This window comes from Nocardia nepalensis (assembly GCF_048910785.1).
Classification (GTDB): domain Bacteria; phylum Actinomycetota; class Actinomycetes; order Mycobacteriales; family Mycobacteriaceae; genus Nocardia; species Nocardia nepalensis.
Window position 1 is genome coordinate 56,123 of the sequence record NZ_JBKBET010000005.1, and the last position, 57,671, is coordinate 113,793.

The window sequence follows — 57,671 nt, forward strand, 5'->3', positions numbered from 1 at the left end:
CGAATACGGCGGATTTATCGACCGACAGGTTGATCACGCAATTGGAGATCACCACGTCGATGCTGTTGGCGGGCAATGGGATCGCCTCGATCGTCCCTTTCAGGAACTCCACATTGGTCACCTCGGCCTTGGCGGCGTTCTCCCGCGCCAGCGCCAGCATCTCCTCGGTCATGTCGACCCCATACGCCTTACCCGCCGCACCGACCCGGCGCGCGGACAGCAGCACATCGATCCCGCCACCGGACCCGAGATCGAGCACCCGCTCACCTTCGCGCAGGTCGGCGACCGCGGTCGGGTTGCCGCACCCCAGCGACGCGGCGGTCGCGGCAATCGGGAGCTGTTCGCGGTCGGCGGCGGCGTAGCGGCTGGCGCCGAAACTGGCATCGACCTCCACCGCCGCGCTGCCGCAACAATCATTCGCGGCGCCACCGCCCGCGACCACGGTCGCGGCCTCGGCATAGCGCGCCCGTACGGTCTCGCGAAGCTTGAACTGCTCTTGATCAGTCATGGCGCAACTCCTACCTGTTCCAGCAGGGAATAGCTCCCCTACCAGGTTGTATTGATGTATATCGATACAAGCTTGCGCCTTGATTTGATGAATGTCAATATAGAAGTGTGTCGAAACAAGATTTGCCGGAGATCGCCGCCACCGCCGGGTGCTGCACATCGACCCTGTCCGCCCCGCTGGACCATGAGGCGGCGGTCGAGTTGGCCGCGGCGTTCAAGGCTCTAGCGGACCCGGTCCGGTTGCGACTGCTCTCATTGATTGCCTCCCGCCCTGGTGAGGAGGTCTGCGTCTGCGAGCTGACACCGCAGTTCGAGTTGTCCCAGCCGACGATCTCCCATCACCTCAAGGTGCTGCGCGAGGCGGGGGTCATCGACAGCCAGCGCCGAGGCACATGGGTCTTCTACTGGGCGATCCCGCAAGCCCTGCAACGCCTTTCGGATACCCTGGTCACCGCGGGCGTGGAACCCGCGACCGCGCGCGGATGAGCACCGATAACCAGACACTGAGGCGGTGTCTACCGCGTCGCCCCCATGAAAGACCGAAGAGATGAAGACCAGACGAATCGTCGCAAGTGCGTGCGTGGCGGTCACCGCCGTCGCTGTCGTGGCCTGCGGTTCGCGACCGGCGTCGGCGGATCCGGCCGACGGCATAGCCGGCTGTCCGACGGGTAGCCGCGCGGACGAGCCGGTCGTCCTCGTTCATGGCTGGCAGCCGCTTTCGTCGTTCGGCCAGGATGGCGCGAGCCGGAGCATGGGCGAACTCGAGTCGGTCTTGCGGACCGACGGGCGTTGCGTCTACCGACCCGACTACGACTCCGACGCCGATCCCGAGCAGCTCGTGGAGCAGTTCACCGACGCGGTGCACAAGATCCTCGAGGTCAACCACGCGAGCTCGGTCGACCTCGTCGGCCACTCCTACGGTGGACTCATCGTGCGAGCGGTGAGCATGCGCTTCACGGACGAAGCGAACCTGGTCAACAAAGTCATCGCCATCAGCGGCCCGCAAACCGCACCGGGCCGACTCAGCGGACTCAACCCGGCCGCGAAAAGCTATATCCAATCGCTCAACAGCGGACCATCTCCCGTCGCCGCATCGGTGCAGTACACCATGATCGCCACGCACGAGGACCAGATCTCGGTCCCGCCGGACATCGCCTTCCTCAACGCCCCGAACGTGCACAACATCTGGCTCCAGGACGGCTGCCCGCAGGACCGCAGCGGACACATCACAGAAATGCGGGATCCACGCCTCATCGGCCTGGTCACCAACGCCCTCGACCCGAACCTGCACCCCGCCATCCCCTGCGAGGCGTAACCCGTCACCCAACTCCGCCCAGTCTGCTGCGGGCTCGGTGGCCGGGATCCCCCGCGGGGCGAACTCAGCCCCTTTCGACGGGCGGTCCGCGCCCCGACTCCGGCGATCATGCCGACCGCTCGGTGGCCGATCGGGATCCCCCGCGGGGCGAATTCAGCCCCTTCGGCGGGCGGTCAGCGCCCCGACTCCGGCAATCACGCCGACCACACCGAGCGCCACTCCGATCACGCCCAGCCACCGGGCGGTGGTGTCGCGCGCCGACTCGTCCTCGGAGGTCGCCGCTCGAATGTCGCCGTGGTGGTTCGCCCCGCCGGATTGCTTGGCGCCCAAGGTCAGCGACGGGGCGGGATACTCGGGTTCGCTGACACCGGCCGTGGTTTCCTGATCCCACTTCACCACCTGACCGTCCGCGTAGGTCTGGACCGCGGGCATGGTGAGGGTGCCGGTGTCGGGCAGGCCGTTGGCGAGTACCGAGAACTGTTCGAATTGCCCCGGCCCGATCCCTCCGCCGGGATCTGCGGTCCAGGTGATGGCGGTGATATTGCGGGCGGCGTCCTTATTCGCCACGGCTTTCCAGCCCGGCATCGCCTGAGTATCGGCGGCGGTCAGACCCGAAATCTGCACCATCAGCTCGACGGTCGCACTGTTGGTGGCCGATTCGTTCGGCACCCGGAAGGTCAGCACGGCAGAACCGCCCCGAGCGGCGTCCGGTGCCGACACGGTGACATGCGCCGACGCGGGCGCGGCCATGAGCACTACCGCGAAAGCCGCGGCTGCGCCGGTGAACGAGGTACGCGAGAGCCAGGAACTATTCATCGAAGAGATCCCTCCTGCGCAGTCGGAAGTAATAGCGGTTGACGATAATCCCTGCTCGGCCACGATCAGCGGCGATCCACCGATGCGTCACCCAACAGGATGTCCGGCGGCACGGCTTATAGAACGCGTTCTAGACAGATATGGCATTTTGTCTTACGCTCGCTTCATGAAGACAGAGTTGTCTCACCAGCCGCGGTTCGAGTTGCGCTCCGCCGAGACCTGGCGCAATCCGTGGCAGATGTACGCCGACCTGCGTGCCGACGACCCGGTGCATCATGTTGTGCCGCAAGATGATCCGGATAGCGACTACTACGTCCTGTCCCGTTACGCGGACGTGCACGCGGCGGCACGCGACGTCGCGACGTTCTCCTCCGCGAACGGCCTGACCGTCGACTACCGCGATCTCGGTGAGATCGGCCTGCCGGAGCCGCGCCCGTTCGTCTTCACCGATCCGCCGGACCACACGACCTTCCGCAAGCAGGTCATGAAGGGCTTCACGCCGCGTCAGGTGCGCTCGGTCGAACCGCAGGTGCGCGCGTTCGTCGTGGAGCGCCTGGAACGACTGCGCGCGGCGGGCGAGGGCGATATCGTCGTCGAACTGTTCAAGCCGCTGCCGAGCATGGTGGTCGCGCACTATCTCGGTGTGCCGGAACCGGATCGGCCGAAGTTCGACGAGTGGACCGACCTCATCATGACCGCCTCCGCGGGCGGCAGTCCGCTCGACGCCCAAGAGGCCATCGGTGAATTGATGCAGTATTTCACCCAACTGATCGAGCGCCGCCGTACCGAACCCGCCGACGACACGATCTCGCATCTGGTCGCCTCCGGTTTGGGCGCAGACGGCGACTATGCGGGCATAATCTCGATTCTCGGCTTCGCCTTCACCATGATCACCGGCGGAAACGACACCACCACCGGCAATCTCGGCGGCGCGGTGCAACTGCTCACCGAGCGCCCCGATCAGCGTCGGCTGCTGATCGAGAATCCGGCACTCATTCCGGACGCGGTCGAGGAGTTCCTACGACTCACCTCACCCGTGCAGGGTTTGGCGCGAACGCTGGTGCGCGACATCGAGATTCACGGCACCACCATTCCCGCTGGACGCCGCGCGCTGCTGCTGTACGCCTCCGCGAACCGGGACGAACGCGAATTCGGTCCCGACGCAGGCGAACTCGACGTACTGCGGCGGCCCAAACAGATCCTGACCTTCAGCCACGGCAATCACCACTGCCTGGGAGCCGCCGCCGCGCGCATGGTCGCCTGCGTCGCGCTGGAGGAATTGCTGTCGCGCTGCCCGGATTTCGTCGTCGATATCGACCGGGTCCGTTATGCCCCCGGCAGTTACGTGCGCTGGCCGGATCGCGTGCCCTTCCGGGTGTCCCGATGAGTGCGGCATCGAGGGGCGGCGCTCGGGCGACGGGTGGGCCCGGAGATTGGCTGCGCCCCAGGCGCGCCGATATCGCGGCCGAACAGATTCTCGACGCCGCCGCACAGCTGTTCGTCGAGCGCGGCGTCGCGAATTCCGGCATGGGCGACGTCGCGAAGGCCGCGGGCTGCTCACGCGCAACCCTGTATCGCTATTTCCCGAATCGCCAGGCCCTGCGAATCGCGTTCGTGCACCGCGAAGCTCGTCGGGTCGCCACCGCGGTCGCCGAAGAGGTGCGCGATATCACCGATCCCGGCGAGCGCATTGTCACGGTCATGCTCGCGTCGCTGCGCGAGGTCCGCGCCGACCCGACCCTGATCGCCTGGTTCACCGCGGGCGATGCGGGCATTGCCAATGAAATCGGCCAATCCTCTGAGGTCATCGAGGCCATCGCCGCGGGACTGCTGCCGCCGACCGCCGATCCGGACCGCTCGCGCCTGGCCCGCTGGCTGGCTCGCGTCATCATGTCGCTGCTCACCGCTCCGGGTCGCGACGAGGCGGACGAGCGAGTCATGCTGGAACAGTTCGTCGCTCCGGTCGTCGTGGGCGCGTTCGCGAATTGACTTCCCACGGTTGACTTGGAGTGCACTCCAGGTCGTAGCGTCGATGACGTAATCGTCGACCAAGGAGGAAGCCTCACATGATTCCGACCAGGAAGCTCGGCCAGCTGACCGTGAGCGCACAGGGCCTGGGCTGCATGGGCATGAGCCATGCCTACGGCGTGCGCGATAACGACGACGAATCCATCGCCACCATCCACCGCGCGCTCGAGCTGGGCGTCACCCTGCTGGACACCGCCAACGTCTACGGTCCGGAGACCAACGAGCGACTGGTCGGCAAGGCCATCGCCGACCGCCGCGATCAGGTGGTGCTGGCGACCAAATTCGGCATCGTCTGGGGCGAGGACGGGAGCATGGGCGCCCGCGGCGACGCGGCATACGTCAAACAGAGCTGCGACGCATCGCTGGCCCGGCTCGGCGTCGATCACATCGACCTCTACTACCAGCACCGCGTGGATCCGAACGTCCCGATCGAGGAGACCTGGGGCGCACTGTCCGAACTGGTGCAGGCGGGCAAGGTGCGCCACCTCGGCATTTCGGAGGCCTCGGCGGCGACCATCCGCCGCGCGCACGCGGTCCATCCGGTGACCGCACTGCAAAGCGAATGGTCGCTGTGGACAAGGGATATCGAGGCCGAGGTGCTGCCGGCCTGTCGGGAACTCGGCATCGGCATCGTGCCGTTCTCCCCGCTCGGCCGCGGCTTCCTGACCGGCGCTATCACCTCCACCGCCGACCTGCCCGCCGACGATATGCGCCGCAGGCTACCGCGATTCGCCGATGGCAACTTCGACCGCAATCTCGCCATCGTCGCCGCGCTGCGCGAGCTGGCCGCCGAAAAGGGCATTACCGCAGGACAATTGGCTCTCGCCTGGGTGCAGAGCCGCGGCGACGACGTGGTCCCCATCCCGGGCACCAAGCGCCGCCGCTACCTCGAGGAGAACGTCGCCGCCGCCGAAATCACCCTGACCGCAGACGATCTCGCCCGCATCGACACCGCGGCGCCCGCCGCCGCGTTCGCCGGGGAACGCTATCCGGAACATCTCGCCAAGGCCGCCGGTCACTGACCTGCGCGGTTAGGGTAACCACCACCGCTAGCGGCGGTTGACCGGGTGCCGGTTCCAGCACCGGACGGACCGTCTACGATCTTTCGCGTTTGCTTGTCGTCAGCTGCTCCATCAGATCAAGGTCGATCCAGAGGAGAAGGTAATCGTCATGGCAATTTCTCGGAAGGTCGCAACGGCGTCCGTCGCCGCGGCCGCACTCGCCGCCGCACTCGTCGGCGTCCAGAACGCCTCGGCCGATCCCATCACCGGAGGATGCTCCGGCGGCCACGTCAGTTTCAGCACGACTCCGCTCGGCATGTCGGCCGCACCGACCACGGCCACGTGGAACGGCAACCTCACCGGCTGCACGGGCACACCCGCATCCAACGCCACCATAAGCGGAACCTTCAACGGAACCGGCAGCTGCGCCGATGTCAACGGTCAGATCGACGGCACCGTCACCTGGTCCAACGGCGCAGTCAGCCGGATCAGCGGCTTCTGGCGTGTGCCCGGTGGTGGCGACACCACCAACACTGTGACCATCACCGATGGGCCGGGCGCGCGCGGCCTGCTGGTCGTTGAGCAGGGTCCGATCAGCAACGCCTCGGCGATGGTGGTGCCGTGTCTCACGGGCCAGGCCCGCAGCGCGGACGTCCCGATCATGGCGGCCCATTTCAGCTGAGTGCGCGTCAGCGGGTGCCGGGCAATGCGCCCGGCACCCGCTTTCAGTTCGGCACTTGAACGGGTTTCGAGTTCCGGGAGCGGTTACTTCCGGCCGGAACCGCTGGATGAGAGCGTGATCAGGTAGCAGGTGAGGTCGGGGGTCGGCGTGGTGCAGACCTGCCAGACGGGGGTCGCTTGCTCGACCGGTTCGGCTGGCTCCAGGGTGATGGCCGAGGCCGGTACGGCGACGGCCATGGGCGCCATGAGCAACGCGCCGATGAAGAGTCCGGCACGCAGACGGGTACGCATGGTGGGTGTTCCTTTCCGAACGGCGAGGGGCCACCGTTCGTCGGGACGCTATCGAGGCGATGATCGTGCCGGACAGACCGAAGAAGAGTTGCCCCCGGAACCGGGGCCAGCACATCGAAGACCCGAAACACCATGCGGCAGCGTATTTCCGCGGCCGCGTAGGACGGCGGTACCGTGGAATAAGGCCGACCCGGCACGGCCGACAACCGCGGGAGACAGCGATGGTGCGGATCGAGGGTATGCAGACGCCCGATGCCGATGCGCCGTGGCACGAGATCGTGCCGCAGTTGTGGATGGGCGGACATCATTACGGGAGCGACGGGGTGCGGGTGCCCGCCGTGGTCGGGACCGAATTCGATGTGGTGATCAGCCTGTTCCAGGCCGACGGACACGGGCCGGGACCGGGAGTCGAGCACCACAACCTCGCGATTCCGGATGCGGCGCTGCACGCCGAGCAGCTCGCGGCGGCGCGTGAGTTGGCCGCGATCGCCGCGGCGGCGGTCCGTGCGCATCGGACGGTGATGGTGCGCTGCCAGTACGGCTACAACCGGTCGGGGTTGGTGGTCGCGCAGACGCTGCTCGACCTGGGCTATTCAGTCGATGACGCGATCGCCCTCATCCGGCGGCGGCGCTCACCCTATGCGCTGAACAACGAATTCTTCGTGAACTACCTGACCACCGGACTCGACGTGGTGCAGCTGTTGTCCGATCTCGATTAGGCACCCCGGTGCGGCGGCGCGGCGGCAGCGGGGCGCGGCGATAGGGTCCATCGCATCGGCAATCGCATGTCACGGGCGTCGTTTCTGCGCGGCGCACTGGGTGCCGGAGCAGCGATGGCCAGCTCCGGATTCTTTGCGTGGCCGGGCATTGCCGCTGGACAGCAAACGGATCTGCGCGGGCGAGTGCTGAAGCCGGGTGATGCCGAGTACGTGTCGGCGAAACAACTCTTCGATACCCGGTTCGACGACAACACACCCGCTGGCATTGTCCGGGTGGCGTCGGTCGAGGATGTGCGCGCGGCGGTCCGGTTCGCGGCGGAGTCCGGACTGCAGGTCACGCCGCGCGGTGGCGGGCATTCCTATGTCGGGGCGTCGGCGGCGGACGCAACGCTGGTCATCGATATGCGCGAACTGAACGATGTGCGCTACGACAGCGGTCGGGTGACCGTCGGAGCCGGAGCTTCGGTGTCCGCGGTGCGGACCGAGCTACAGCGATTCGGGCAGACCCTCCCGCTCGGCACATGTCCGACGGTCGGCATCACCGGTCTGACGCTCGGCGGCGGCATCGGCGTCGAGTCGCGTCGGTACGGATTATCTTGCGACCGAATCGATTCGGCGACGATCGTGCTGCCGGACGGCGAGTCCGCAGCGGTGTGCGCAACCAGCGATCCGGACCTCTTCTGGGCGCTGCGCGGGGGCGGCGGACGACTCGGCGTTGTCACCTCGCTGACCTTCCTGACCTGCCCGGCAACACCCGAATACACAGTGCGCCTGACCTTTCCACCCGACCGGATCACGCGGGTGATCACCGGCTGGGCCGATTGGCTCTCGACCGCGAACCGAACCGCCTGGGCCAATATCGAGGTATCCACCGATGGGCACGGCGCACTGGAATGCGTGGTCATGCTGGTCTGTGCCGAGGGAACGGAAGCGGAACATACTGCGACCTTGACCGCGGCCACCGGCAGCAACCCGCTGACCGTCGATCATCTCGATGCGATGAACGCGGTCGCGGATGTCGATCTGCCGCGCGGCTGCCGCATCGCGGGATCCGATGTCCTGGTGGATATTTCGACCGATGTAGCCGAACGGATTGTCGAGACCGTCGCAGCGCTTTCGGATGTGAGCGGCCGAGTACTCATCGATCCACTCGATGGCGCGGTACGCGACCTGCCCGGCGCCGCCACCGTTTTTCCGTGGCGCAACCACACGGCGGTCCTGCAGTGGATCGTCGACGGTCCCGCCGACGCAACGCACTGGATCGCCCAGGCCCATCGAAACCTCGGTTCGCATTCGGCAGGCGCATATGTCAATTACCTCGAGCCATCGGACTCCCCCCGCCGCTACTTCGCCGACAACCTGGACCGACTCCGACGCATCCGCGCCGCCGTCGATCCCGACAACCGACTGCACTCGACACTCACCCTCTGAACCGGCATCGAAATGCCAAGTGCCCCAACCTCGGCGCACACCAAGGCTGGGGCAATGCACGCGGATCAACGCGGCGCGTTCGCCGGATCGGCAACGGTGGGGTGCGTCCCATCGCGATGCGCCCGGCGCACATCCTCGAAGAATTCCCGCGAGAACATCGCCGACAGCACCGCGATACCCGCACGGTGCACGCGGAATTCGCTGCGGATGCTGGTGCCGGTGAGGCGGATGACACGGCCCGCGGCATCCTGCGGCCGCGCGAAATCCTTCACCCGGCCGCGGCCGGTCCAGCGCAGTTCGGTCTGGTCGATTACGGCGTCGTCGGGGACGAGCAGCTTCACCATCGCGTGGTCGAGGTCGGCGTGCACCACGATCTCGCCGTCGCCGGTGATCCGCGGCGAGCGCAGGTCGATGACGACGCTGCCGTAGCGGGCGGTGATGTCGAAGGCGTCGGCGTCGGTCCAGTCACCGAGGCGCTTGGTGGTCTCGTGGTCGACGTGGATGCGGGTGGCGGTCTTGGCGGTCATTTCTTCGATCCTTTCGGGCGGTGACTTCCGCTGATGAACTAATAGTGGCACAGCCACTAGTTGCTTTGCAACTAGTTTGTAGGAACCTAGTTGTCGGGATACCACTAGAATGGTCGGCATGACGGCATCGACGCAGTTCAAGCGCTCTCCCCTGGCGATGGCGCTGCTCGGCATCCTGCATCTGGAACCCATGCACCCCTATGCGATCCAGCGGCGGATCAAGGAGTGGGGCAAGGACAAGGTCGTCAATGTCGCCCAGCGCGCCGCGCTCTACAAGACGATCGGCAGGCTGCAGGAGGCCGGGCTGGTCACGGTCCGCGAGACCGGACGCGATCAGCAATATCCGGAGCGCACCGTCTACGAGATCACCGACGCGGGCCGCGCGGCCTGCGCGAGCTGGTTGGCCGAGATGATCGGCGAACCGCGCAACGAATATCCGGAATTCCCTGCGGCACTGTCATTTCTGATGCTGCTCGGACCCGAGGGCGCGCGCACCGAACTGGAGCGGCGCGCAAAGTCGGTGCGCGCCAAGCTCACCGAGATGGATACCGATGCGACGCAGGCCGCCGCCATGCACCTGCCCCGGGTGGTGATGCTGGAGGAGGAGTACCAGCGTACGGTCACCGAGGCCGAATTGCGTTGGCTCGACGGTGTTATCGCCGATCTGGCCGCGGGCACGCTCACGTGGTCGCGGGAATCCCTGCTGCCGTACCAGCAGTCGTAGCCGAGTTCCGTACATTGGCCCCGGACAGCGACTGCACCTGAGCTGATTGTGACCGGTCACAGTCCCGTGCCGCGGTTGCCGTGGCGGTCACCGTCACCTGGTCTGTTGCCGCGATAGGCGCCCGCACGGCCCGTAAGGTACCGATCATGGTTCCCACCGAGATATCCGAGCTGGTCGAGTCGGTCGTGGAGTCGTATCTGCTCGACGGACCGCGCCGCTACAACCGGATCCAGGTCGCCGAGGAATCCGGGACGACCACCTCCCTCACCAGGCGGCTATGGATGGCACTCGGCTTTCCGGCCAGCGTCGACGACACCGCGGTCGACTACGCCGACGCCGATATCGCCGCGGTCCGCAATTTCCGCGCGCTCAAAGCGCTCTCCTCGGCCGACTCCCGGCAGCAGGCCGCGACCGTGCGCACCCTCGGCCAGGGCATGGCGCGACTCGCGGAATGGCAGGTCGACATGGTGCTCGCCGAGATCGGCGATCGCATGGCCGAGGCCGGGCCGGGCGCCGATCCAACCGAGACCGCCCGCATCGCCACCGAGGCGGCCATCTCGACGCTCGAACAGATCAATACCTACGCCTGGCGCCGCCATCTCGCCGCCGCGGTGGCCCGTTCACTCGACCCGGGCACCACGGCGGGCGAGGCGGTCCGGGAGCTGGCGGTCGGCTTCGCCGATATGGTCGGCTACACCCGGCTCACCAGGCATCTGCATCCCGACGAACTCTCGATGCTGTTGGAGGCGTTCGAATCCACCACCACCTCCGCGATCACCGAAAACGGCGGCTGGGTCATCAAGAATGTCGGCGACGAGGTCATGTTCGCGGCCGAGGATCCGGCCGACGCGGCGCGGATCGCGCTGGCCATCCAGGAGAGCACGATGATGGTCGGCGGCACCCCCGAGCTGCGGGTCGCCGTGGCATACGGTCCGGTGCTGCAGCGCTTCGGCGATCTCTACGGGTCGGTGGTCAATATCGCGTCCCGACTCACCGGCGTCGCCCGCCCCGGCACCGTCCTCGTCGATGACGAGGCCGCGGCCGCCCTGGACGGCAACCCGGAGTTCGACATCCGCAACCTGCGCAGCGTCCGCGTCCGCGGCTTCAACCGCCTGCGCCCGCACACCCTGCGCCGCAACGGCAGGAAGCGGTGACATTCCGCGGCGCCCGCGCTGCTGCTCGCGCGCCGCGGTGTGCGGTGACCTCGCCTTTGCTCGCCCGAGCGGTAAGGACTACGGACTTCATCCGGCAGCATTCGATGTGCGCAGGCGAGCACACAACCACGAACTCACCCACGAGCACTCGATGTGCCCGGCCCAGCACACACAACCACGAACCCCACCCACGAGCACTCGATAGGCACGGCCGAGCGGTCGGGACTCGTGTCCGCGTCGCATGCGCTTCGACCGCTCGGACGCGAGACGGCCGCAATCGGTCGCTCGTAGTACTCGATCCGTGGCGGCGCGGGGCGGTGTGAGCAGCGCTCTAAACTCGTCCGGTGGATTTCGAGTGGGCCGAGTTGCGCAGGAGTTGCACCGTCGCGGAGGACGCGGCGGTGCTGGCGTTGAACAAGCCCGCCGGAATTTCGGTGACCGGGGAGCGGCACGAGAGCGATATCGTCGAGGCGGCCGCCGCGGCCGGGGAAACGCTGTATCCGGTGCACCGCATCGACAAGGTGACCTCCGGATTGGTGCTGCTGGCCAAGGAGCTGAGCGCGCACGGCCAGCTGACCAGGCAGTTCAACAAGCAGACGGCCGAGAAGGCGTATCTGGCGATAGTCGAATCCACCGGGCTGCCCGATCGTGGCGTCATCGACCTGCCCCTCAGCGTCGGGCGCAAGAACCGAGTGCGCATCGCCGCACCCCGCGAGCGCATCCGCGAACACGCGGGCCGCTGGTTCGTAGCTGACGCGGACCTGTTGGCCGCCAAGAACTATCCGTCGACCACGCAGTTCGCCACAGTCCTACGCACCGACGAACACACCCTGCTGGCCCTGCGCCCGATCACCGGCCGCCGCCACCAGATCCGCGTCCACCTGGCCTGGATCGGGCACCCCATCCTCGGCGACCCACTGTTCGACAAATCCGGCCGCTACGACCGCACCCACCTGCACTCCTGGCAACTCACCCTGACCGCCCCGTGGCGCACACCTCCGGAACTCACACTTCGGGCAATGCCGAGCCCCGACTTCTGGCAGCCGCTCCAGCCCGCCCCGGACACCGAGGCAATCCTCCAACACGCCGACGACCTGCTGCATGCCACCGAATCACCGCTCCCCCCAAGCGAATAGCTCTCCTCCGCGTATGTTCCAGCGACCCCGCGCCCGCTGGTTCCGCCACCGAACCCGACTCAACCGCCGACGTGTGGCGGCGCGGAGGTGAGCGTGTCCCAGGCGGCCATCACGCAGGTGATGACCGCTTCCAACTCGGCGCGGGTGGCGCCGTCGCGGGCTTGTATGGATAGGCCCTGCACCACGGTGGTGTAGTAGCGGGCGATGGCGTCGAGGCCGCGGTCGGCCAGCAACTCCCGCACCGCATGGTTTTTCCACGGCACCGGTGGGCGCGGCCAGGATGAGCATGCAGCCGTGGGGCGCGTCCGGGCGGGTGATCTCAGCAATACGCAGCAGCGGCCGCGCGAAGGACGGCGCCCAACCATGCGCACCGCCACGCACGTGCGCGGAGCGTGGCGGGCGCGGCCATCGCCGGAGCGGCGGGCCGGGGTGCCTACTCGGGCCAGTTCGGGGAGCGGCCGAGGATGGCGAGGATTTCGTCGAGGGTGGAGTCGGTGGGCCAGGTGAGTGCGGGGGCGAAGGCGGCGCCGGGGGCCAGGCGGGCCTTGCCGCCGGGGACGGCCTCGGCTATCGGTAGGGCGGCGGCCAGCAGGGCTTCGTCGAAATGCACTGTTCTGCCCAGGGTTCGGGCGACGTCCCAGGAGTGCACGACGTAGTCGATGAAGTGGAAGCTGACCGCCTCGGTTCCGGGGAATTCGCAAGCGCGGGTGAATTCCGGTAGCGGGAAGGTTCGCCCCAGTACGCCGTCCTCGGCGAAGGAGGCCAACACATGTTCGGCGGCGGCGCGATATTGCGCGACCGGGTCTTCGCCCAGCGGACGCGGTCGCCACAGCGACATGTCACCTTCGCCGCGTGCGGCGGCCGCGAAACCATAGTGCTGGGTGATCATGTGCGCCAGCAGCCCGTGCAGCGTCCAGCCCGCGCAGGGCGTCGACTTGGCCAGATCGGCGGCGGTGACATGGGAAACCACATCGATACTGGTACGCACGGCCTGTGCGTTGAGCGCGATCAAATCGACCTGCGCAGCCAGTGACTCGAGGGTGCTCGGTTCGGCGGCGGTATCGGACTCGGTGGTCATTGCAGTCCTCTCGATGCATCCATAATGATATACACATGCTTACCATAAGCTAATGCATACCATTGGGCCAACGGGTATTTTCTTCCCATGTCCGATGCGCAGCGCCCCGATCTCGCCGCGATGTTCGTACCGCTCGGCCGCGCCCTGTCCGCGGCCGAACTGCCGGTACTCGAGCGCCACGACCTGACCATGTGGGGCTATGTCGTCCTGCTCGGACTCGGCGACGAACCCGTCTACACCCAGGCCGCACTGGCCAAGAAGATCCGCGCGGACAAGACGCGCATCATCGGCACGCTCGACGAACTCCAGCAGCGCGGCCTCATCCGGCGCGATCCCGATCCGGCCGACCGACGCGCACGGCTGATATCCCTCACCCCGACCGGCCGGACCACCCGCGACCGTGCGCAACGCGAAATCCAGGAGCAGGAAAACCAGCTGCTCGCCACACTGCCCGCGGACGATCGCAAGGCATTCCTGCGGTCGCTGCGGACCCTGTGGGAGTCGGTCGTCGAGCAGCCGAGCTGACCCGCCTGTGCGCGCGACCACTACCGACCCTTCGGCTTTCTACCGGTGTCCAGCCTCATGGCGACGCGTAACCCGCAGGTCATCTAGCCTGATGAGGTGTCGTGCACGCGAGGTCGGCACACTCTGACGCAGCGCAGCGATTCCCCAGAGAAAGCGAACGCCGATGATCCTGGTGGCTCAGGTCAGCGATACCCATTTCGATCTAGGCGCCCGCAACGCCGAACGCGCCGAGCGGGTCATGGCCTTCCTCGCCGATCTGCGTCGCAGGCCCGATGCCATCCTGCTGACCGGTGACATCACCGACTCCGGCAAACCCGATCAGTACGCCGAGGCCCGGGTCGCGCTCGCGGCCGATATCCCGGTCTACGCCCTGCCCGGCAATCACGACGACCGCGCCGCCTTCCGCACGGTACTGCTCGGCGAACCTGCCTCGACCGCACCGATCAACCATGCGCACCGGATCGGCAATCTGACCGTGGCCCTTATGGATTCGAGCATTCCCGGTGAATCCGGCGGCCGACTGACCGAGGAGACCCTCGACTGGCTGCGCGGCGTACTCGCCGCGGCGCCCGCGGGCGCGCCCATACTCCTTGCGCTGCACCATCCGCCCGCCCATCTGTTCAGCCCGGTCGTCGATTCGATCTCGCTGGCCGATCCGGAGAAATTGGCCGAGGTCGTCGCCGCCGACGAACGCATTGTCGGGGTAGTCACCGGACATGCGCACTCCTCGGCCGCGACCACCTTCGCGGGCCGCCCGCTGCTGATCGCCCCGAGCACCGCATCGGTGCTCGGCGGCGAATGGGAGCTCGAACTCCCCGACCGCGTTATGGATTACGCGCCGGATCCGGCCGTCGCACTGCACGTCATCGATGAAAACCGCCGCATGACAACGCATTTCCGCAGCATCCCGATGGGCGGCTGGATCGGCGTGCAGCCGGATCAGCGCCGGACCGCGCGTTCGCGACGGTAGGCGGCCGGTGTCGCGCCGGTCCAGCGTTTGAAGGCGTAGATGAAGGTGGAGGATTCGGCGTAGCCGAGCCGGATGGCCACATCGCTCACCGAAAGCGGTGTGGCGGTGAGCATTTCCTCGGCGAGTGCGCGGCGCACCTCGTCCAGAAGCGCGCGATAACTGGTGCCCGCTGCGTCGAGATGGCGCCGCAGGGTGCGCGTGCTCATATTGAGATCCCTTGCGACGGAGTCGATTCCGGGAGGTGCGGCGAATCCGTCCGCACCGCCGGGGACCAACAGCTCACGCACCTCGGCCGCGATGCCGGTGCGGGCCCGGCGGCGGTCGACCAGATCCCGGCATTGCGCCAGGCACATGGCCCAGGTGTGCTCATTCGCCTGCGGCAGTGGCTGTTCCAGCATTGCCGGATCGATGGCGAACAGATTCTGCGGCCGCCCGAAGCGCGGTCGAACCTGGGTGACCTCCATGATCCGGTCGACGTAAGTCGGTTCCGGAAAACGGAATTCGGCCCTGGTGAGCGGCAGCCGTCTGCCGATCAGATCGCACATGACCTGATGCATGGCGGTGACATCGCGTTCGACCAGGAACTGGCGCACATCGGCCGGAATCGACTCGTCGTGCACCCAGGCGACGAATTCGCCCTCGCCCCACTCCGCGACCGGGAGGCAGAAGGTGAAGCTCAGCTCCAGATAGCGCAGCGCGAACGAGATCGCCTCACCCAGAGTCGGGCTGCTCACACAGGCGAAGCCGAAAATGCCGAAGGTGGTGATCCGGTAGCGGCGGCCGACCTCGACACCGAGCGCGGGCATATCGCCGAGTTCGCGGACGAGATTGCGGATCACGGCCAGTTCGATCCGCGCATCGATCTGCGCGTCCGGATCGCGCAGCAGCGCCTCGGTCAGCCCGGTTCCGGCGAGCATGCGCGCGACGGGCACGCCGTGCTCACCGGCATAGCCGACCATCAGCGCCACGCTGGCGATGCCGCGCGGAAAGTTCCAATCGCGGATTCCCGGATCCTGTACCCGCTCCACAGCGGACATTATGGCCGAAAATCTCAATAGGCTCAGTAGCGACTGCTTGCAGGTCGCTCGAAGGGTCAGCCCTGATATGCCAGCCGCTTGCCATCGGACAGTCCTAGAGTGGAACTCATCTACAGTGCTGTGAGGAGTGCCACATGACAGCTGACGAGCGGCCGTCGGTCATTATCATCGGTGCCGGTTTCGGCGGCATCGGAATGGCAATCGAATTGCGGCGCAACGGTTTCGACGATATCACCATCCTGGAGCGGAGCACCGATATCGGCGGGGTCTGGCGGGAGAACACCTATCCCGGAGCCGCCTGCGACGTGCCGTCGCCGCTGTACTCGTTCTCCTACGAGCCCAAGCCGGACTGGCCGCAGCGTTATTCGGGACAGGCCGCGATCCACGACTATCTGCGCGGTGTCGCCCAGCGCCACCGGCTGCTGGAGGACATCCATTTCGGCGCCGAGGTGACCGATGCCGAATTCGACGACGCCTCCGGCCGCTGGACCGTGCGGACCAAGGACGGCACCGCCCGCACCGCCGACGTGCTGATTTCCGCGGTCGGCCAGCTGTCGCGGCCCGCCCTGCCCAACATCGCCGGCATCGATTCCTTCACCGGCCAGGCCTTCCACTCCGCCGAATGGGATCACGGCGTCGAGCTGACCGGCAAACGCGTCGCCTGCATCGGCACCGGCGCCAGCGCCATTCAGTACATCCCGGAGATCCAGCCGCAGGTCGAGCACCTGACGCTCTTCCAGCGCACCGCGGCCTGGGTGCTGCCCAAATTCGATACCGACTACACCCCGATCCAGCACAAACTCTTCGCGCGACTGCCCGGCGCGCTGCTCGTCGAACGCTTCGGCTGGTGGGCCATCGCCGAATTCGTCTCGCTCGGCCTGGTCGAATTCCCGTGGATCGCCCGGCTGGTGGGCCGGATCGCGACGAAGCATCTGGAAGAGCAGGTGCCCGATCGGCAACTGCGCGCGAAGCTCACCCCCGACTATCCGATCGGATGCAAGCGCGGGCTGTTCTCCAACGACTACTACCCCGCCCTGACCGAGCCGAATGTGCGGGTCGAGACCACCGCCATCACCGAGATCGTGCCGAACGGCGTGCGCACCGCCGACGGCACCGTGCACGAGGCGGACGTGATCATCTACGGCACCGGCTTCAAGGGCACCGAATTCCTCTGGCCCATGCACATTTACGGCCGGGCGGGCCGCAAACTCTCCGATGCCTGGCAGGGCGGCGCGCACGCCTACTACGGCATCACCGTGCCCGACTTCCCGAATCTGTTCCTGGTGTACGGACCCAATACCAATCTCGGCGTCGGGTCGATCATCTACATGATCGAATCGCAGGCCCGCTATATCCGCCAGGCTGTGCAACTGCTCGCCGCGCGCCCCGGCCATGTGCTCGAGGTGCGCCCGGAGGCGGAGGCGCAATTCAATACCGCGGTCCAGGAGCGGCTCGCGCGCACGCCGTGGAACTTCTGCTCCAGCTGGTATCGCACCGCCTCCGGCCGGATCACCAACAACTGGCCCGGTCCGCAACTCGCCTATCGCCGTCGAGTCCGCAAGCTCAGGACCGACGATTACGAACTGACCCGGGTCGCCTAGCTACCACACAGTCTTCACAAAAAGCGCACACGAACTCTGCACAGGAAGCTGGCAGACTTGTTCCGTGAGTGATCAGCCCGGCGCAAACCCCATCGAGCGCGGACCGCTGCGCCCGATCGAGCTGGCCGCCGGGGCGGTGCTCGGCGGCGCCACGGTCGGACTCGTCACCGTCGGGGCGCTGATCCCGTTCGCCGCGGCGCTCCAGTTGGTCGCCGCGGTGCCGCTGGCCATGATCGCGCACCGCTATCGACTCCGCGCCCTGATCACCGCGACCGGTGCGGCCGCGCTGGTCAGCTTTATCGCGGGGGGCGTCGTGCCGGCGATCGGCATCATCAGCTCCGCGACCATCGCGGGCATTGTCGGCACGGTGAAACGGCGGCGCGGCGGATTGCCCGCGGTGCTCGGGCTGTCGGTGCTCGCCGGTCTCGCATTCGCGGCCTTCGCCGTCGGATCGCTGCTGGTGCTGTCCCGCTCGCGCACGCTGTTGTTCAACACCATCCACAGCACCGCGAACGGCCTGGAGAAGATCGCGGCGCAGCAGACACAGCTGGAACCGCTCGGACGTGGCCTCGCCGACGCCGCCGACGCCGCGATCCGCTGGTGGTGGGCCCTGGTCGGCGGGGGCGTGCTGGCGGGCATGATGGCGACGGCGGTGTTCTCCTGGTACGTACTCGGTTCGGTACTCGACCGGCTGGCCTGGCTCCCCAGCCAGGACCGCCTCGACACACCGCCCGACGACCGGCCGATCGCACCGCTGCCGGTGCGGTTGCGCGGCGTCGGCTTCCGCTATCCGGGCACACCGGTGGACGCGCTGTCCGGGATCGATCTCACGGTCGACGTCGGCGAGTTCGTCGCCATCGTCGGCCACAACGGATCCGGGAAATCCACGCTGACCCGGCTGCTCGCCGGCCGCCCGCCGACCTCGGGCAGCATCGACCGTCCGGGCGCCGCTGGCCTCGGCCACCTCGGCGGCACCGCGCTGGTACTGCAGCGGCCCGAGAGCCAGACCCTCGGCGTGCTGGTCGCCGACGACGTGGTGTGGGGTCTGTCCACCGAACTGGCCGCCGCGGTCGATATCGAGGGCCTGCTGCGCGAGGTCGGCTTGGCCGGCATGGGCGACCGGGAGACCGCGACCCTGTCCGGTGGTCAGCAGCAGCGACTCGCGGTCGCCGCGGCGCTGGCCCGCCGCCCCGCGCTGCTCATCGCCGACGAGGCCACCTCGATGATCGACCCGGACGGTCGCCGCGATCTGGTCGCACTCCTGGCCGAACTGCCGAAACGCCACCGCATGGCGGTCGTGCTGGTAACCCACCACGAAGCCGATGCGGCCGCCGCCGACCGGGTCGTGCATCTGGCCAGTGGCCGGACCGTCGAACATCTGCCCGCCTGGCCACGGCCGGTGCCAGGAGTCCGCCGTCGCCCGATGGGCGAGACCATCGTGCGGCTGCGCGATGTCCGTCATACCTATAACCGCGGAACACCTTGGGCGGCAGCGGCTTTGCACGGTGTCGACCTGACCGTGCGACGCGGCGAGGCACTGCTCGTGGTGGGCGGCAATGGATCCGGTAAATCGACGCTGGCCTGGATAATGGCCGGGTTGATCGAACCAAGTTCCGGCCGTTGCGAACTCGATGGCAAGCCGATCGCCAAGCAGATCGGCCGGATCGAATTGGCGTTCCAGCACTCTCGACTGCAGTTGCAGAAGCAGACGGTCGGCGCCGAAATCGCGGACTGGGGCGGGCGCGCCACCGGTTCCGGTGCGGTCGGACGCGCACTGGACGCGGTGGGGCTGGATCGCGCACTCGCCGCGCGCTCCATCGAAGAACTCAGCGGCGGGCAGGCCAAGCGGGTGGTGCTCGCGGCCATCGTGGCCAGCCATGCGCCGGTCGTCGTGCTCGACGAGCCGCTGGCCGGACTGGATCCCGCGGGCCGGGCCGATGTCGTGGAACTGCTTGCCCACCTGCGTGATTCCGGACTCACCCTGATCGTCATCTCGCATGACGTGCACGATATGGCCGCGGTGTGCGACCGGACCGTCCATCTGGAGGCCGGGCGCATCCTGGAGACCGATCCGGTCGGCGACATCGCCGCGGCCGCGAATGCGCCCGCCCACCAGCAGGATTCCCAGGCCGCGCTGACGCGACCGCGCCCGGGCGATCCGGCCTGGCGGCTCGGGAACGGAGGACACTGATGAGTACCGTGTTGTTCCGCGAAGTACCGGTTTCCAGTCCGGTGCACAACCTGTGGGCCGGTACCAAGATGATCGGAGTGTTCCTGATCAGCCTGGTGCTGATGTTCCTGCCGTCCTGGCCGGTGCTCGGCGTAATGGTCGTATTCCTGATCGCCATCGGCGTACTGGCCAGACTCCCGCTCAGCACACTTCCGCGCCTACCGTGGTGGTTCTGGGCGATGGTCGGCGCCGGCGCGCTCATCAATGTGCCGATCGGGGCCGATGCCGTGCTGCGCTACACCAACGTGTTGGTCTTCGGGCTGATCCTGCTCGCCGCCTCGTTCCTGATCGCCTGGACCACGCCGATGGGCGATATCGCCCCGGCACTGGCCAAACTCGGCGCCCCGCTGCGCAAACTCCGGGTCCCCGTCGACGAATGGGCCGTGGTCATCGCGCTCATGCTGCGCGGACTGCCGTTGCTGATGGAGGAGATCCGGGTGCTGCGGGCGGCGCGCCGATTGCGCCCGCACGACCGGCTGATCCATCGCGCCGCCGATAATCCGCTCGTCGATATCCTCACCGCCGCCATGGCGGTATCCAGCCGCCGGGCAACCGAACTCGGCGAGGCCATCACCGCACGCGGTGGCACCGGACAGCTCACCGCCCATCCCAGCTCTCCCGGCCGCAACGATGCGATAGCGCTGAGTGTCAGCATCGCGGTCTGCCTCGGCGCGGTCGTCCTCGATCTGCTCATCTGATCGGCGATACTGGCCCGGTGCCGGACCAAGACGACGAGGTACCCGCGTGGCAGCGCAGGACCGAGGGTGAGTCGCGCCTCGCGGCGACGCTGGCCGTGCTGGCGATCGTGGTGTTGCAAGTCGCGCTGCCCAAGGAACTTCGGCCGCAGCCGGCATGGTTGCTGCCCGCACTCGAGATCCTGTTGCTCTGCGTGCTGGTGGTGGCGAATCCGTTCCGGCTCGATCGTGAAGAGCGGTGGCTGCGCAACGGGGGCCTATTGCTGACCGCGCTGGTGAGTGTGGCCACGGCGGTCTCGGCGAATCGCCTGGTGTTCGGTCTGATCGATGGGACCCTCAGCGACAAACCCGCGGCACTCCTGGGTTCGGGCGGGGCGGTCTGGTTGACCAATGTGGTCGTATTCGGGCTCTGGTACTGGGAGTTCGATCGCGGCGGACCCGCCGCTCGCGCGCATGCGCGAAAGCCGTTGCCGGACTTCCTGTTCGTGCAGATGCAGAACCCGGAGCTGGCAAAACCGGAGTGGGAACCGCAGTTCATGGACTATCTGTATCTGTCGTTCACCAATGCGACGGCGTTCAGTCCGACCGATGTGATGCCGATGTCGCGGTGGGCGAAGGCGATGATGATGGTGCAGTCGGCCGTCTCGCTGTCCCTGGTGATCTTGGTCATCGCCCGCGCGATCAATGTCTTGAATTAGCCCGGCTAACGGCCGTATAGCGAAGTGCTATAGCAACTTTCGTGATCTGAACGAGATTGAATACCCCGAAAATCGTTCCTCGAAACCTTTTCGTGCGCGGTACGGTGTCATCGGAGTGCGTTCTCTAGATCACATCGTGGCTCCGCACGGCTTCGGGGGGAGGAATTCCCGTGTGCGGAGCGTTGCTACGGCTTGCAAGAACTGATGAAGATTGGACCACCGGAATGATTCTCCGCAAGATCACCGCGGCCGTCGTGCCGATCGTCGCCGCGGTCGCGGTCGGCGCGGGCACCTCGTATGCGCAACCGAGCGCCGCACCCGTGCCCGATATCGGATACGAGGCAAAGCTGGTCGGCGACAAGATCGTCACCACGCTGACCAACGGTTCGTTCCAGATGTCCGCGAACACGGTGGATGTCAAGGACATCGCGGGCAATACCGTTGTCACGCTACCGCTGTCGTTCCGGCAGGACGGATTCGAATTCGCGCTACCGCACGAGGTCCGGGACGCGGGCCGGGTGCTGGAACTGACCGCGGTCAAGGACTACACGACGGCGCGGCAGGTAGCGACGCCGGTCGCATCGCCGCGCGAGAATCAGCGCGCCCAGGATAACTTCCTGTCCCAGTTCGGCATTGCCACCGCCATCGGCGGCTTCATCGGCACGGTGATCGGCGCCCTGGTCGGACTCACCGGCATCATCGGTGGACCGACCGTGATCGCCAGCGTCATCGCTGGCGCGGGAATCGGCGGCATCATCGGCACCATCGTGGTGGGCGGACCGACCCTGATCATCGCGGGCATCGATCTGATCAGCACCCTCGCCGCCCCGCCCGGGACCACCAAGTGGCAGGAAAACCCGGTCAAGTAAGACCGCGGATAACGCACTCCGAAGGCGGCGCGCGGCGAATCCTCGCAGCGCGCCGCATTTCTCGTGGCTATCGGCCGTGACAACCGGGTGCCACCGGGATACCCGCGAAGCGATCGGCGAGGAAGTTCATCGCACCGGGCGCTTCACCGATGGCGGTCACATCGTGCCCGGACAGAGCCGAATACACGAAGCTGATATCGGCGCCCTGCGCGCAGTAGCGGCCGAGTAGATCGCTGAATCCCGCGAATGGGATCACGTCATCGGCTGTGCTGTGATACAGGTACATCGGTGCGACCGGCGCACTGCCGCCCAGCTCCTGCGGGTCGGTGGCGGCCCGGAAGTCGGGATGGGACAACACATCCGGCACGACCGCGAAATCATCGATATGCGTGTTGGAATACTTGACGAGGAAATCCGGAGCGCAGGCCGCCGCATCCTCGGCGACCGCGGTGCGACCGCGCTCGTTGAGCAGCTCCAGCACATCGGAATTCGGATCATTCTTGACGATCGCCGCCAGCACCAGCATCGCGAGACCGGCCTGCACGGTGCCGTCGACGGTGTGGGCCATGGCGGGCCAGTCGGCGGGCACCCCGCCCGAGGTGATCCCCGCGAACTGGATATCGGGTGCGTACTCCGGTTGCAGCTGGGCCGCCCACAGGGTGGCGAAGGCGCCGCCGGAATAGCCCCACGCGCCAATGGGACTCGCCGGCCCGACCCCATCCGGCGCGAGGGCGCGAGCCGCCCTGATGCCGTCGAGCACCGCCCGGCCGGAGTTGACGCCATCCAGGAATCGGGACTCCGGCCCTTCATAATCGCTGGTCACGACCGCCCAGCCGCGACGCAACGCCTCGGCTATGAATAGCGTGTCGATATAGGTGTTCGCACCGCCCAGATCCCAGCCGCCGCGCAGCACATACGACGGCGCGCACCGGGCGTCCAGACTGTCCTCCGCGATCTGGTACGACAGCAGCGGCCGCTGACCCGGCCCGAACCAGGGCCAATTCGGCACCAGCACGGTGGCCATGCCCGCGACCGGCCAACCGTTCGCATCGTTGGTCCGGTACTGCACCTGCCGGGCCGAAACCGGAAGCGGCAGACCGTACAACGCGATCGAGCGGGTACCCAGGATGGCACCGGCGGGCTGGGCATCCAGCTCCACGGATACCGCGTAGTCCGGATTCTGGTCCGGGGCCGGCACCGCTCTGGCGACGGGTACGAACGCCAACGATACGACCGCGAGAACGATAAGCATGGCTGCCGGAACGGATCTCCGGCGACCTCCGACGAATTGTAGGTGTGGATTTTTCATCGCGGCCTCCACTGTTACGACGCGGTGCGACGCACAGTGCGCCGGGAACGCGTCAGCGCCGACTCCGCCCGGTCTCGACCTGCCACCACGGTACTGCCTGATCAGAGGGCCCGGCAACGGACATCCGGCGGCATCCGCGCCGCCGCGCGTGTCCGATTTCCGACATCGTTACAGTGGGGTCCAAGCGCGTCGCGGCGCGCTTCGAAAGTGGCTATCGCGCAACCGGATCACCGTCGGGCCGTACCCGGCCGTGATCGGGTATCGAACAGGAGTGAGCTGACCATGCGGCACGGCAACGGATTGGACATTCCCGAAGGGCTCGCCGATGTGTGTGCGCCGCACCGCATGGCGGTAATCGTCTACGACATGCAGGTCGGCGTGCTCTCCCAACTACCCGACGGCCCAGAGATCATCGAGCGGGTGGCGCGGGTGGTCGAGGCGGCGCGGCGCGGCGGCTATCCGATCATCTTCCTGCGGCACTTCTTCCTGCCGCGGCGCCTGAGCGGGGCCTTCGCGCTGCGGATGGCGATGAGCTGGCAGCAGGTCGACGACGTCGAGGACGTGAAGTTCATTCTGCAGCGCGATACTCCGGCCTTCGAACTGGTCCCGGAGCTGCGGCCGACGGCGGACGAGGTGATCTTCGACAAGACCTCGATGTCAGCTTTCGAGGGCACCCCGCTGGCGGCGGTGCTGCGCGATCTCGGCATCGGTGCCTACGCGATCACGGGCGTCGCGCTGGAGATCGGCATCGCCCCGACGGTCACCCATTCGACCGATCTCGGCTTCGTCCCGGTGGTCATCAGCGATGCCGTCGGCGGCCGCGATAAGGACGCGATGGCCCGGGCCTACGACGAATTCGAGTTCCAGGGACATGCGATGGTCACCGATAGCGCGACCATCATTCCGCTGCTGGCCCGCGAACAGGGCTGAACGATCGCACGGCGCTGGCGGATCGGCGCATCCGGTCCGCCAGCCGTAGCGACTGCTTGCAGGTCGCTCGAAAAGGTCAGCAGCGACTGCTTGCCGGTCGCTCGAAAGGGTCAGCGAGCTCAGCTGTCCTTGTGGATGGCCTTCTTCGCGGCGTCCTGCGCGGCGTCGACCTGGCTCGCGAACTTGCCGTCGGTCTGCTTGTCGACGAGATCGCCGACCTTATCGATGGCCGTATCCACCTTGTCCGCATGCTCTTGGGCCAGATCCAGCGCCTTATTCGCCAGGTTCTTGAAATCCACCGTGCACTCCTCGTTTTCGAGCCGACACAACCGCGAACACACGATACCCAGCGAACCGCCCGAGCACCCGGCAAACCGTCAGCGACCGCCGTCACATTCGGATCAGCCGACCCAGTCGGGATGCCAGAGGCGGCCGGTCTCGGTCCAGTTCATGAAGCGCACGGTGCCACCGAGTTTCGGGGTCACCCACACCGCGTCCTTGCGTTCCTCGGCGGTGAGGTCATTGTCGAATGGGGTGGTCTTGCGCTCCAATTTGCCGAGCCGTTTGGCCAGCTCCCGCATGACCGGCTCGCTGAAACCGGCGCCGACCCGGCCCACGTAATACAGCCTGCCGTCGTGCGGAATGCCGACCAGCAGCGATTTGAAGTCACGGGCGCCGCTGCGTCGCCAACCGCCGATCAATACCTCCTGGGTGCGCCAGTTGCGCTGCTTCACCCACGAATGTCCGCGCTTACCGGGCAGATACACCGAATCCCTGCGCTTGGCGATCACGCCCTCCAGGCCCTGTTCCTGGCTGCGGCGCAGCGCATCGGCGCCGGAGCCGTCCAGTCGCGGCGGCACCATGAGCGATGGCGCGTTCGCGGCCAGCGCCTCGAGCACCCGCCGACGGTCGGAATACCGTTTGCGGATCAGCGAAGTCCCATCCAGGTACAGCACGTCGAAGGCGACGAAGACGGCCCGGGCCGCATCCGCCTGTAGCAGACCGAGATTGGCGACGCCGTGATCGTCGAACACCACGGCCTCACCATCGAGCACCACACTGTGGTCGGCCAATTCGGTGGCCAGCACCGCGATCCCGGGATAGCGATCGGTCACCGTGTTACCCCGTCGGCTGCGCAATGTCATTGTGCCGGAGTCGATTTCGGCTATGAGACGGAAGCCGTCCCATTTGGTCTCGAAGCACCATTCGGCATCGCCCAACTCGGCGACCTCGCCCGCAGTGGCGAGCATGGGTGCGAGGCCACGCGGAAGAGGCGTCGGCCCTGATGGCTTCGGCACGGTGATCGCGGCGAGCGGTCCGACCGGACCATCGACGCGCCGCGATTGGTCCTCTTGCGGCGACTGGTCCCGCATCAGATGCATGAGCCATTGGGTGCCATTGGTCTGGATCAGCGCATAGCGGCCCTGCAATCGCTCGCCGTGAAAGGTGACGATGACCTCGTCCTCGCGCCACTTCTCGGTTTCGTACGTGCCGGAATCCCAGATGGTCATCTCCCCCGCGCCGTACTGCCCCTTCGGGATCGCACCGTGAAAGTCCAAATACTCCAACGGATGATCCTCGGTGTGCACGGCAAGCCGGTTCTGCCGCGAGGTCGTCGGCGGCCCCTTCGGCACGGCCCATGACACCAGTACGCCGTCGCGTTCCAGCCGCACATCCCAATGCAGCCGCCGCGCATGGTGTTCCTGGACGACGAACCGATTGTTCGCACCGGCCGTGGGAGATTCGGACGGCACCGGTTCGGGAGTCGCCGCCGCATCGCGCATCGATCGATACTTGGTCAGCGCGTCGGCGGTCGGCGGATCCAGTTCGGCGAGCAGATCGCCGTCATCGCGCCAGCGCGCCAGCACCTCATCGAAGCGCAAGTGCCGCAACTTTTTCCGGTTCTCGATCTCCGACCAGCTGCGCGGCGCGGCCGCATTCGGTTCGGTCCGGCCGCGCAGCGAATACGGTGCGATGGTGGTCTTGGACGGATTGTTCTGGCTCCAGTCCAGGAAGACCTTGCCGCCGCGCGCCGATTTCGCCATCGTCGCGGTCACCAGATCCGGGTGCAGCTTCTCCAGATTCGTCGCGACCTGCTTGGCCACGGTGGACGCACCGCCCGGACGCAACTCCCGATCCAACGGGACATAGATGTGAATTCCCTTGCTGCCGCTGGTAACCGGGAACGCGTGCAGCCCGATGTCCTCGACCATATCGCGCACCGCCAGCGCGACCCGCGCGCATTCGGCCAGTCCGGCACCCGGGCCCGGATCCAGATCGAAGACCAACCGGGTGGCGTAGCCGACCTTGTCACCGTCGAAACGCCACTGCGGCACATGGACTTCCAGCGCCGCCTGCTGCCCGATCCAGGCCAGCCCGGCCTCGGAATCGATGACCGGGTAGACGATCTTACGACCGGAATGCTCGATGCTGTGGCGCTCCAGCCACGACGGCGCGTGCTCGGCGAGATTCTTTTCGAAGAAGGATGGTTCGTCGACTCCGTTGGGCCACCGCTTGCGGGTGACCGGCCGCCCGGCGATATGCGCGAGCATGGCGGGCGCGATGGCCGAGTAGTAGGCGATGACCTCGCCCTTGGTGGTTCCGGTGGCCGGATACAGCACCTTGTCGAGGTTGCTCAATTCAACCTCTATGCCCGACCGGCCCGGGCCGCCACCGAATTCCCGGCGGGTCACCATAAATGAAGTTTAGGGGCGGGGACCGACAGAAACCGGTCCCCGCCGCATATCAGGCCTGAGACTTACCCGGCTCTTCCGGCTTAGCGGCGGTCGGCTCCTCCGGCGCCGGCGCGGGGGCGATCGACTCTTCCGGCTCTGGTGCAGAGGCAGTCGGCTCCTCCGGCGCCGGCGCGGGGGCGATCGGCTCCTCCGGCTCTGGCGCGGAGGCAGTCGGCTCCTCCGGCGCGGCCTGCTCGGTCGGAACCACGTTCTTGGCGGCTTCCTTGCCCTTCTCGATCTTGTCCGAGTACTTGTGACCGGTCTTCTCGTCGATGAAATCGCCAGCCTTGTCGACCGCTTCGTGGATCTTGTCGGCGTTCTTGGCCGCCGCTTCCTTCCCCTTGCCGACCAGGCCTTTCAGGGTGTCCACAAGACTCATGCCTTCATTCCTTCCTGTCGACGAACCGAGGTATTCACCCCACATCCTCCCACCAGGAATCTCGGGTCGGCAGACCATTGGGATCGACGCGCTGTCCCGGCATCGGCACCGCCACCGCGGTACCGGCCGCGCGGGCCGCCTCGACCATCCTGCGCACCGGCTCCGACCAACCGTGGAAGGCCAGGTTGAAAGTTGCCCAGTGGATCGGTACCAGCAGCCCGTGGCCCGGATCGCCGACAGCGAGGTCGGCGTGTGCCCGAACCGCCTCTTCCGGATTCATATGCACATCCGGCCAGGCCTCGTCATAGGCCCCGATCGGCAACAGCGTCAGATCGAATGGGCCGAGCGCGGCACCGGCCTCGGCAAATGCCTTGGTGTATCCGGTGTCACCGCCGAAATACACTCGGCGGGTCGGGCCGACAATGGACCAGGACGCCCACAGCGTGGTGTTGCGAACGAAGCCGCGTCCGGAGAAGTGCCGCGCCTCGGTACAGGTGAGCACCAGATCCGTGCCATCGCGATCCCGGCCCAGCGAGGCGAGGGAAACCGAACCACCCCAATCCAATTCGATGATCCGGTGGTCGGGCACACCCCAGTGGCGCAGGTGCGCGCCGATGCCGATCGGCACCAGAAAGGGCGCGGCCTGATCGAGCACCAGCTGGCGGATGGTGGCCTTGTCCAGATGGTCGTAGTGATCATGGGAGATGAGCACCGCGTCCACCGGCGGCAGCTCCGACAGCTGCGTCGGCACCGGATGCAGCCGGGCCGGACCGACCAGCGGCGACGGCGAAACCCGTTCGCTCCATACGGGATCGGTGAGAATCCGGTACCCGTCCACCTCGATGAGGGCCGATGCGTGCCCGTACCAGGTGACCGCGAGATCGGCGGCCTCGGTCGGCACCTCGGGGGTCGCCAGCGGAACCGCGACGCGCGGACGACCGGCATTGCGCCGGGTCAGCACCGAAAACAGCAGAGACGGACCCGCACCCGAGACGAACTGGGTGCTCGGCTCGGTGTTGTGGAACTGCCGATTGCGGTAGCTCACCGCGCCGGCGGCATAGGGTTGGATGGCATTGATCGAGGCGCCGATCGCCGACGGGATATCCCAGACCGCACGCACCACCCAGGTGATGCCGACCGCGCCCGCGGCCGCTGCGACAAGCTTCTTGATCGCCATCAGCGCCCCATGAATTTCGCCGCGCGCTTCTCTTGTCTGGCCAATCGCCCCTCCTGAGCGTCCTGGCTGGTCCACGCCGCCTCCAGCGCCGCGCGTTGCTGCGTGCTGTCCGGGTCGCGCGTGCCGTCGTCGTTGAGGACCAGCTTCATATGGCGTAGCGATAGCGGCGCCAGTTCGGCGATGGTTTTGGCCCATTCCTGTGCGTCGGCCAGGGTGCCGAGCCGGTTGGCGAAGCCGAAGGAGTAGGCGTCGGCCCCCGAGACCGGTTCCGCACCGAGCAGGATGGTCCGGGCCGGGCCGCCGCCGATCAGCGATACCAGGCGCCGCACGGTCCAGCGGTCCACGGTTATGCCGAGCTTGGCGGCCGGAATGGCGATGTAGGCGTCGGGTTCGATGACCCGCAGATCCGAGGCCAGTGCGATCTGCACGCCCGCACCGAGTGCGGCGCCATTGATCGCCGAGATCACCGGAACCGGCACGGATTCGATGGTGTGCAGCATCTCGAGCAGGGTCTCGAGGAAGTTGTCCGAATAGACACCGGATAGGTCCGCGCCCGCACTGAAGATCGGCCCCCGGCCGGTGAGCACGATCACCCGGGCATCCTCGGCGGCGGTCCACACGGCATCGCGCAGCCGAGAGACGAGTTCGAGGTTCAGCGCGTTACGACGCTCCTCGCGCTGTAGTTCGATGGTGACGACGTCGCCGTCACGGCTAACTCCGAGCAATGCATTCTCCCCAACTGACCGGTTCGAGTGGTTACATCAACTGTGCCATAGTCGGCGGCACATACCGACCAAGCCGATACGATCTCGGCTTGTGCCGACAGACTTCTCCATCCTGGTGATCGGTGCTGGTCAGGCAGGGCTGTCGGCCGGTTACCACCTGCAGCGCCTCGGATTGCGTCCCGAACAGGACTTCTTGATCGTCGATCACGCACCCGGACCCGGCGGGGCCTGGCAGTTTCGGTGGCCATCACTCACCTTGACCACCGTCAATCGAGTACACGACCTCCCAGGCATGTCATTTGCCGAGACTGTGCCTCCCGATTCCGACGCCGTCCCCGCGGCGACCGCGGTGCCGCGCTATTACGAGCTGTACGAGAAGCGATACGACCTGCGGGTCCGCCGACCGGTCTCGGTGACCGTGGTCTGCGATCGCAATGCGGACGGAACCCCTTGCGCCGCAGGGCCGGACCTCGCGGCGGGGCGCGGCACGAGGCTGAATGTCGAGACCGACGCCGCGGGCACGATCCGGGTGCGCGGCCTGATCAATGGCACCGGCACCTGGGAGCATCCGTTCATACCGCACTATCCGGGCGCGGAGACCTTCACCGGACGGCAGCTGCACACCCACGACTACCGCACCGCCGACGAATTCGCGGGCAAGCATGTCGTGGTGGTCGGCGGTGGCGTATCGGCGGTTCAGTTGCTCGATGAGATCTCACAGGTGACCACCACCACCTGGGTGACGCGGCGGGAGCCGGTCTTCCGCGATGCGCCGTTCGCCGAGGAGGACGGCCGCGCCGCCGTCGCCATTGTGGAGGACCGGGTGCGGCACGGACTGCCGCCGGGTTCGGTGGTCTCGGTGACCGGGCTGCGGCTCGACGATCGGCTGCGTGCCGCGCGGGCCCGCGGCGCGCTGGCGCGGCAGCCGATGTTCGCGAGCATCGAACCGAATGGGGTGCGCTGGGCCGACGGCTCGTTCCAGCGGGCCGATGTGATCCTGTGGGCGACCGGCTTCCGTAGTGCCCTGGACCATTTGGCCCCGCTACGCCTGCGCGGTCCCGGCGGTGGCATCACCATGACCGGCCGCCTGGCCACCCAGGTAGCGGTCGACCCGCGCATTCACCTGATCGGCTACGGCCCGTCCGCGAGCACCGTCGGCGCGAACCGCGCTGGCCGCGCGGCGGCCCAGGAACTCACCAAGTACCTGGGTTTGCAATAACTACAAACCGACGGTGAAGGTGGCCGGATCGGGGCCGATGCGGGATCCGCTGTCCAGCGCGTTGATGGCGTCCATCTGGTCGCGGGTCAGTTCGAAGCCGAAGACGTCGAAGTTGGCGGCGATGCGCGACGGCGTGACCGACTTCGGTATGACGATGTTGCCCAGCTGCAGATGCCAGCGAATGATCACCTGGGCCGGGGTGCGGCCGACCTCGTTGGCGATGGCGACGATGGTGTGATCGCCGAGCAGCGTGCCCTGGCCGAGCGGACTCCACGCCTCGGTGGCAATGGCATTCGCATCGTGGAAGGCGCGCAGCTCGCGCTGCGCCAGCCGGGGATGCAGTTCGATCTGGTTGACGACCGGGATCTCGCCCGTCTCGCCGATGACGCGCTGGAGGTCGGCGAGGGTGAAGTTCGAGACGCCGATCGAGCGGACCCGGCCCTGCGCCTTCAATGTCTGGAACGCCTTGAAGGTTTCGACATAGCGATCGGCCTGCGCCACCGGCCAGTGGATGAGGAAGAGATCGAGGTAGTCCAGGCCGAGCCGGGCCATGCTGGCGTCGAAGCCGCGCAGCGTGGAGTCGTAGCCCTGATCGGAATTCCACAGCTTGGTGGTGACATAGACCTCGTCGCGCGGCAGCCCGAATTCCCGGATGGCGCGACCGGTGCCCTCCTCGTTGCCGTAGATCGCGGCGGTGTCGATGCTGCGGTAACCCGCCTCCAGTGCGGTGGTGACGACCGGGTAGACGTCACCGGGCGGAACTTGGAACACACCGAAGCCGAGTTGCGGGATCACGTTCCCGTCGTTCAGCACGATCGCGGGAATGGCGCAGGTCTCGCTTCTGAAGGTCACATTCCGACCGTAGAAGTGCCGCAGCGAGTCGTCAACGAATACCCACAGCGTGTTGACCACCAATTTGCTGGTCGCAGTGTCATTTGCCCTGGTTATCGGGGATGGATCAGGGCTCGGGCAGGCCGAGGCGGCGGTAGCGGGTATGACGCGATGCGCGCAGTTCGTCCAGCGGCCGGGCGCGCAGGTCGGTCAGCTCGGCGGCGATGGCGGCGACCATGCGGCGGGCGAAGTCGACCGGTTCGTCGGCGGCATCCGGAAATTCCGGGACAATGCGATCGACCACGCCGTCGGCAAGTAGATCGGCGGCGCGAATGCCCTGGTCCTCGGCCAACTTCGGGGCATGCGCGGTGTCTCGGTAGACGATCGCGCTGGCGCCCTCCGGCGGTAGCGGCGCGAGCCAGCCGTGGGTGGCGGCCAGGACGCGGTCGGCGGGAAGCAGGGCCAGTGCGCCGCCGCCGGTGCCCTGACCGAGCAGAATCGAGATGGTCGGGGTGTCCAGGGTCACCAGATCCGCTATGCAGCGGGCGATTTCGGGTGCGAGCCCGCGCTCCTCGGCTTCCTTCGACAGCGCCGCGCCGACCGTATCGATCACGAGCACCAGCGGCAGTCGCAACTCCTGGGCGAGCGCCATACTGCGCCGGGCCTCGCGCAGTGCGGCCGGCCCCATGGTGTGTTCGCCGTGCTGGCCGGAGCGGTCGTGGCCGAAGACCACGCACGGCTGACCGCGAAAACGGGCCAGCGCGTGCACGATCGTGCGATCGGATTCGCCCTGACCGGTGCCGCTGAGCGGAACCCGTTGTGTCACGTGGCGTAATAGGTCACGGGTACCCGGCCGACCGGGACGGCGCGAGATCCGCACCGAATCCCACGCCGGGACAGCGTCATCCGCCTCCGACTCGCCCGAGGCGGCACGATCTTGCGATCCGATATCGAGGCCGTGCACCGGCGCGGCCCAACCGGATTCCGCCGCAACGGGATCCGGCAAACCGCTCAATACACTCAAGGCGCGGTGTGCGATCCGGCGGAATACCGGCACCGGCATGACACCATCGATCACACCACTGTGGTACAGATTCTCCGCGACCTGCACGCCCTCCGGAAATTCCCTGCCGTACAGCGCTTTATAGACGCGCGGTCCGAGAAATCCGATCAGCGCGCCGGGTTCGGCGAAGGTGATATGCCCGAGCGAACCCCAGGACGCGAAGACGCCGCCCATGGTGGGATTGCGCAGATAGACCAGGTACGGATGCCCGGCCGCCTTGTGCACCGCGACCGCGCCCGCGATCTTCACCATCTGCACGAAAGCGACTGTGCCCTCCTGCATCCTGGTGCCGCCCGAGGTCGGCGACGCTACCAGGGGCAAGCCGAGTTCGGTGGCGCGCTCGACCGCCGCGACGATCCGCTCCGCCGCGGCCACACCGATCGAACCCGCCAGAAATCCGAATTCGCAAGCGATTACGGCCACGCGACGACCACGCAGCAGACCTTCGCCGGTGAGCACCGACTCATCGGTCCCCGCCGCCAGCGCGGCCTTACGCAGATCCTCGCGATAATGCGGGGATGCGGCCACCGCCACCGGTGGCCGATCCCAGCTGATATACGAGTCCGAGTCGAGCAGTTGCCCGAGCAACTCCCGCGCCGAAATCCTCACCGAGCGAGCTTAGCCACTCGGTGCGCAAGTCCTCAGTAACCCTGCATGACCTTGCGTAGGGCATATTCGGTTAGCGAAACCAGCGCCTGTTTGGCAGGCTCACGACGACGGGCGTCGATGGACAGGATCGGCACATCCGCAGGCACCGCGAGGGCCTGACGGATGTCCTCGATCGGATACCGCGGTGCGTCGTCGAACTCGTTGAGCGCCACCAGGAAGGGTAGGTTGCGCGCTTCGAAGTAGTCGACGGCGGCGAAGCTGTCCTCGAGTCTGCGGGTGTCGACCAGCACCACCGCGCCGATGGCGCCGCGGATCAGGTCGTCCCACATGAACCAGAAGCGGTACTGGCCCGGTGTACCGAACAGGTAGAGCACCAGGTCGTCGGCGAGGCTGATCCGGCCGAAGTCCATCGCCACCGTGGTGGTCGACTTCATCGGAATACCGGTCAGATTGTCGATTCCGGTACTGGCATTGGTCACCAATGCCTCGGTGCGCAGCGGAACAATCTCCGAGACGGCACCCACCAACGTGGTCTTACCGACACCGAAGCCGCCAGCGACCACGATCTTTGCCGAAGTCGGCTTGCTGGTGCGGGTATCGACCTGTGCCGTCGAATCAAATACGCCGGAGTCCACTGAGAACCCTTTCGATCAGCTCGCGACGTTCATCGTCGCTGGAATCGTCTTTCAAAGTCGCCGAAACACGCACATGCCCGGCCTCGATGAGGTCGGCCACGAGCACGCGGGCCACCCCGATGGGGATACCCAAACGCGCTGCCACTTCAGCAACGGACGGCGATTCTCTGCACAACTCCACGATGGACGTCTCGATGTTGGTCAGTTCGAACTGCCGCTCCAGGGCGACCGGATGCGATGCGACAAGTGCCTCCAACGCCAACTCGACCGCGGGCCTGGTGCGGCCCGCAGTCAGCGAGTACGGGCGAACGAGACTCGGCTCGGCGCTCCCCATGCGGTGATCGTCTATGTCCATCCCACCATCAGGAACCCATCGTGACGCGCGGCGTGGCCTGGACTGTCTGTCCGACGCGCTCCACCAACAAGGCCATTTCGTATCCGACCTGACCGATATCGCATGAGGTGTTGGTCAGCACGGCGAGATACGAGCCATCGCCGACTGCCATTAGCAGCAGGTAGCCATGCTCCATCTCGACCACCGACTGCAGCACCGTGCCGCCTTCGAATAGGTTCGAAACACCCACCGAGAGGCTGGCCAGCCCGGCGGTGACGGCCGAGAGCTGTTCGGCGCGGTCCACCGGCAGCTGCGCGCTCGCCGCCATGAGTAGGCCGTCAGCCGAGACCAGGACGGCATGAGCTACGCCAGGAACCTCGTTGGCGAAGTTCGAAACCAGCCAATCCAGCTGACGATTCGTACCACCTAGATCGGGGTTCATCGGTCTCCTTTATCTCCGGTTAGGTTCATTGCCTTCATTGCGCGGCCATCCCGGACGCCCTGCTGGTGACGACTCAAGCTGGACCTGATCGTTTCTGGATCGCGACGCGGCGCGCGATCGGCGTTGCCGTTGACACCACCGGGGACCAGCCTCCCGCCCGGATTGCGTTGCGGCAACCCGGCAGCCGTCTTTGTTTCGGCCTGGGCCTCGCTCGCGCGGCGGGCCGCCTGCCATCCTTCGTCACCCGGTGATTCGAAGGAGGCGGCCACTTGGGACCGGTCCGCATTCGGATCGGAGAGCCACGCCGACATCATCTCGGCGAAGATCGGGGTGCCGCCCATCACCGAATCAGAATCGACCGCCGGCTGCAACCTGGTCTGGAAGAACGACGCCGCCTTCTCCGGATCCGGCTTGAAGCTGTGCCGACCCGGATCGCGCGGTGCGGTCGAGGTTCCGCCCTCGGAGACCGCGGGCACCTCACCGCTCGCGGCGGGCTGGGTCAGACCGCCGCGATCCCGCCGCGGCAGACCGACACCCGGTGGCACTTCCCGGCGCGGCAGGTTGGTCGCACCCGGCTCACGCTGGGGCAGACCGGTCACACCCGGCTCCCGCTGCGGGAGACCGTCGCGGGACGGCAGGCTATCGCGAGACGGCAGGCTGTCACGGGACGGCAGGCTGTCACGGGACGGCAGGCTATCGCGAGACGGCAGGCTGTCACGAGACGGCAGGCTATCGCGAGACGGCAGGCTATCGCGAGACGGCAGACCGTCGCGCTGGTGCAGGCCATCCCGGGATGGTAGGCCGTCGCGCTGGTGCAAACCGCTCGGCGTATGCGCACCCGTCTGCCGCTGCGGCAGACCGTTCGGGGCTTCCCGCTGCGGCAGATTCGCCGCGGGCGACTGACGCTGCGGCAGACCGGTCGCACCCGGCTCACGCTGCGGCAGACCACCCGAGGCCGAATCACGCTGCGGCAGACCCGAACCAGCATCACGCTGCGGCAAGCCCGAACCGGCATCCCGCGACGGGAGCCCGTTCAGACCCGACTCGCGCTGCGGCAGACCGCCGGACGCCGAGTCGCGCTGCGGCAGGCCGTTCGACCCCGAATCCCGCTGCGGCAACCCGCCCAAAGCCGAATCACGCTGCGGCAGACCACCCGAAGCCGGGTCGCGCTGCGGCAGGCCGTTCGACCCCGAATCCCGCTGCGGCAACCCGCCCAAAGCCGAATCACGCTGCGGCAGACCACCCGAAGCGGGGTCCCGCTGCGGCAGGCCCGAACCGGTGTCCCGCTGCGGCAGACCGTTCAGTCCGGACTCACGCTGCGGCAAACCATTCGCCCCGGTGTCCCGCGGCGGCAGACCCGAACCAGCATCGCGCTGCGGCAACCCGACCGGCGTCTCGCGCTGCGGCAGATTCGCCGCCGGCGACTGACGCTGCGGCAGACCGGTCGCACCCGGCTCACGCTGCGGCAGACCACCCGAAGCCGAATCACGCTGCGGCAAGCCCGAACCAGCATCACGCTGCGGCAGACCCGTACCGGCATCGCGCTGCGGCAAGCCCGAACCCGTATCGCGCGGCGGCACACCACCCGCGCCCGGTTCCCGCTGCGGCAGCCCGTTCAAACCCGACGGACGCTGCGGCAGACCGCCCGACCCCTCGCGCTGCGGCGCACCATTGCTGCCCGGCTGACGCTGCGGCAGACCACCGCCGAGCGGACCGCCCTCGGGCTGCGGCACACCATTCGTGCCGGGCTGACGCTGCGGCAGACCACCGGAATTCAGATTCCGCGGCGGCAGACCGCCACCGGAGATGGTCGGCTCGGCGCCCGGCCGGTTCGGCGGCGGACCGCCGGGAGTGACACTGCGCTTGGGCAGATTCGCCGCGGCGAGCTTGCCGCGCTGCGGACCGCTCGGCGCCTGTCCGGTCGTTGGGCGCAGGCTCGCACCCGACTGCGCCGAATCCTGGCGCAGTCCCGAGGCCCCAGCGGACATGGTCGAGCCGGGCGAACGCTGCGGCAGACCGCCGCCCGCCGACGGAATCGGGCCGCTGGGCGCGGACGGGGCCGGACTGCTGACCGGAATCGGGCCGCTCACACCGGGATCGACGGTGACCATGACATTGCCGCCCGGCGTCCTGGTGATCGCCCGCGTCTGCATCGGGGACGGAGTCGGCCGCTGCGGCGCAGCCGCGGACACCTGCGGCGCCGCTGCCTGCGGCATCGCGGTGGTCTGTCCCTGCCCCACGACGAGACTCAACGGAACGTGCACGGTGACCGTGACGCCGGGATCGCGCGCGGTATCGAAGGTCGGACGCAGCCGCACGGTGAGGCCGTGTCGTTCGGCGAGTCGGCCGACCACGAAAAGACCCATGTGGCGGGCTGTGTCCGGGCCAGGCTCTGCAGTTTGCTCGAGCCGCCGGTTGATATCGGCCATCTCGGCGGGCGGCATACCGATGCCGCGGTCCGCGACCTCGATGAGCATGCCCTGGTCGTGCCCCTGCGCGAAGGTGAACTTCACGTCGGTCTCCGGCGGCGAGGCGCGCAGCGCGTTGTCCAGCAGCTCGGCGAACAGGTGCGCCATATCCGAGGCGGCGGGCTCGACGAGCGAACCACGGGGTGTGGCACCGAGCTTCACGCGCTCGTAGTCCTCGACCTCGGAGATCGCCGCACGCAGCACGTCCGCGATCTCGACCGGCGCGGACTTGCTGCGCCGCTGCCTGGTACCGGCGAGGATCAACAGGTTGTCGCCGTTACGGCGCATGCGGGCCGCGAGATGGTCCAGCCGGAACAGGTTTTCCAGCAGACGTGGATCCTTCTCGTCGTACTCCATCGCCTCGATCAAGCTCAGCTGGTGGTCGACGAGCGACTTGGACCGCCGGGCCAGGGTTTCGAACATGTCGTTGACCTGGGCACGCATCTGCGCCTGGTCACTGGCCAAGCGCAGGGCCTGGCCGTGGATGTCGTCCACGGCGCGGGCCAACTGACCGATTTCCTCGTGGCTGCGGATCGGCATCGGCTCCAGCGGCACATCCTCGGGGGAAGCGCCGTTACGCAGCTGGGCGACCTCGTGCGGCAGATCGCTCTCGGCCACTCGCAGCGCGGCCAGACGGAGCCGGTGTAGCGGCACGATCATCGAGCGGGCGACGAAGACCGCCAGCAAGAGAGCCGCGAGAATTGTCGCGATGACGACCGCGGTATAGGTCCACGCGCCGGTATTCGCGGTGGACACCAGCGAAGCCATCGCCGTGTCGATGTCCTTGGTCGACTTGTTGACCACGTGCTCGTAGACATCGAGGCTGCCGGTGAGCGAGTTCTTCAGATCACCGACCGGGATCTTGCCGGACTGCGCCTCCGGGCTGGTCAGCAGCGAGATCCGGTTATCGATACCGGCCCGCAGGTCGGCGATCGAGGTGTCGGCGTCCGGAAAGCGGTGCGCGAGCACGTTGAGCATCGCCCGCTCGGTATTGGCCGCGGTGATAGCGCTCTGAATGCCGCTCGCCGAACCGCGCAGCACCTCGGGGAACGCGGCGACCTCGCCGACCAGCGCGGCACGGGTGTTCAGCGAGTCGACCAGCCGCAGCTTCGCCTGTTCGATGGCCTGGTCGCTGACCTGGCCGACCGTGGACTCGACGATGTGCACACTGTCGTTGCGGACCTTGTCGATCATGCCGATGACTTCGGCCGGGGTCTGCGTCGTGGGGTTCTTGCCCTGGGCGCGCACGGCCTTGGCCTGGGTGATCATGCTGTCCAGCGACGCGCGCGCACCGGCGACACCGTCGACCTTGCCGACCGACTGCTCGGCATCGGCGATGACCTTGTCGAGGTCGGCGAGGTTCTTGTCGGACACGATCGACACGTTCGGCATGATCGAAATCATCTGCGAACCGGCGGTCGTCGCCGTCTGCGCACTCAGCGCCGTGACCGCCGGGATCGCCTCGATGTTCCCGGCGGCGGCGTCCAGCCGGTTCGCGTCGGCGAACTCGGTAGTAATCCTGGACACGCCGAGCCCAACGGCGACTGCCAGCGGAACGGCCAGGACCGCCGTAACCTTCCAGCGCAGGTCCCAGTTGCCGAGCGCCCAGCGTTTGCTGCCGGACCTTGCGGCGTCACGCATCTCCCACTCACTTTCCAAACTGGCCCCAACCACGTGCCATCAGCGAACCTAGACAATCGCATGCTGGCTCGACAGGCAGAGCTGGCCGAGGAACTGCGGCTGGCCGAGAAATTGCGTCTACGACGGCCCAAATAAGTGACATCAGATTCTAACGGATCAATAACAGCTTGGGTGACGTTGAGTAAGGTTACCGGCCTTGACCTGCCGATAATTGGCAAAACCTAAGGTCGCGGCACCCACCCGGGCGTCGCGTGAAGTCTGCCACAATCGTGCTGATCTATCGAGGCGGGCATCGAGGCGAGGCTAGGGAGTCACGGGATTGAGTGCACAGCATGAGTACCGGCCGGTCTATCAGACCAGCTTGGTCGATCCCGCTGAGTTCTGGGCGGAGGCCGCCGAGGCGATCGACTGGGAGATCCCGCCCACCCATATCGTCGACACCACGGCACGCACGTTGGCCAGGTGGTTTCCGGACGCTCGCCTCAATACCTCCTTCAACGCCCTCGACCGACACGTGCACGGTGGTGCCACGCCGGACGAGGTGAGCCGGGCCGATCAGCCCGCCCTAATATACGACTCCGCTATGACCGGCACCAGAGGTGTTTTCACCTACGCAGAACTACTTGCGAAGGTTGCCGAGTTCGCCGGCGCGATGGTCCGTTTGGGCGTCAAAACCGGTGACCGCGTGGTCATCTACCTGCCCATGATCCCCGAAGCGGTGATCGCCATGCTGGCCTGCGCCCGCATCGGCGCGGTGCATTCGGTGGTCTTCGGCGGCTTCGCCGCACCGGAGCTCGCCGCCCGCATCGACGATGCCGAGCCTGTGCTCATCATCACTGCCTCGGGCGGCCTGGAGCCGGGCCGGACGATCGATTACCCGCCGATCGTGTTGCAGGCTCTCGACCTCGCCGAGACCAGCGCGCCGCGCCACGTGATCGTGAAGCAGCGCCCGCAGTTCCCGACGATCCACTTCTCCACCCCGCAGCCGGCCACCGAATCACTGCCGAGTTCGGCGCAGACCGTCGCGGCGCAATGGCTCGATTGGGATGAGGCGGTCCGCGATGCGCCACCCGCCGATCCGGTGCCGGTCGCCGCGACCGATCCGCTCTACATCCTCTACACCTCGGGCACCACCGGAAAGCCCAAGGGCGTGGTCCGCGACAACGGCGGACACGCGGTCGCCCTGGCCTGGTCCATGCGCAATATCTACGACGTGGGTCCCGGCCAGGTGATGTGGGCCGCCTCCGATGTCGGCTGGGTCGTCGGGCACTCCTACATCGTTTACGCGCCGCTGCTCGTCGGCGCGACAACCCTGCTCTACGAGGGCAAACCGGTCGGCACCCCGGATGCGGGCGCGTTCTGGCGGGTGGTCGCCGAGCACAACGTCCGGGTGCTGTTCACCGCGCCGACCGCGCTGCGCGCCATCCGCAAGGCCGATCCGGATGCCGCGCTGGCGCACCGCTACGACCTGTCCTCGCTGCGCGCGCTGTTCTGCGCCGGCGAGCGCCTGGATCCGGCCACCTACGAGTGGGCGAACGAGACGCTGCTGGCCGACCGGACGGATTGTCCGGTGGTCGACCACTGGTGGCAGACCGAGACCGGCTGGCCGATCTGCGCGAATCTGCTCGGTCTCCAGCAACTTCCGATCAAGGCGGGCTCGGCGTCGGTGCCGGTGCCCGGCTTCCGGCTGCGGGTGCTCGACGCCGAGGGCAATCCGGTCGCGCCGGGCACCGAGGGCAATATCGTCATCGGACTACCGATGCCGCCCGGGACACTATCCGGGCTATGGCGCGACGAAGATCGCTTCCACCGGTCCTATATGGAGGCTTTTCCGGGCCACTACCTCACCGGCGACTCCGGCTATTTCGACGAGGACGGGTACCTCTACGTGCTCGGCCGCAGCGATGACGTGATCAATATGGCCGGGCATCGGCTCTCGGCGGGCAGCATCGAGGCCGCCATCGCCGGACATGCCGCGGTCGCGGAATGCGCGGTGATCGGCCTGCCCGATGAGCTCAAGGGCCAGCGGCCGATCGCGTACGTGGTGCTCAAGTCCGGCGTCGAGATCGACGCGGACCACCTGCGCGATGAGCTGGTCGCGCGGGTGCGCGAGCAGATCGGCGCGATCGCCACGCTGCACGACGCCGTCATCGTTTCCGCGCTGCCCAAGACCAGATCCGGCAAGATCCTGCGCAAGACCATCCGGCAGATCACCGCGGGCGATACCTACGAGGTGCCCTCCACCATCGAAGATTCCTCTGTGCTCGCCGCACTGGAGGTTCAGATCCGGGCCGGCCGACCGTCGGAGCCGGGACCCGAGGTCGTCGCACCGAACGGCGATCCCGTTGTGCCGTCATAACTTTGCGGCACCGCGACGTTTCACCCCTTAGGGAATCCTCAGGGAGAGTTCACACGTGTGCCAGCGCGGGGCAATAGCGTCTAGGGCGCTGGAACCACAGCACCCCTTGACGATGCAGCACCTCGAAGATCTGGAGACACAACCATGAAGCTCTTGCGCAGTCGCCCGGCCATCGCCGCTCTCGCCGCGGGCGGTATGGCCAGTGTGGCCGTGTTGCTCTCCCCGGCCATCGCGGCCGCGGATCCGATGACACTGGCCGGGCCGCTGCTGACCTCCGACTGCACCTTCGCCCAGGTCGACGCGGCACTGCACGCCAAGGCCCCACAACTCGCGGCCATGCTCGACGCCAACCCGACCGAGAAGGCCGAACTGCAGCGCAAGTTCGACCAACCGGTCGACCAGCGGCGCGCCGAACTGCAGGCCGCCATCAACGAGAACCCGGACGCGGCGAAGGATGCGGAGAACGACCCGCGCGCCGCCGGTCTGGCCGAGACCATCCGCACCGTGGCCGAAACCTGCCACAGCTACTGATTGCCGTCCGACACACCGAGGTGACTCCCCGGATTCCGACCGGCCGGATCCGGGGAGGCGGGGGAGCAGAATGAGTGATGTGACTACCGAGCGGAGCGCGAACCCGACTGTCCTTGTCGTCGACGATGACGAGGACGTGCTCGCCTCGGTCGAGCGCGGGCTGCGGCTGTCCGGCTTCCAGGTGCGGGTCGCGCGGGACGGCGCCGAGGCACTGCGCAGCGTGACCGAGCAGGCGCCCGACGCGGTGGTGCTCGATATGAATATGCCGGTGCTCGATGGCGCGGGCGTGGTGACGGCACTGCGTGCCCTGGGCAACGAAGTCCCGATCTGTGTGCTCAGCGCCCGCGCCTCCGTCGACGACCGGATCTCCGGACTGGAGTCCGGCGCCGACGACTATCTGACCAAGCCGTTCGTCCTCGCCGAGCTGGTGGCGCGGATCAAGGCGCTGCTGCGCCGCCGCTCGGACGCCCCCGCTCCGGCCACGCCCGGCGCGATCACGGTCGGTCCGCTCGAGGTCGATGTCGCCGGATACCGCGCGCTGCTGCACGGGCAGGAAATCGAGCTCACCAAGCGCGAATTCGAGCTGCTGTCCACGCTGGCGCGCAATGCGGGCGTGGTGCTGAGCCGCGAGCGGCTGCTGGAATTGGTGTGGGGCTACGACTTCGCCGCCGATACCAATGTCGTGGACGTCTTCGTCGGATATCTGCGCCGCAAGCTCGAGGTCGAGCGCACGCCGCGGCTGCTGCACACGGTCCGCGGCGTCGGGTTCGTGCTGCGAGCGCCCAAGTGAGTGCGCCGTGACGCCGGAGACCCGGATGTCCTCCAGCACAGCGACTCCCGCCAAACGCCGGCGGCGTCGCACGTTCTCGCTGCGCACCCGGGTCGCCGGAGCGGCCGCGGTGGGCGCGATCATCATCGTCACGATCATCGGCGTGATCTCCTCGCAGGCCATCGAGCGCAACAATCTCGCACAGACCGATCAGCAACTGACCATCGCATCGCGACTGGTGCTCATCGATTCGGTGCTGGCCGTCGGCGTGCTCGGACTGGTCGGTCCGACCTACGACATGGCGGTGACCGTCCGCGAGAACAACACGGTCGTGGCCAGCACACCGATCCGCCTACCCGAACAGCCGATCGGATCGCATACCGTCACCGTGAACGGCACCCCGTTCCGTGTGCTCACCACCACCGAGAACCAGCCAGCGGGACGAGTTGTCTCCCTGGGCATTCCGGCCACTAACGCGGCGCGCGAAACCGCCGAGCAACAGCGTTGGGTGCTGGCCGGCGCCGGGCTGGCGATCGCCATCGCGGCCGCGCTGGGCTGGCTGCTCGCGGGTCGCGCGGTGCGCCCGATCGTCGATCTCACCGGGCAGGTCGGCACCCGCAGCGGATATCGCGATCCGGACAACCCGCAACCCCCCGTCGACGGCTCCGGCGTGCGGGAGGCGGAGAAGCTCGCCGAGGCGGTGAATACCCTGCTGCAGCGGGTGGATCAGGCGCAGACCGAAACCGCCGCCGCGCTGGAGACCGCGCGCGATTTCGCGGCCGTCTCCGCCCACGAACTGCGCACACCGCTCACCGCCATGCGCACCGATCTGGAGGTGCTGCGCACCCTCGACCTGGACGAGACGCAGCGTGCCGAAATCCTCGCCGATCTCCAGCGCAGTCAGGGCCGGGTCGAAACCACCCTGGCCGCATTGGAACGTCTCGCGTCGGGCGATCTCACCCACGAGCGCGATCACGTCGATACCGACGTCGGCGACCTGTGCGATCAAGCCGCGCACGATGCCATGCGGCATTTCCCCGGACTGAATGTGCGCATTGATACCGATGCCGAACTGATCACCCGCGGCCTGCCCGCCGGGCTGCGCCTCGCGGTGGACAACGCCCTGGCCAACTCGGTCAAACACGGCCGCGCCACCGAGGCGGTGGTCTCGGCGCACCGGACGCCCAACGGCCACATACTGATCACCGTCGACGACAATGGCCGCGGCATCCCCATCGACGAGCGCACCGCCGTCTTCGAAAGATTCTTCCGCGGCAGTCAGGCCAGTAAGGGCGGCTCCGGACTCGGCCTCGCCCTCGTCGCCCAGCAGGCGCAATTACACGGCGGTCGAGCCTATTTCGACGACAGCCCACTCGGCGGCGTGCGCTTGGTGCTCGATCTGCCGGAACGCCGGATCACCGCCTGATATGCGAAAACCGGCCCGGGAGTGCGGATGACGGCTGCTGCCACCGTCACCCATCCCCGGACCGGTTCGCGGTATCTGCGCCTTACTTCGGCGGCGCGGTGACCTTGACCGGCTTACCCCACGCCGACAGCGTCACCTTGATGGTGCCCGGATCCCGCTTGACCACGGCCTGAACCAGGTTCGGGCCGGTGCCGGGCGAGGCCGCCTGCGACGGCAGGGCCGATGCCGAACCCGACGGCGGCGCGACATCCGCGATCCATAGGGTGATCGGGAAGGTGCCGGCGGGGTCACCCGACTTGGGCACGATGGGATCGATCACCGAGGAGTCGATGGTGCCGGACACCTTCACGGTGTCGGTGCCGTTGAGCTTCTCGCGTCCCTCCACCTTCGGGTTCTTCACCTGTGCGATGAGGTTGGCCAGACCCTTGTCCTTGTCCAGGATTACGCCCGGGTCGTAGATCTGTTCGGCCGGACCCACTTTGGCGTAGGCGGAGGAGCCGCCGGTCTGCGCGTACATGACCTTGTCGACGACCAGGAACTTGGCCTGGATGAAGTCGGCTTCGGGCTTGGTCCGGACCTTCGCCTCGCCGATCGCCTGACCGGCGCCCTGCGGCTGGTTGGTCACGTCCGCGGACACGGTCTCGACCGGCAGGGTCTTCAGGTTGTCCACGGCCAGATTCAGGTGCACGGCTTGCAGAGTCTGGGTGGTCCTGGCGGACTCCTGCACGATCTGCGCGGCATCGGGCAGCTGACCCGAGGGCGGCGCGGACGATGTGGTCTTCGAGTCGGAGCTGGAGCTGCAGCCCGTCACCAATGCCGCGAACATCGACGCCGCGACCACGGCGGGCACGAGTCCCGGTCGGCGAAGTCGGATTCGGTGCGAGGTGCGTGCTCGCGCTGTCAGGTCACTCAATGTTCTGCCCCCAGAAGAGTGCGAGGTCGTACGACCGGATGGTTTGACGAGGGCAGCTGGTGCTGCCGCCCGGTGTAGTGCAGCATTTCGTCCGCCAGATTAGCCTGTCGCGCAGGCTAACTCGACCCGGTTCCCAAGGCGGAGTAGAGGCGAAGCGCGCATGCCGCGGGTGCCGACGTTACCCTTGGTTCGGTCTTCTCGCAGAGATCGGGGGGAATCCGACGCGAAAGTTACCGGGTTAAGGGATTGTTTAGTGAGATGTAAGGCGCTGGAAGCACGATGCTGTCACGAAGGCTCAGACGGTGTGTGTGACTTTGGGGGGACATCCGCTTCGCCGGATGAAGCGCCCGCGCGCCTGTCCGCGATACACGCCATAACCCCGGGGCCCAGAACGGCCACCGAACCGCGGATCAGACACGGAGGAATGCGATGACGAACAGCCAGCCAGAAGCGGAGGAGCGGGACTTCCGTAGACCGCCCGGCCCGCCCCCTGGTGGCCCGCAAGTCTCAAATGTGTGGGTATACAACGGAAAAGCCTACGATCTGAGCGACTGGATCTCCAAGCATCCCGGCGGCGAGTTCTTCATCGGGCGAACGAAAAATCGCGACATCACCTCCATCATCGGCTCCTACCATCGTGATCCGGAGCGAATCGGGCGAATGCTCGAGCGATATGCGTTGGGCCGCGACGCATTACCCGAGGACATCCATCCGAAGAACAACGCACCCGATTTCTTGTTCAAAGAAGGATTCGACAGCTGGCAGGACACCCCGAAGTACCGATTCGACAACAAGGACGATCTGCTCCATAAAGTGAAGGCGCGGTTGAAGGAACCGCAGCTGGCCGCGCGCCTGCGGCGCATGGACACGATCTTCAACATCGTGGTCGCGGTGCTGGCCGTCGCGTACTTCGCGGTGCAGGGTCTGCGCCTGTTCGAACGCAGCTGGATGCCGCTGCCGGTCTTCGTGATCGCGATGGTGCTGCTGCGCAGTTCGCTGGCCGGCTTCGGCCACTACGCGATCCATCGGGCGCAAAAGGGCCTCAACAAGATCTATACGAACACCTTCGATTTCAATTACGTCGCACTGGCTTTCGTCACCGCGGACGGACACGCGCTGCTGCACCATCCGCACACCCAGAGTGAAGTGGATATCAAGAAGAACGTCTTCACCATGATGATGCGGGTGCCCCGGTTGTACCGAGTGCCTATTCATACCATCCACAAGTTCGGACACACGGTGACCGGCATGACGATTCGACTCCTCGATGTCTGCCGACTGACTCGAAAAGTCGGCATCAAGGACATGTACGGGACATGGGGCGGCGCACTGCCGCACTTCATCGGATCGTTCGGTGTGCGCGCGCTATTGCTCGGCGAGTTGGTGGCATTCACCCTCGCTGGCGACTTCTGGGCCTGGGCACTGCAATTCGTGGTGACGCTGTGGATCAGCACCTTCCTGGTCGTCGCGAGCCATGATTTCGAGGTGGAGACCGAGGAACTTCCGACCTCCGGTACCGAAGACTGGGCCGTCAACCAAATGGAGCAGGCCTACGACCTGAAGGTGATCGGAAACCGTTATGTCGATTGCTTTCTCGCGGCCGGCCTGAGTTCGCACCGGGTGCATCACGTCCTGCCGTTCCAGCGCAGTGGATTCGCCAATATCGCCACCGAGGACGTATTGCGCGAGGAGTCGGCGAAATTCGGTGTCGAATGGCTTCCGGCGAAGAGCTTCTTCACCGATCGGTTCCCGAAGCTCTGCCGCACATACCTGCTGTCGCCCTCGCGCGAGGCGGAGGAACGGAATTGGGGCTTCATCCGCGAGCACTGCTCGCCCGCGGCCCTGAAGACCTGTGCGGTCTACACGGTGCAGGGATTCACCGGAATCGGCACGGTCTGAACCGATTCCGCTGACCGATCGACCGATCACGCCGCCTTCCGACCGCGGTGTCGATCACCATTTTCATTAGAACGGGGAGAGTTTCGTGTCTATCACCATCGATGAGGGAACGTCGGCGGCTCGGCAGGGGAACGAGCACGGCCACGGCCTCGCTCAGCACGGCCTGCCGCCGGCGCCGCCGACCACGGTCGGCGTGATCGAGAGCATCGCGACCGGCGCGCCGAGTCGGCTCGTTGATCAGCACGAGGCCGCCGACCGGGTCGCCGAGCTGTTCACCGATCCAACGCAGCGAGCGCGGATTTCGCGGATCTACCAGAAGACCAAGATCGACACCCGCCGACTGGCCGTCGATCCGCTCGATCCCGAATTCCTGCAGTTCGGCAGGGAGCGCGGCACCATCCGGGATCGGATGAATCTCTACTACCGGCACGCGGTGCCGCTGGCCGTCGATGTCGCCGGGCGGGCCCTGGCCGGTATCGAGGACGCGGCGGCGGAGATCGGGTTGCTGGTCTTCGTGACCAGCACCGGTTTCATCGCGCCCGGTGTGGATGTCGCCGTCGTGAAGCAGCTCGGCCTGTCGCCGTCGGTGGGCCGGGTCGTGGTGAACTTCATGGGATGTGCCGCGGCTATGAACGGCATCCGCACCGCGGTGGATTACGTTCGGGCGCATCCGGATAAGAAGGCGATGGTGGTTTGCATCGAGCTGAGCTCGGTGAACGCCGTGTTCGACGACAACGTCAACGACGTGATCATCCACAGCCTGTTCGGGGATGGATGCGGTGCGGTCGTCATCGGCGCAGGTCAGGTCCAGCAGCCGCTGGCGCCCGGCAAGGTGGTGATCCGGGACAGCTTCAGCCAGCTGTTCGACGACGCGGAGGACGGCATTGTGCTCGGCGTCAACCACAACGGCATCACCTGCGAATTGTCGGAGAATCTGCCCGGGTACATCTACGCCGGGGTGGATCCCGTGGTCACCGACGCCTTGCGGCGCAATGGATTGCAGAAGTCCGATGTCGACCTGTGGGCGATCCACCCGGGTGGGCCCAAGATCATCGAGGAGTCCGTGCATTCGCTGGGGATCGCACCGGAGCGAGCGGCGCTGAGCTGGGATGTGCTGGCCAGGTTCGGCAATATGCTGAGCGTGTCGCTGATCTTCGTGCTGGAAAAAGCAGTGTCGCTCGGCGACAAGGCGGAGACGACGAAGCCGATCTCGACCGGTGTGGCGTTCTCCTTCGCACCGGGCGTCACCCTCGAAGGCATGATCTTCGACATCATTCGCCGGTAACGCACCGGTCCCAGGGAGCGCAGCAACCATGCAACTCATCCGATTCCTCATCTCGATCTCCTGGATGCGGATCGCGGCCGTCATCGCCGCGGGCCTCATCTGCGGTGCGGCCAATACCTATCTGGTGACACTCATCCGCGGTGTCGTATCGCCGGAGCCGCATCCGAACGTCAACATCCAGAGCTTCGCCCTGACGGCGCTGGTCATTCTGGTCAGCGGCGTGGCATCGCAGGTGCTGCTGATTCGCCTTGCCCAAGAGGCGATCTACCGGCTGCGCGCGGATCTGAGTTCCGGGATCGTCTCGGCGCCGCTCGAGCATCTGGAACGGCTCGGCATGCACCGCCTGATGGCGACGCTGACCGAGGATGTGCGCTCGCTCTCGCAGGCGGTGACCGCGATTCCGAGCATCTGCATCGATGTGGCGACCATCGTCGGCTGCTTCGTCTTCCTGTTGGTGGTCTCGGGTCCGCTGTTCGCGGTCACCGTGGCGGGCACGCTGCTCGGGATCGCCTGTGTCGAGCTGATTCTGAAGCGGGTGCGCAATATCTACCGCGAGGCGCGCGAGAACGAGGACGCGCTGTTGCGGTCGTATCAGGCCGTGACGCTGGGCATCAAAGAGTTGAAGTTGCATCGGGGCCGACGCCGGGACTTCATGGATCGGCATCTGCTCGGGTCGGCCGCGACGCTGCGCGCGCAGAACGTGGCCGCCGGATCCAAATTCTCGGTGGCACAGGGATTCGGGCAGGCACTGCAGCTCGCCACGATGGCGCTGATCCTGTTCGTGCTCGTGGCGCCGCTCGATCTGTCGCGCGATGTCATGGTCGGGTATGTCCTGGTGACGACGTTCCTGGCCATGCCGATGCAGAACTTCATGCACCGCATTCCGGACCTGCTGCGCGGTGATGTGGCGCTGGCGAAGATCCGCGGCATGAACCTGTCCATGGCGACCATGCACAACGAGGAGCAGTTGCCGTTCACGGAGCGTCCCGCCGTCGGCGAGGCGCGGCTGGCGCTGACGAATGTGACCTACAGCTACCGGATGGAACCGCCTCCACCGTTCCCGCCGGGCCCGGGCGCGCCCGCTCCCGGTGCTCCGCCGCCGGGTCCCGGCGCACCTGGCCGGGGTGCGCATCCGCCCGGCCGTGGGCCGCGTCCCGGCGGGCCGCGACCGGATGTCAACGGCCATCGGTTCGTCGACCACAGCGGGCACGACAACCGGCCGGTACCGCTCGGGCCGCCCCCGGAGGCGGGCAACGGCGAGTCCGGATTCCGGCTCGGCCCGCTCGACCTGGTCTTCGAACCCGGACAGATCACCTTCATCGTCGGCGGCAACGGCAGCGGCAAATCCACGCTGGCCAAGCTGATCACGGGGTTGTATGTGCCGCAGTCCGGGACGGTTTCGCTCAACGGCGAGCCGATCGACCACCAGAACATCGAGTGGTTCCGGCAGAATTCCTCGGCGATCTTCACCGACTTCCATCTGTTCGAGGAGTATCTGGGCTTCGATCGGCCCGGACTCGACGGTGAGGTGCGCCGCTATCTCGAGCAGTTGCAGATCGCGCACAAGGTGACGGTGCAGGACGGGCGGTTGTCCACCATCGATCTGTCCCAGGGCCAACGCAAACGGCTCGCGCTGTTGACCGCGCTGCTCGAGGACCGGCAGATCTATGTCTTCGACGAGTGGGCCGCCGATCAGGAGCCCAAGTTCCGCGAGGTCTTCTATCGGGAGATCCTGGTCGACCTCAAGAAGCGCGGGAAGACCGTCATCGTGATCACCCACGACGACCGGTACTTCGACTGCGCCGATCAGCTGGTGAAGCTCGATTTCGGCCGGATGGTCGATGCGCCACCGATCGAGGAGCGCACCAGCGTCGAGCTTTCCTGACCGAATTCATCGGCGGCCCTTACCGAACTCTCAGAGTTCGGCGAGCGACGATGCCAATCCGGACCTCTAGGGTCAGCAAGTGTGATCGGAAATCGCGCCCGCTGGGCTCTGCTCGCCGTTGCCGTTCTCATCGCCGGGGCGCTGGGGAGCGCCATCACCTCTTGTAGCCGATCGTCCAGTTCACCAGGCGGTATCGCCTTGGTGAACGCCGATACCGGGCCGACCGGTGCGCGCATCGCGCAGGGTCTGCGCCAGGATGGCGGCGGTTACGAGTGGACCGTCGGCAAACCCGGTGAAATCAATGCCGACGACTACGCGGCGGTGATCACCCTGCCCGCCGATCTGACCGAATCCATGGGCACGCTGGCGAGCGCACAGCCCAAACGTGCCAAGGTCACGGTGGACACGCATAAGGGCGCCGATACGAATCTGGTGAACGGCGCGGTGAATACCGTGACGCACCGGGTCGGCGCGGCCGGTGTGGACGCCGCCCTGGCCGCGGTCGCGCAGGCGCGCACCCAGATGACCTCGGTGCAGTTCACCACCCAGTTGCTCAATGCCGGAGTGAATGCCGCGGCGTCGGGCGCCGACCAGTTCAGCTCGGGCGCGGATCAGCTGCTCGGCTTCCTGAATTTCGCCAAAGAGGGTTCGGCACAGCTGACTTCGGCCATCGCACTGCTGAATTCGACCGTCTCCGGTGCCGCCGAGCAGGCGAATCAGCTGGCCTCGGCGCTGGATTCGACCGGCATCACGATCGGACAGGTCCAGCAGACCGCGAATACGGTCAGCGGCGGACTCGATCAGATCCTGCCGCTGCTGCGTGCGCTCCCCTTCGCCGGCGATCCGCAGGTGAGCGACATCATCGGAAAACTCGAGGGGCTGCGCAATCTTTCGGGTCAGACCGGATCCCAGCTGAGCAATCTCGGCAATCTGGTCGGCAGCGCCGTGGACCCGAGCACCGATCTCGGCACCCTGCTGCGCACCGTGGTCGACCGCTTGACCGGCGCCAGTGCGCAATTGGCCGAGGGCGCCAAACTCGCCGAGGGCCTACCCCAGCTCGCCGACCAGGGCGGCGCCCAATTGGTCGGCGCCATCGGCCAACTCACCGGCGGCGTCACCCAACTCCAGCAGATCGTGACCAACCTCAGCGCCCAGACCGATAAAGCGGTCGCCGCCCTCCCCCAGCGCAGCAGCACCCAGCAGTCCGCGCTCGCCCTGGCACTCACCGATCCAGTCGAGGTGGTACGCAACTGATAAACCCCGCGTCCATGGGCGCGGGGTGTCTCGCTGCGGCTCTGGGTGACCCTTCATTCGCTGACGATCTGCCGTCATCGTGCGCGGCACCCCACTGGGTCGGCGGCACTGGAGACGACCGCGGCCCGTGCTAGTGGAAGCACGGGCCGCGGTTGGCTCTTCGGGTCAGTTGGCCTTCAGCAGGTCGATCACGAAGACCAGAGTCTTGCCGGAGAGTTTGTGGCCGGACCCGGCCGGGCCGTACGCCAGCTGCGGCGGGATGGTGAGTTGGCGGCGGCCGCCGACCTTCATGCCCGGAATGCCGTCCTGCCAGCCCTGGATCAGGCCGCGCAGCGGGAAGGTGATCGACTCGCCACGGTTCCAGGACGAGTCGAACTCCTCGCCGGTCTCGAATTCCACGCCTACGTAGTGCACCTCGACGGTGCCGCCGGGCACGGCCTCGGCGCCCTCGCCCTCGACGAGGTCCTTGATAACCAGCTCGGTGGGCGCGGGGCCCTCCTGGAATTCGACATCCGGCTTGGTCATTCGGCTATCCCCTCTGATAGGTGATGGTGATTGGATGGAAGACTAACGGCCGTTGATTTCGCTGTAGTCGCGGTGACCGTAGCCGGTGTAGATCTGACGCGGACGGCCGATCTTCAAAGGCTCGCTGTGCATTTCACGCCAGTGCGCGATCCAGCCCGGCAGCCGGCCCATCGCGAACAGCACGGTGAACATGCGGGTCGGGAAGCCCATGGCCTTGTAGATGACGCCGGTGTAGAAGTCGACGTTCGGGTACAGCTGACGCGAGATGAAGTACTCGTCGGTGAGCGCGGCCTCTTCGAGAGACTTTGCGATATCGAACAATTCGTCATCGCCGCCGAGCTTGGACAGGATCGCGTCGGCATGCTTCTTGGCGATCGAGGCACGCGGGTCGTAGTTGCGGTAGACGCGGTGCCCGAAGCCCATGAGCTTCACGCCGTCTTCCTTGTTCTTGACCTTGCGGATGAATTCCTTGACGTTGCCGCCCTCGGCCTTGATGCCGTCCAGCATCTCCAGCACGGCCTGGTTGGCGCCGCCGTGCAGCGGGCCCCACAGCGCGTTGATGCCACCGGAGACGGAGGTGAACAGGTTGGCGTCGGAGGAGCCGACCAGGCGCACGGTCGAGGTGGAGCAGTTCTGCTCGTGATCGGCGTGCAGGATCAGCAGCATGTCGAGTGCCGCGGCGATCTCCGGGTCGACCTCGTAGGGTTCGGCCGGGAAGCCGAAGGTCATCCGCAGGAAGTTCTCCACCAGGCTCAGCGAGTTGTCCGGGTAGAGGAACGGCTGGCCGACCGACTTCTTGTACGAGTAGGCCGCGATGGTGGGCAGCTTGGCCAGCAGTCGGATGGTGGACAGCTCGACCTGTTCGGGATCGCGCGGGTCCAGCGAGTCCTGGTAGTACGCCGAGAGGGCGTTCACCGCGGAGGAGAGCACCGGCATCGGGTGCGCGTTGCGCGGGAAGCCGTCGAAGAACCGCTTGAGGTCCTCGTGCAGCAGGGTGTGGCGGCGGATCCGGTCGGTGAAATCGTCCAGCTGCGCCTGGGTCGGCAGTTCGCCGTAGATCAGCAGGTAGCTGACCTCGATGAAGGTCGAGGACTCCGCGAGCTGGTCGATCGGGTAGCCGCGGTACCGCAGGATGCCCGCTTCGCCGTCGATGTAGGTGATCGCCGACTTGGTCGGCGCGGTGTTCATGAATCCGGGGTCATAGGTCACATACCCGGTGCTGGCCAGCATTTTGCCGAGGTCGATGCCGTCATTGCCTTCTTTGGCTTGGGCGATCGTCATGGCGTATTCGCCGCCGGGGTAGCTCAGAACCGGCTTGGCGTCGTTGATGTGGTCTTTTTCGGGCACGGAAGGATCCCTCTCAGGCTAGGACCGTCGGCATCGGGGTGCGGTCGGCACGGCGGTGCGCTCACCTAGACGCTAGTCGTTGCTCGCGCGGCCCGAGAACGAGGGTGCCCACCGGCCGACCTCACAAACGCGTTCGCGTCACGTGAGGTTTGCCGTGCTATCCGACGCCGGCGTCGAACGCGACCTGGCGACCTGGTAGCGCATGAATACGGGGAAAGCCAGTGCCGCCAGCACCATCCCGATAACCACCAGTACACCGCCGCCCGCCGCGGCGACCGCAGTACCCAGGGTGGCCGCGGCAAAACCGTGGGCAACATCACCGATGCGCGGGCCGCCGGCGACGATCACGATGAACACGCCCTGCAGGCGCCCGCGCATTTCGTCGGTGGCCACCGTCTGCAGCATCGTGACGCGCAGTGCGGCCGAGATCATGTCGACGGCGCCGCCGAACGCCGAGCAGGCCAGTGCGATCCACAGACCGAGCCCGAGCCCGAGACCGTGTCCGGTGAAGCCGACGGCCAGGCCGAACCCGACCATCGACACACCCCACAGCGCGATGCAGATCACCACGGCCGAGCCCGGACGCCGGATGCGCGGAATCCAGCCGGAGAAGACCCCGCCGAGCACCGCGCCCACCGACATGGACGCGAACAGCAGACCGAGCGCGACGCCGCCGGTCGCCGGATCGCCGAAGGTCTCCTGCGCGATCTGCGGAAACAGCGCCCGCGGCATGCCGAACACCATGGCGATCACGTCCACCGCGAAGGATGCGAGCAGGATGCGCTGGGTCGCGAGATAGGCGAAACCGGCTGCGACCGTGCGGAATCCGGCCTTGCGGGCCGTTCCGGTCGGGGGCAGCGCGGGCAGTTTCCACACCGCCCACAGCGTGGCGAGCAGGGCGATGGCGTCGATGAGGTACAACGTGGCCAGCCCGAGCAGCGGGATCAGCGCACCGGCCAGCACCGGTCCGGCGATCGCGCCGAACTGGAACACCGTCATATTCAGCGAATTGGCGGCGGCCAGGTGCTCCGGGGGCAGCAGGCGCGGAATGGTCGCGCTGCGGGTCGGCTGGTTCACCGCGAAGAACGCCTGCTGTACGGAGAACAGGCCGAGCACGACCCACACGTTGTCGAGCCCGACCGCCGCCTGCACCCAGAATGCGAGCGCGGTGAGGCCGGTGCCGCTATTGGTGATGAGCAGCAGCTCGCGCCGGTCCATCACATCGGCCAGCGCCCCGCCCCAGAGGCCGAACACGATCAATGGCACCAAGCCGAACAGTCCGGCCAGCCCGACATAGCCGGAACTGCCGGTGATCTGGAAGATCTGCTGCGGCACCGCGACGGTGGATAGCTGCGCACCGATGATCGTGACGATGCCGGAAGTCCATAGCCGCCGGTAGTCGGAGTGCCGCAGCGGAGTGATGTCGGCGAGCAGTTTCACCGGCCGGAGCGTAATGAGTCGGTCAGCGGCCCAACAACGTTGGGGTCGTCACGATCCTTAGGGTTGTAGTCGGTCGACAGTCATGACATCGCCGCTGATGCGGACCCGAATCCGGTTGTGCAGCCGACTCCGGCGGCCCTGCCAGAACTCCACTTCATCGGGTCGGATGAGGAAACCGCCCCAATGCGGCGGCACCGGGATCTCGTCGACATCGGCGAAGCGCGCGGTGGTCTCGGCCAGCGTGCGATCCAGTTCGGCGCGCGAGGCGATCGGCCGGGACTGCCGCGATGCCCACGCCCCCAGCTGCGAATCGCGCGGCCGGGAGCGCCAGTAGACGGCGGTGGTCTCGGCGGAGACCAGCTCGACTGGTCCGCGCACATGAACCTGACGGCCGAGCGCGGGCCAGACGAAGGTCGCCGCGGCGAATGGCACGGCGGCCAGCTGGTTGCCCTTGGCGGAGTCGTAATTCGTGTAAAAAGTCACACCCTCCGGTGAGAGGCCTTTACACAGCACCGTCCTGGCGACCGGGCGCGGACCGGCATCGGTGAGTGCGACGGTGGCCACGACCATCGCGTTCGGCTCCGCGATGCCGACGGCGGTGGCCTGTTCGATCCAATGCCGCAGCAGCGGCTCCCAGCCCCCGGCCAGCCAGGCTTCGTCCAGATCGGTGTCCTCGCCGCTACCGAAAGGCATGCCGCCGTAATCGACTCGCATGGCGGCCAGATCGGTCGCCGGGAGCAGGGTCGGATCGGGTGCGGTCGTTTCCTGACCGACAGATGAATTGTCCAGGTCACGCATGGGGCAGACGTTACTCTGCGGTAGCAAGGAGCTAAGGTTTTGTTGATCGGCATGTGCTCGGCGAGCCACACCCTCATCGGCGAGAGCAGGCCTTTTCGAGCGACCAGCAAGCAGGCGCTCGTGACCTTTTCGAGCGACCCGCAACCAGTCGCTACGGAATGCGAAACCGAAGTGCAAGGAGAGTCACAACATGACTACCAGCCCCGCGGTGCCCAGTGGGCAGACCGCCGTACCCCCCGACTTCATCAGCGGCCTGGAAGGCGTGGTTGCCTTCACCACCGATATCGCCGAACCCGATAAGGACGGCGGCGCGCTGCGCTACCGCGGCGTCGATATCCAGGACCTGGTCGGCTCGCAGGTGACCTTCGGCGACGTGTGGGCACTACTGGTGGACGGTGAATTCGGTCGCGGTCTACCGCCCGCCGAACCGTTCCCGCTGCCGGTGCACACCGGTGACGTGCGCGTCGACGTGCAGGCCGGGCTGGCCATGCTCGCCCCGATCTGGGGCTACCAGCCGCTGCTCGATATCGACGACGAGACCGCGCGGGAGAATCTGGCGCGCGCCTCGGTGATGGCGCTGTCCTATGTCGCGCAGTCCGCACGCGGCATCTACCAGCCCGCCGTGCCGCAGAAGAAGATCGACGAGTGCACCACGGTGACCGAGCGATTCATGACCCGGTGGAAGGGTGACCCGGATCCGCGGCACACCGAGGCCATCGACGCCTACTGGGTCTCCGCCGCCGAACACGGCATGAACGCCTCCACCTTCACCGCGCGCGTAATCGCCTCCACCGGTGCCGATGTCGCGGCATCGCTGTCCGGCGCGATCGGTGCGATGTCCGGCCCGCTGCACGGCGGCGCACCGGCACGCGTGCTGCCGATGATCGAGGCCGTCGAAAAGTCCGGTGACGCACGCGCTCTGGTCAAGGGCATCCTGGACCGCAAGGAAAAGCTGATGGGCTTCGGCCACCGGGTCTACCGGGCCGAGGATCCGCGCGCCCGCGTGCTGCGCGCCACCGCCCAGCGCCTCGGCGCCCCGCGTTTCGAGGTCGCCGCCGCACTGGAGCAGGCCGCGCTGGCCGAGCTGCGCGAGCGTCGCCCGGACCGCGCCATCGAGACCAATGTCGAGTTCTGGGCCGCGGTCATCCTGGACTTCGCCGAGGTGCCCGCGCACATGATGCCCGCGATGTTCACCTGTGGCCGCACCGCCGGTTGGTGTGCTCACATCCTCGAGCAGAAGCAGCTGGGCAAGCTGGTCCGCCCGGCCGCCATCTACACCGGCCCCGGCCCGCGCCAGCCGCAGGATGTCGCTGGCTGGTCCACCGTCGCGCACGCGTAGCGCGATCAGCTGATTCATAGCCGGACACCGTGGCAGGACCTGTCTGCCACGGTGTCCGGCTATGTCTGATCGAGGTGCCGCGAATGTCGCTGGTAAGACTCATTCCGTCGTCGTCGGGTAAGCGAGCAATCTCACTTCCGATATTCCGCGTAGCATCTGGCGAGGACGCTGTGGGAAGAGAGTTAACGGGGAATGCTGGATAGGGATATGTCGCGGCGGCGGCTGATCGGGTTCGGTGCCGCGGCTGCGGCTTTCGTCGCTGGTTGCAGTACCGATAAGGGCAATAGAACGTCCGCGCAACCGAGTACGACGACCGCTGCGAACGCCGTCGATGTGCAGGCCGTTCCGAAGGCCCCGCAGCAACAGGCGCCCGCGGCCAACTCACCCGTCGCGGTGGCCGCCCGGCACGCGGGCGAGCAGCCGCAGCAGTGGGGCATGGAGATGGACGGCATCACCAGCACTTTCACGGCAACCGGCAAGCAGATGGCGCTCACCTTCGACGCGTGCGGCGGGCCGGGCAATAACGATATCGACGAAGTACTGCTGAATCTGCTGATCTCCCAGCAGATTCCGGCCACGCTCTTCCTCAATAAGCGCTGGATCGACGCGAATCCGGGCCGGGCCGCGCAATTGGCGGCGAATCCGCTGTTCGAGCTGGCCAATCACGGTGTGGCGCATAAGCCGCTCTCGGTGACCGGCCGGGCCGCCTACGGCATCGCCGGCACCGGCTCACCGCAGGAGGCGGCCGAGGAGGTCTGGGCCAATCACCAACGGCTCACCACCCTGCTCGGCAAGCCACCGCGGTTCTTCCGCACCGGTACCGCGCACTACGATGACGTCGCGGTGTCGATCGTCAACGAGTTGGGCGAGCGGCCCATCGGTTTCAGCATCAACGCCGACTACGGCGCCACCGCGAGCGCCGCGCAGGTCCAGAATGCGATGAAAGCCGCCGAACCCGGCGCGATCTCGCTGGCGCATATGCACCGGCCGAACTCCGGGACCGCCGCCGGCATGACCGCCGCGCTGCCCGCGCTGCGTTCGGCCGGGTTCACTTTTGTCCACCTTTGAGCACGAAGATTACGGAATGGACTGGACGCCCCCAGGATCGCGCCAATAACGCGCAACCCTCGGCGGCGAGCCAGTATGGTACCGATGCTGACTGCTATCGCGAGGTCAGCCGACCGCCTGCCGGTCGCTCATGAACAAACCTGCCCGACCAGTTCGGGCGCAGCACGATGGTGAGACGGATCGCGGCTGTTCACTGGGCATTTCGCCGAGCGCGAGATGGCCGATCGGGCCGATCCGAGCGGAAGGCGGTAGGTAGGGTGGCGCAGGGCATATTCGCGCACACTCGGTGGCGGAACCTGGAGC

55 protein-coding genes (2 of these 55 running past the window's edge) are annotated in these 57,671 nt (G+C 66.8%); 31 read left to right on the top strand and 24 right to left on the bottom strand.

Annotation, left to right across the window (positions count from 1 at the left end; genetic code table 11):
• Positions 1–508 carry the 5' portion of an arsenite methyltransferase gene (arsM, locus tag ACHQ4I_RS04580; protein WP_420770405.1) on the bottom strand. It extends 305 nt beyond the left edge of the window, so only the first 508 of its 813 coding nucleotides appear in the window; it begins with the start codon at positions 506–508; its stop codon lies off the left edge, out of view.
• 107 nt (positions 509–615) lie between these two features.
• On the opposite strand from arsM, the gene ACHQ4I_RS04585 reads away from it, so the two are divergent.
• On the top strand, positions 616–993 hold the full coding sequence (locus ACHQ4I_RS04585) for a metalloregulator ArsR/SmtB family transcription factor (RefSeq protein WP_420770406.1): 378 nt from the start codon (positions 616–618) through the stop codon (positions 991–993).
• A 61-nt stretch (positions 994–1,054) separates the two neighbouring features.
• Positions 1,055–1,822 carry an alpha/beta fold hydrolase gene (locus ACHQ4I_RS04590; protein WP_420770407.1) on the top strand — a complete coding sequence of 256 codons (768 nt, stop codon included), beginning with the start codon at positions 1,055–1,057 and terminating at the stop codon, positions 1,820–1,822.
• A gap of 153 nt (positions 1,823–1,975) precedes the next feature.
• Here ACHQ4I_RS04590 and ACHQ4I_RS04595 read toward each other — a convergent pair whose 3' ends face one another.
• Complete coding sequence (locus ACHQ4I_RS04595; RefSeq protein WP_420770408.1) at positions 1,976–2,638, bottom strand: YcnI family copper-binding membrane protein; 663 nt, start codon at positions 2,636–2,638, stop codon at positions 1,976–1,978.
• Between the two features lie 166 nt (positions 2,639–2,804).
• Here ACHQ4I_RS04595 and ACHQ4I_RS04600 point away from each other — a divergent pair, with 166 nt between their 5' ends.
• The 4 genes from ACHQ4I_RS04600 (at position 2,805) to ACHQ4I_RS04615 (ending at position 6,349) form a co-directional block, all read left to right on the top strand.
• Positions 2,805–4,025 carry a cytochrome P450 gene (locus ACHQ4I_RS04600; protein ID WP_420770409.1) on the top strand — a complete coding sequence of 407 codons (1,221 nt, stop codon included), beginning with the start codon at positions 2,805–2,807 and terminating at the stop codon, positions 4,023–4,025.
• Complete coding sequence (locus ACHQ4I_RS04605; protein WP_420770410.1) at positions 4,022–4,627, top strand: TetR/AcrR family transcriptional regulator; 606 nt, start codon at positions 4,022–4,024, stop codon at positions 4,625–4,627. Before ACHQ4I_RS04600 ends, ACHQ4I_RS04605 begins: the two co-directional genes overlap by 4 nt.
• A 77-nt stretch (positions 4,628–4,704) precedes the next feature.
• Positions 4,705–5,688 carry an aldo/keto reductase gene (locus tag ACHQ4I_RS04610; protein ID WP_420770411.1) on the top strand — a complete coding sequence of 328 codons (984 nt, stop codon included), beginning with the start codon at positions 4,705–4,707 and terminating at the stop codon, positions 5,686–5,688.
• A gap of 148 nt (positions 5,689–5,836) precedes the next feature.
• Positions 5,837–6,349, top strand: a complete 513-nt coding sequence (locus tag ACHQ4I_RS04615) for a hypothetical protein (protein ID WP_420770412.1) — start codon at positions 5,837–5,839, stop codon at positions 6,347–6,349.
• 83 nt (positions 6,350–6,432) lie between these two features.
• On the opposite strand, the gene ACHQ4I_RS04620 is transcribed toward ACHQ4I_RS04615, so the two are convergent.
• A complete protein-coding gene (locus ACHQ4I_RS04620) occupies positions 6,433–6,639 on the bottom strand; it encodes a hypothetical protein (RefSeq protein ID WP_420770413.1) in 207 nt (68 codons plus the stop codon).
• A gap of 221 nt (positions 6,640–6,860) precedes the next feature.
• Between ACHQ4I_RS04620 and ACHQ4I_RS04625 the strand changes: the two genes are divergently transcribed.
• Both ACHQ4I_RS04625 and ACHQ4I_RS04630 read left to right on the top strand, forming a co-directional pair.
• Entirely contained in the window at positions 6,861–7,358 is a 498-nt protein-coding gene (locus ACHQ4I_RS04625) for a protein-tyrosine phosphatase family protein (RefSeq protein ID WP_420770414.1), read from the top strand.
• Positions 7,359–7,424: 66 nt separating this feature from the next.
• Entirely contained in the window at positions 7,425–8,789 is a 1,365-nt protein-coding gene (locus ACHQ4I_RS04630; RefSeq protein WP_420770415.1) for an FAD-binding oxidoreductase, read from the top strand.
• Positions 8,790–8,854: 65 nt separating this feature from the next.
• Here ACHQ4I_RS04630 and ACHQ4I_RS04635 read toward each other — a convergent pair whose 3' ends face one another.
• On the bottom strand, positions 8,855–9,316 hold the full coding sequence (locus ACHQ4I_RS04635; RefSeq protein WP_420770416.1) for a hypothetical protein: 462 nt from the start codon (positions 9,314–9,316) through the stop codon (positions 8,855–8,857).
• 118 nt (positions 9,317–9,434) lie between these two features.
• On the opposite strand from ACHQ4I_RS04635, the gene ACHQ4I_RS04640 reads away from it, so the two are divergent.
• From ACHQ4I_RS04640 to ACHQ4I_RS04650, 3 genes are all read left to right on the top strand, one after another.
• Positions 9,435–10,040 (top strand): PadR family transcriptional regulator, encoded by a 606-nt coding sequence (locus ACHQ4I_RS04640; protein ID WP_420770417.1) that lies wholly within the window; start codon positions 9,435–9,437, stop codon positions 10,038–10,040.
• 146 nt (positions 10,041–10,186) lie between these two features.
• Positions 10,187–11,194, top strand: a complete 1,008-nt coding sequence (locus ACHQ4I_RS04645) for an adenylate/guanylate cyclase domain-containing protein (protein WP_420770418.1) — start codon at positions 10,187–10,189, stop codon at positions 11,192–11,194.
• A 344-nt stretch (positions 11,195–11,538) separates the two neighbouring features.
• Complete coding sequence (locus ACHQ4I_RS04650) at positions 11,539–12,330, top strand: RluA family pseudouridine synthase (RefSeq protein ID WP_420770419.1); 792 nt, start codon at positions 11,539–11,541, stop codon at positions 12,328–12,330.
• 59 nt (positions 12,331–12,389) lie between these two features.
• On the opposite strand, the gene ACHQ4I_RS04655 is transcribed toward ACHQ4I_RS04650, so the two are convergent.
• On the bottom strand, positions 12,390–12,572 hold the full coding sequence (locus ACHQ4I_RS04655; RefSeq protein ID WP_420770420.1) for a hypothetical protein: 183 nt from the start codon (positions 12,570–12,572) through the stop codon (positions 12,390–12,392).
• A 191-nt stretch (positions 12,573–12,763) separates the two neighbouring features.
• Positions 12,764–13,408, bottom strand: a complete 645-nt coding sequence (locus ACHQ4I_RS04660; RefSeq protein ID WP_420770421.1) for a TIGR03086 family metal-binding protein — start codon at positions 13,406–13,408, stop codon at positions 12,764–12,766.
• Positions 13,409–13,495: 87 nt separating this feature from the next.
• On the opposite strand from ACHQ4I_RS04660, the gene ACHQ4I_RS04665 reads away from it, so the two are divergent.
• Entirely contained in the window at positions 13,496–13,933 is a 438-nt protein-coding gene (locus ACHQ4I_RS04665) for a MarR family winged helix-turn-helix transcriptional regulator (protein WP_420770422.1), read from the top strand.
• 163 nt (positions 13,934–14,096) lie between these two features.
• A complete protein-coding gene (locus tag ACHQ4I_RS04670; RefSeq protein WP_420770423.1) occupies positions 14,097–14,903 on the top strand; it encodes a metallophosphoesterase in 807 nt (268 codons plus the stop codon).
• Here ACHQ4I_RS04670 and ACHQ4I_RS04675 read toward each other — a convergent pair.
• Positions 14,873–15,931, bottom strand: coding sequence for an AraC family transcriptional regulator (locus tag ACHQ4I_RS04675; RefSeq protein ID WP_420770424.1), 1,059 nt, complete (start codon positions 15,929–15,931; stop codon positions 14,873–14,875). The genes ACHQ4I_RS04670 and ACHQ4I_RS04675 overlap by 31 nt on opposite strands.
• A 143-nt stretch (positions 15,932–16,074) precedes the next feature.
• Between ACHQ4I_RS04675 and ACHQ4I_RS04680 the strand changes: the two genes are divergently transcribed.
• The 5 genes from ACHQ4I_RS04680 (at position 16,075) to ACHQ4I_RS04700 (ending at position 22,033) form a co-directional block, all read left to right on the top strand.
• A complete protein-coding gene (locus ACHQ4I_RS04680; RefSeq protein WP_420770425.1) occupies positions 16,075–17,541 on the top strand; it encodes a flavin-containing monooxygenase in 1,467 nt (488 codons plus the stop codon).
• 64 nt (positions 17,542–17,605) lie between these two features.
• Positions 17,606–19,732 carry an ATP-binding cassette domain-containing protein gene (locus ACHQ4I_RS04685; protein WP_420770426.1) on the top strand — a complete coding sequence of 709 codons (2,127 nt, stop codon included), beginning with the start codon at positions 17,606–17,608 and terminating at the stop codon, positions 19,730–19,732.
• Positions 19,732–20,469, top strand: coding sequence for an energy-coupling factor transporter transmembrane component T family protein (locus ACHQ4I_RS04690; protein WP_420770427.1), 738 nt, complete (start codon positions 19,732–19,734; stop codon positions 20,467–20,469). Before ACHQ4I_RS04685 ends, ACHQ4I_RS04690 begins: the two co-directional genes overlap by 1 nt.
• A 17-nt stretch (positions 20,470–20,486) precedes the next feature.
• Positions 20,487–21,164 carry a hypothetical protein gene (locus ACHQ4I_RS04695; protein ID WP_420770428.1) on the top strand — a complete coding sequence of 226 codons (678 nt, stop codon included), beginning with the start codon at positions 20,487–20,489 and terminating at the stop codon, positions 21,162–21,164.
• Positions 21,165–21,388: 224 nt separating this feature from the next.
• A complete protein-coding gene (locus ACHQ4I_RS04700; RefSeq protein WP_420770429.1) occupies positions 21,389–22,033 on the top strand; it encodes a DUF8020 domain-containing protein in 645 nt (214 codons plus the stop codon).
• A 67-nt stretch (positions 22,034–22,100) separates the two neighbouring features.
• Here the strand turns inward: ACHQ4I_RS04700 and ACHQ4I_RS04705 are convergent, their stop codons facing one another.
• Positions 22,101–23,258 (bottom strand): lipase family protein, encoded by a 1,158-nt coding sequence (locus ACHQ4I_RS04705; protein ID WP_420770430.1) that lies wholly within the window; start codon positions 23,256–23,258, stop codon positions 22,101–22,103.
• A 366-nt stretch (positions 23,259–23,624) separates the two neighbouring features.
• On the opposite strand from ACHQ4I_RS04705, the gene ACHQ4I_RS04710 reads away from it, so the two are divergent.
• Positions 23,625–24,272: a cysteine hydrolase family protein gene (locus tag ACHQ4I_RS04710; RefSeq protein WP_420770431.1), complete on the top strand. Its 648-nt coding sequence runs from the start codon at positions 23,625–23,627 to the stop codon at positions 24,270–24,272.
• A 119-nt stretch (positions 24,273–24,391) separates the two neighbouring features.
• Here ACHQ4I_RS04710 and ACHQ4I_RS04715 read toward each other — a convergent pair whose 3' ends face one another.
• The 5 genes from ACHQ4I_RS04715 to ACHQ4I_RS04735 all read right to left on the bottom strand — a co-directional run bounded on the left by ACHQ4I_RS04715 (position 24,392) and on the right by ACHQ4I_RS04735 (position 29,288).
• Positions 24,392–24,571, bottom strand: a complete 180-nt coding sequence (locus ACHQ4I_RS04715) for an antitoxin (RefSeq protein WP_420770432.1) — start codon at positions 24,569–24,571, stop codon at positions 24,392–24,394.
• 102 nt (positions 24,572–24,673) lie between these two features.
• Complete coding sequence (locus ACHQ4I_RS04720) at positions 24,674–26,968, bottom strand: ATP-dependent DNA ligase (protein ID WP_420770433.1); 2,295 nt, start codon at positions 26,966–26,968, stop codon at positions 24,674–24,676.
• 49 nt (positions 26,969–27,017) lie between these two features.
• Positions 27,018–27,386, bottom strand: a complete 369-nt coding sequence (locus tag ACHQ4I_RS04725) for an antitoxin (protein ID WP_420770434.1) — start codon at positions 27,384–27,386, stop codon at positions 27,018–27,020.
• A 34-nt stretch (positions 27,387–27,420) separates the two neighbouring features.
• The gene (locus ACHQ4I_RS04730) at positions 27,421–28,563 is read right to left on the bottom strand and encodes an MBL fold metallo-hydrolase (RefSeq protein WP_420770435.1); all 1,143 of its coding nucleotides are present in this window, start codon (positions 28,561–28,563) and stop codon (positions 27,421–27,423) included.
• Positions 28,563–29,288 carry an enoyl-CoA hydratase gene (locus ACHQ4I_RS04735; RefSeq protein WP_420770436.1) on the bottom strand — a complete coding sequence of 242 codons (726 nt, stop codon included), beginning with the start codon at positions 29,286–29,288 and terminating at the stop codon, positions 28,563–28,565. The genes ACHQ4I_RS04730 and ACHQ4I_RS04735 overlap by 1 nt, the downstream gene beginning before the upstream one ends.
• A gap of 91 nt (positions 29,289–29,379) precedes the next feature.
• Here ACHQ4I_RS04735 and ACHQ4I_RS04740 point away from each other — a divergent pair, with 91 nt between their 5' ends.
• Positions 29,380–30,507, top strand: a complete 1,128-nt coding sequence (locus tag ACHQ4I_RS04740; protein ID WP_420770437.1) for an NAD(P)-binding domain-containing protein — start codon at positions 29,380–29,382, stop codon at positions 30,505–30,507.
• Here the strand turns inward: ACHQ4I_RS04740 and ACHQ4I_RS04745 are convergent, their stop codons facing one another.
• The 6 genes from ACHQ4I_RS04745 to ACHQ4I_RS04770 form a co-directional block, all read right to left on the bottom strand.
• On the bottom strand, positions 30,508–31,359 hold the full coding sequence (locus ACHQ4I_RS04745; protein ID WP_420770438.1) for an aldo/keto reductase: 852 nt from the start codon (positions 31,357–31,359) through the stop codon (positions 30,508–30,510).
• 106 nt (positions 31,360–31,465) lie between these two features.
• Positions 31,466–33,010: a carboxyl transferase domain-containing protein gene (locus tag ACHQ4I_RS04750; protein ID WP_420770439.1), complete on the bottom strand. Its 1,545-nt coding sequence runs from the start codon at positions 33,008–33,010 to the stop codon at positions 31,466–31,468.
• Between the two features lie 32 nt (positions 33,011–33,042).
• Positions 33,043–33,645, bottom strand: a complete 603-nt coding sequence (locus ACHQ4I_RS04755) for a GTP-binding protein (protein ID WP_174414979.1) — start codon at positions 33,643–33,645, stop codon at positions 33,043–33,045.
• Positions 33,626–34,000: a DUF742 domain-containing protein gene (locus ACHQ4I_RS04760; protein ID WP_040686485.1), complete on the bottom strand. Its 375-nt coding sequence runs from the start codon at positions 33,998–34,000 to the stop codon at positions 33,626–33,628. The genes ACHQ4I_RS04755 and ACHQ4I_RS04760 overlap by 20 nt, the downstream gene beginning before the upstream one ends.
• 7 nt (positions 34,001–34,007) lie before the next feature.
• A complete protein-coding gene (locus ACHQ4I_RS04765; protein ID WP_011207200.1) occupies positions 34,008–34,421 on the bottom strand; it encodes a roadblock/LC7 domain-containing protein in 414 nt (137 codons plus the stop codon).
• Entirely contained in the window at positions 34,418–38,530 is a 4,113-nt protein-coding gene (locus ACHQ4I_RS04770; protein ID WP_420770440.1) for an ATP-binding protein, read from the bottom strand. The genes ACHQ4I_RS04765 and ACHQ4I_RS04770 overlap by 4 nt, the downstream gene beginning before the upstream one ends.
• 319 nt (positions 38,531–38,849) lie before the next feature.
• Here ACHQ4I_RS04770 and ACHQ4I_RS04775 point away from each other — a divergent pair, with 319 nt between their 5' ends.
• The 4 genes from ACHQ4I_RS04775 (at position 38,850) to ACHQ4I_RS04790 (ending at position 43,615) form a co-directional block, all read left to right on the top strand.
• Positions 38,850–40,889 (top strand): AMP-binding protein, encoded by a 2,040-nt coding sequence (locus ACHQ4I_RS04775; RefSeq protein ID WP_420770441.1) that lies wholly within the window; start codon positions 38,850–38,852, stop codon positions 40,887–40,889.
• A gap of 144 nt (positions 40,890–41,033) precedes the next feature.
• Complete coding sequence (locus tag ACHQ4I_RS04780) at positions 41,034–41,420, top strand: hemophore-related protein (RefSeq protein WP_420770442.1); 387 nt, start codon at positions 41,034–41,036, stop codon at positions 41,418–41,420.
• Positions 41,421–41,490: 70 nt separating this feature from the next.
• A complete protein-coding gene (locus ACHQ4I_RS04785) occupies positions 41,491–42,210 on the top strand; it encodes a response regulator transcription factor (RefSeq protein ID WP_420770443.1) in 720 nt (239 codons plus the stop codon).
• Between the two features lie 25 nt (positions 42,211–42,235).
• Positions 42,236–43,615 carry a sensor histidine kinase gene (locus tag ACHQ4I_RS04790; protein ID WP_420770444.1) on the top strand — a complete coding sequence of 460 codons (1,380 nt, stop codon included), beginning with the start codon at positions 42,236–42,238 and terminating at the stop codon, positions 43,613–43,615.
• 82 nt (positions 43,616–43,697) lie between these two features.
• Here ACHQ4I_RS04790 and ACHQ4I_RS04795 read toward each other — a convergent pair whose 3' ends face one another.
• Positions 43,698–44,528, bottom strand: coding sequence for an LppX_LprAFG lipoprotein (locus ACHQ4I_RS04795; protein ID WP_420770445.1), 831 nt, complete (start codon positions 44,526–44,528; stop codon positions 43,698–43,700).
• A 429-nt stretch (positions 44,529–44,957) separates the two neighbouring features.
• On the opposite strand from ACHQ4I_RS04795, the gene ACHQ4I_RS04800 reads away from it, so the two are divergent.
• From ACHQ4I_RS04800 to ACHQ4I_RS04815, 4 genes are all read left to right on the top strand, one after another.
• Positions 44,958–46,427, top strand: coding sequence for a cytochrome b5 domain-containing protein (locus ACHQ4I_RS04800; protein WP_420770446.1), 1,470 nt, complete (start codon positions 44,958–44,960; stop codon positions 46,425–46,427).
• Positions 46,428–46,518: 91 nt separating this feature from the next.
• Complete coding sequence (locus ACHQ4I_RS04805) at positions 46,519–47,712, top strand: type III polyketide synthase (RefSeq protein ID WP_420770813.1); 1,194 nt, start codon at positions 46,519–46,521, stop codon at positions 47,710–47,712.
• 28 nt (positions 47,713–47,740) lie between these two features.
• Entirely contained in the window at positions 47,741–49,597 is a 1,857-nt protein-coding gene (locus ACHQ4I_RS04810; RefSeq protein ID WP_420770447.1) for an ATP-binding cassette domain-containing protein, read from the top strand.
• 81 nt (positions 49,598–49,678) lie between these two features.
• Positions 49,679–50,851, top strand: a complete 1,173-nt coding sequence (locus ACHQ4I_RS04815) for a YhgE/Pip domain-containing protein (protein ID WP_420770448.1) — start codon at positions 49,679–49,681, stop codon at positions 50,849–50,851.
• A 165-nt stretch (positions 50,852–51,016) separates the two neighbouring features.
• On the opposite strand, the gene ACHQ4I_RS04820 is transcribed toward ACHQ4I_RS04815, so the two are convergent.
• The 4 genes from ACHQ4I_RS04820 to pdxH all read right to left on the bottom strand — a co-directional run bounded on the left by ACHQ4I_RS04820 (position 51,017) and on the right by pdxH (position 54,877).
• Complete coding sequence (locus tag ACHQ4I_RS04820; RefSeq protein ID WP_420770449.1) at positions 51,017–51,376, bottom strand: FKBP-type peptidyl-prolyl cis-trans isomerase; 360 nt, start codon at positions 51,374–51,376, stop codon at positions 51,017–51,019.
• Positions 51,377–51,418: 42 nt separating this feature from the next.
• Entirely contained in the window at positions 51,419–52,723 is a 1,305-nt protein-coding gene (locus ACHQ4I_RS04825) for a citrate synthase (RefSeq protein ID WP_420770450.1), read from the bottom strand.
• A 138-nt stretch (positions 52,724–52,861) separates the two neighbouring features.
• Positions 52,862–54,163 (bottom strand): MFS transporter, encoded by a 1,302-nt coding sequence (locus tag ACHQ4I_RS04830; protein ID WP_420770451.1) that lies wholly within the window; start codon positions 54,161–54,163, stop codon positions 52,862–52,864.
• Positions 54,164–54,220: 57 nt separating this feature from the next.
• Entirely contained in the window at positions 54,221–54,877 is a 657-nt protein-coding gene (gene pdxH / locus ACHQ4I_RS04835) for a pyridoxamine 5'-phosphate oxidase (protein WP_420770814.1), read from the bottom strand.
• A 274-nt stretch (positions 54,878–55,151) separates the two neighbouring features.
• On the opposite strand from pdxH, the gene ACHQ4I_RS04840 reads away from it, so the two are divergent.
• The 3 genes from ACHQ4I_RS04840 to ACHQ4I_RS04850 form a co-directional block, all read left to right on the top strand.
• Entirely contained in the window at positions 55,152–56,300 is a 1,149-nt protein-coding gene (locus ACHQ4I_RS04840) for a citrate synthase 2 (RefSeq protein ID WP_420770452.1), read from the top strand.
• A gap of 207 nt (positions 56,301–56,507) precedes the next feature.
• On the top strand, positions 56,508–57,368 hold the full coding sequence (locus ACHQ4I_RS04845; protein ID WP_420770453.1) for a polysaccharide deacetylase family protein: 861 nt from the start codon (positions 56,508–56,510) through the stop codon (positions 57,366–57,368).
• A 257-nt stretch (positions 57,369–57,625) separates the two neighbouring features.
• On the top strand, positions 57,626–57,671 hold the start of the coding sequence (locus tag ACHQ4I_RS04850; protein WP_420770454.1) for a HAMP domain-containing sensor histidine kinase. 2,747 nt of this gene lie beyond the right edge of the window; only the first 46 of its 2,793 coding nucleotides appear in the window; the start codon lies at positions 57,626–57,628; the stop codon falls past the right edge of the window.

Coding starts and splice junctions, on each gene's coding strand:
- ACHQ4I_RS04590 (WP_420770407.1), top strand. CDS start 1,055: ATGAAGACCAGACGAATCGTCGCAAGTGCGTGCGTGGCGGTCACCGCC.
- ACHQ4I_RS04595 (WP_420770408.1), bottom strand. CDS start 2,638: ATGAATAGTTCCTGGCTCTCGCGTACCTCGTTCACCGGCGCAGCCGCG.
- ACHQ4I_RS04600 (WP_420770409.1), top strand. CDS start 2,805: ATGAAGACAGAGTTGTCTCACCAGCCGCGGTTCGAGTTGCGCTCCGCC.
- ACHQ4I_RS04605 (WP_420770410.1), top strand. CDS start 4,022: ATGAGTGCGGCATCGAGGGGCGGCGCTCGGGCGACGGGTGGGCCCGGA.
- ACHQ4I_RS04610 (WP_420770411.1), top strand. CDS start 4,705: ATGATTCCGACCAGGAAGCTCGGCCAGCTGACCGTGAGCGCACAGGGC.
- ACHQ4I_RS04615 (WP_420770412.1), top strand. CDS start 5,837: ATGGCAATTTCTCGGAAGGTCGCAACGGCGTCCGTCGCCGCGGCCGCA.
- ACHQ4I_RS04620 (WP_420770413.1), bottom strand. CDS start 6,639: ATGCGTACCCGTCTGCGTGCCGGACTCTTCATCGGCGCGTTGCTCATG.
- ACHQ4I_RS04625 (WP_420770414.1), top strand. CDS start 6,861: ATGGTGCGGATCGAGGGTATGCAGACGCCCGATGCCGATGCGCCGTGG.
- ACHQ4I_RS04630 (WP_420770415.1), top strand. CDS start 7,425: ATGTCACGGGCGTCGTTTCTGCGCGGCGCACTGGGTGCCGGAGCAGCG.
- ACHQ4I_RS04635 (WP_420770416.1), bottom strand. CDS start 9,316: ATGACCGCCAAGACCGCCACCCGCATCCACGTCGACCACGAGACCACC.
- ACHQ4I_RS04640 (WP_420770417.1), top strand. CDS start 9,435: ATGACGGCATCGACGCAGTTCAAGCGCTCTCCCCTGGCGATGGCGCTG.
- ACHQ4I_RS04645 (WP_420770418.1), top strand. CDS start 10,187: ATGGTTCCCACCGAGATATCCGAGCTGGTCGAGTCGGTCGTGGAGTCG.
- ACHQ4I_RS04660 (WP_420770421.1), bottom strand. CDS start 13,408: ATGACCACCGAGTCCGATACCGCCGCCGAACCGAGCACCCTCGAGTCA.
- ACHQ4I_RS04665 (WP_420770422.1), top strand. CDS start 13,496: ATGTCCGATGCGCAGCGCCCCGATCTCGCCGCGATGTTCGTACCGCTC.
- ACHQ4I_RS04670 (WP_420770423.1), top strand. CDS start 14,097: ATGATCCTGGTGGCTCAGGTCAGCGATACCCATTTCGATCTAGGCGCC.
- ACHQ4I_RS04680 (WP_420770425.1), top strand. CDS start 16,075: ATGACAGCTGACGAGCGGCCGTCGGTCATTATCATCGGTGCCGGTTTC.
- ACHQ4I_RS04690 (WP_420770427.1), top strand. CDS start 19,732: ATGAGTACCGTGTTGTTCCGCGAAGTACCGGTTTCCAGTCCGGTGCAC.
- ACHQ4I_RS04700 (WP_420770429.1), top strand. CDS start 21,389: ATGATTCTCCGCAAGATCACCGCGGCCGTCGTGCCGATCGTCGCCGCG.
- ACHQ4I_RS04710 (WP_420770431.1), top strand. CDS start 23,625: ATGCGGCACGGCAACGGATTGGACATTCCCGAAGGGCTCGCCGATGTG.
- ACHQ4I_RS04720 (WP_420770433.1), bottom strand. CDS start 26,968: ATGGTGACCCGCCGGGAATTCGGTGGCGGCCCGGGCCGGTCGGGCATA.
- ACHQ4I_RS04725 (WP_420770434.1), bottom strand. CDS start 27,386: ATGAGTCTTGTGGACACCCTGAAAGGCCTGGTCGGCAAGGGGAAGGAA.
- ACHQ4I_RS04730 (WP_420770435.1), bottom strand. CDS start 28,563: ATGGCGATCAAGAAGCTTGTCGCAGCGGCCGCGGGCGCGGTCGGCATC.
- ACHQ4I_RS04760 (WP_040686485.1), bottom strand. CDS start 34,000: ATGGACATAGACGATCACCGCATGGGGAGCGCCGAGCCGAGTCTCGTT.
- ACHQ4I_RS04765 (WP_011207200.1), bottom strand. CDS start 34,421: ATGAACCCCGATCTAGGTGGTACGAATCGTCAGCTGGATTGGCTGGTT.
- ACHQ4I_RS04770 (WP_420770440.1), bottom strand. CDS start 38,530: ATGCGTGACGCCGCAAGGTCCGGCAGCAAACGCTGGGCGCTCGGCAAC.
- ACHQ4I_RS04780 (WP_420770442.1), top strand. CDS start 41,034: ATGAAGCTCTTGCGCAGTCGCCCGGCCATCGCCGCTCTCGCCGCGGGC.
- ACHQ4I_RS04785 (WP_420770443.1), top strand. CDS start 41,491: ATGAGTGATGTGACTACCGAGCGGAGCGCGAACCCGACTGTCCTTGTC.
- ACHQ4I_RS04790 (WP_420770444.1), top strand. CDS start 42,236: ATGTCCTCCAGCACAGCGACTCCCGCCAAACGCCGGCGGCGTCGCACG.
- ACHQ4I_RS04800 (WP_420770446.1), top strand. CDS start 44,958: ATGACGAACAGCCAGCCAGAAGCGGAGGAGCGGGACTTCCGTAGACCG.
- ACHQ4I_RS04810 (WP_420770447.1), top strand. CDS start 47,741: ATGCAACTCATCCGATTCCTCATCTCGATCTCCTGGATGCGGATCGCG.
- ACHQ4I_RS04820 (WP_420770449.1), bottom strand. CDS start 51,376: ATGACCAAGCCGGATGTCGAATTCCAGGAGGGCCCCGCGCCCACCGAG.
- pdxH (WP_420770814.1), bottom strand. CDS start 54,877: ATGCGAGTCGATTACGGCGGCATGCCTTTCGGTAGCGGCGAGGACACC.
- ACHQ4I_RS04840 (WP_420770452.1), top strand. CDS start 55,152: ATGACTACCAGCCCCGCGGTGCCCAGTGGGCAGACCGCCGTACCCCCC.
- ACHQ4I_RS04845 (WP_420770453.1), top strand. CDS start 56,508: ATGTCGCGGCGGCGGCTGATCGGGTTCGGTGCCGCGGCTGCGGCTTTC.